This is a genomic window from Pseudomonas sp. TKO26, assembly GCF_003225665.1.
GTDB lineage: Bacteria > Pseudomonadota > Gammaproteobacteria > Pseudomonadales > Pseudomonadaceae > Aquipseudomonas > Aquipseudomonas saponiphila.
The window spans coordinates 115,344-172,306 of record NZ_QKLN01000038.1; the positions used below are offsets into that span (position 1 = coordinate 115,344).

Genomic DNA, 56,963 nt, shown 5'->3' on the forward strand with positions numbered 1-56,963 from the left:
TGACCAGATGGCTGTTGAACTGGATCAGCTTGATCGCATTGACGTAGGGCCCGGTCTGGCCGTCGCCCTGCTGCCACTGCTGGGCCAGGCCACGCTGCCCCTCGCTCAATTGCAGCTCTGGCGGCAGGTAGCGATTGGACAGGCCGTTGGCCCGCAGCCACTTGCTGTCGTGGACCTTGAGCGCTTCGTTGGCGGCAAAGCGCACCAGCCCGGCGCAGTCCTGCTGATACCAGCGCGGGCTCGGCCCCTGGCTCAGTTGCTCCTGGGCAATGCGCACGAACCAGGCACGAAACACCTGGGACTGCTGCACGTCCAGCGGCGGCGCCTGGGTCGCGCCCACGGCATGGCTCAGCAACAGGGCCAACAGGCCGAGGCTGGACAGACTCTTGCGCCATGCACTCACAGCGCGCGCCATTGCAGGGGCAGCCATTGCCAGTGGCCGTTGGGTTCGCTGCCTTCAGGCAGGGTCAGGGCGTACTTGCCATAACCGCCGAGGCTGCGCAGCTTGGGCACCAGGTAGGTTTGCGCGGCGTTGTTGAACACCGGCTCCATGTCCTGGGGCAGGCTGTCGAAGGTTTCCTGCTGGATCAACTGCGCCAGGGATTGCGGCCCCAGGTACACCGGCATCAGCGCATCCTTGGGCACCACGTCGGCCAGGGGCGGGAAGCGCTTGTCCAGGGTGCCCAGGGCCTTGGTCACCAGCTTGTCGTCCAGGGAGAACACCAGGGTCGAACCGTGGCGGGCCAGGCTGACCTGCATGAAGGCGCGGCCGGTGATGGCTTGCGGGTCCTTGGCCTCCTTGGCCGGGTACTGGCCGAAGTTGGAACTGACCTGGCGCTGCCACTGGTGCACCTCGCCATTGTGCTGCTCGACCACCGGGAACAGGCGCTCCGGCACCTTGCTTTCCCGGGCCCCGACCATGGAACCGAACAGCTTGCCCAGCTCTGCATCGAGCTTGGTGTTGTCCTTGTCCTTGAGGCTGGCCACCAGCAGCGGCGTGTACAGCCGCGAGTCGGCGTACCAGCACAGGCCAGCGGTGCCGGCCATGTGTTCGGTGAGGGTGGTGGCCACCGCTTCTTCGGCGCCGAGCTTGACCAGCAGCGGCTTCTGCTGCTGCGCCGCCAGGGGCAGCGCCACGCAGGCACTGGCGCCCATGGGCATGGCCTGCCAGATCGGCTTGAAGTCGAAGTCCGGCTGGTTGTCCTGCTCTTGCAGGGCCAGGTAGCTGTGCCAGCCCTTGTCGTCCATGTCGAAACGCAGGCCGGCGAAGTTGGGGATGAAGCGCTGGTAACCCATGGCCAGGACACCGGCGTTGACCGCCAGCCGCTGCTGCACCTCGGGCTTGCGCGCCTCCAGGCCGAACGCCTCGGGGAACAGCTTGTCACCGTTGAGCAGCGCCTCCAGGGCCGCCGTGGAGACGGCGCCGTGTTCATCGTCGGCACCTTGGCTCAGGTCGTACAGTTTGCCCGGGTTGGACAACACCACCAGCTTGTCACCGTGGGAGGCGAACGCCAGGGACTTGCCGGCGTTGTAGTTCAGTTGGTACAGCGTCACCGCATCGCCGCCGACCTTGAGCTCGGCCAGCTTGCTCAGTTGCGTATCGTCCAGGGCGACCTTGGCCAGGGGCTCCAGCAGCTTGGCCAGCCCGCCGCGGTCCATCACCAGCAGGAAATCCTTGAGGCGCCCGTCGGCACCGCGCCACAACGCCACATCCGCCGGCTGGTCGAACAGTTGCTCGATCAGGTTGTCCTGCAGTTTCAGGTCATGCTCGTAGATGATCCGCCGCAGACTGCCGATCAGGCCCAGGCGGTCGGCATGGGCCTGGTAATAGAAGACGAAGTCCTCGGTCAGGGTGTCCTTGAGGAAAGGCACCGCCAGCAGATCCTTGGGCAGTTGCGTCAGGGAATGGGTTTCCAGCAGGCCGTCAGGGCGACTCAGGCCCAGCTTGTCGCCAGCCAGTTCCGCCACCGAGGTCTTGGGCTTGCAGCCCACGCCCGCGATGGCGGCCGCCACCAGGCACAGGCCCGCCACCAGAGCCGGCCAGCGCCGTTTGCTGCCGGAGTGTTCAGGACCGGGCACGCCGGCCGCCGGGGATGCGGTGTTTTCGCTCATGATTCACAAAGCCCAATTCATCCGTGGTGCGGGATGTTCAATAGTTGAAAGACTTGACCAGCAACAGGTCGCCGATGGCCCGCATGGGCACGATAAAGGTCTCGCGTTTCTCATCGACGGTGTTTTCGTTAAGGATCAGGTTGATCTGCGAGGTGATCACCTCGTTCTGATTGCTGCCTTCGTCGAAGTTGTACCCGCCGCTGCCAAAGTTGCCCCAGTAGTTGACGTAGATCAGATAGGTGCCCCGCAGCGGCGCGGTCATGGTGAACATTTCCGGGCCCGGGCCGTCGACGCCGTCCGGGTCCAGGCCGCCGCCATTGGTCAGGCCGGGATGGCCGAAGAACGCATGCTGGCCATCGGGGGTAATGATGTGCATGTCCAGCTCGGCCTTGGGATCGTCCCAGCCCAGCACCACGCGGATTCGCGGCGGCGTCTTGTTCTGATTGGCTTCGTAGAACTGCACGCGCTTGAGGGACTTGCCCTCGGAGCTGCGCACTTCGACGCTGTTGGAACCGGCACCGAACGCGTAAGGGCGGGCGAAGCGACCCTGTTCGTCGGTGTACAGATTCAGCGGGTTGCCGTTGACCGACAGGCTGTGGGGCTGGCGCAAATGGCCGATGGCCTTGAGCTGGCCCTCGATCAGGGTGCGATTGCGCTGGATGCCGCGATCGATGGGTGGCGTCGGATAGGCCACACGGTCCTGCTCGGTACGGTCCAGCAAGCCGGAATAGCGCCAGCCGGCCAGGGGTTCCTGCAGCTCGGCGGAGGGCTCGGCGAGCACCGTGCCGGCCAGCAGCAAGGTCAGCAGAAGGGAGGAGAAAACGCGCATGTACTGCGTCCTGCCATGCATGGGAAAACCCTGGCGCCAGATCCTCGGCGCGGCTGCAAACATTCGGAAAACGGCCCAGCGAGTGCGGGCGTCGGAAAGGCCGCAGATTAGCGATTTGCCGTCTGTTACACAATTGCCGGACCGGGATTTTGCACGGCAATCGACACCCTGCTGAAACCCGCTGGGCAAATGCCATTACGGCGACATTACACACGCCGAAAAAGGTGGCTTTCAGCCACTATTTACGCTTTCCGCCGCTCGACAAGAAACAGCCTTAGTTCAAGTACGAATCTGCCCCGCAGGATCCGCCTCTCCGGCACTCGCAAGGGTCTTGCCGCCAATCGCCGACAGCCCCCGATCGCCCCGGCGGCGAGCGCTCTGGAATGCCTGTTGCGCCCATCACCCCTGGCGGCCTGGTGCCATCGCGCATTCCCTCAGGGAATGACCCCATACCCATTAGTCGATTGCTACTGCACGCCGCTCAACGCTTATCTAGGACCGTCGCAGCGCTGCACTGCGGCGCCCTGCAACTGCGGCCTCGCCTGGCCATAAAAAAGATAAGCAACGGGAGTGCCTCACTGATGAAGTATCCGTTAAGAGCCTGGGTCTTCTGGCCCACCTTCCTGATTCTGCTGGCAGCGGTGATCGCCAGTTACCTTGATCTGCAGGGCTTCCTGGCGGTGAGCAGGCAACTCAACCGGATCATCCTCGACAACTTTTCCTGGCTGTTCAGCGCCGGCAGCTTCTTTCTCTTGATGCTGACCGCCATCGTCTACTTTTCGCCCCTGGGGCGGGTGCGCATCGGTGGCGAAGACGCCAAGCCACTGCTGAGCAAGTGGCGCTGGTTCATGGTGGCCCTGTGCACCACCCTGGCGGTCGGCGTGCTGTTCTGGACCACCGCCGAGCCGCTCTATCACCTGTATGGCCCGCCCCCGAGCCTGAACATCGAAGCCGGCAGCAGCGAGGCCAAGCACTTCGCCATGTCCAGCATGTTCCTGCACTGGACCCTCACGCCCTACGCCATCTACCTGGTGCCGTCGCTGGTGTTCGCCCTGGTGTTCTACAACCTGCGGGGCAACTTCTCCATCGGCGCCATGCTGCAACCGCTGCTCGGCGAAAAATGGGTCCGACGCCATGCCGGACTGATCGACACCCTGGCGATGTTCGCCCTGGTAGCGGGCATGGCCTCCTCCCTGGGCACAGGCGCGCTGACCCTGTCCGGTGGCCTGAGCCAGTACATCGGCGGTGACACCACACCGCTGCGCCTGGGACTGATCATCGCGGTGATCGTCGCCACCTTCGTGTTCTCCGCCGCCAGCGGCTTGCAGAAGGGCATCGTCAAGTTCTCCACCTTCAACACCTGGATCATGCTGGCCCTGGGGCTGTTCGTGCTGATCTGCGGACCAACCCTGTACATGCTCAGCCTCGGTATCGAATCCTTCGGCGTCTACCTGCAGAGCTTCTTCAGCCGCAGCCTGTTCACCGGCGCGGCCAGCGGCGACAACTGGCCCCAGAGCTGGACGGTGTTCTACTGGTCGGTGTGGTTCGCCTGGGCCCCGGTGAGCGCCATGTTCCTGGGCAAGATCGGCCGTGGTTACACCGTGCGCGAGTTCATCCACATCTCCATGCTCTACCCGGCGCTGTTCACCGCCCTGTGGATCTGCATCTTCTCCGGCAGCAGCCTGTACTTCGACGCCCAGGGTGACGGCCTGCTCAACCGCGTGCTCAACGAGCAGGGGGTGGAGCATGTGCTGTACCAGGTGTTCCAGCAGTTGCCGGCGAGCGGCCTGATCATTGCCTTCCTGCTGTTCATCGCCTTCATTTCCTTCGTCACCGCTGCCGACTCCAGCACCGACGTCATCGGCAACCTGTGCAGTCGCGGGGTCACCGCCGATTCCGATCTGGACGGCAGCCCGCTGCTCAAGGTGATCTGGGGCGCGATCATCGGTTGCGTGTCCTGGGTGATGGTGGCCTACGTCGGCATCGACGGGGTCAAGATGCTCTCCAACCTGGGCGGCCTGCCGGGCATGCTGATCGTCCTGCTCTCCAGCAGCGCGCTGATCATCTGGATGAAAAACCCGTCCCTGCTGACACCGCCGGTGCCCGCGCAAGAGCACGGGGAAAACCAGTCGGCACGAGGGCCCACCCCATGAACGTCCGTCTCCTGATCCTGGGCGGCCTGGGCCTGACGCTGCTCTGTCCGGCGCTGGCCCAGGCCAACCAGGCGCAATCCCGAGGCTTTGTCGAGGACAGCCGAATCAACGGCCTGGTGCGCAACAACTACCGCAACAACGACCATCGCCAGTGGGACCTGGACGCCCGCGAGTGGGGCCAGGGCCTGCAACTGGACTACGCCTCCGGCTACACCCGGGGCACCCTGGGCTGGGGCCTGGATGCCCACGCCTACTTCGCCACCCGCCTCGACAGTGGCGGTGGCCGGGCACGGACCATGATGCTGGTCAGCGACAGCGACGGCAGCAGCAAGCGGGAGTCGGCCACCGCCGGGGCCGCGCTGAAAATGCGCCTGTCCAATACCGAGCTCAAGTACGGCGACCTGCGGCCACAGACCCCGGTGCTGGCCCTGGCCGACAACCGGCTGATGCCGGCCACCGCCACCGGCCTGGCCTTCAGCAGCCGCGAGGTCGAGGGCCTGCTGCTGGAGGGCGGACACTTCAGCGCCTCCCGTGACTTCAACCAGACCGGTCATCGCGGTGGTTTCCACGCTGGCTACGCCAGGGTCGAGGGCGGCGACGCCAGCTATCTGGGCGGCACCTACCAGTTGCATCCGCGGGTCGGGCTGGGGCTCTACAGCTCGCGCTACCAGGACCTGTGGCGCCAGCACTACGTCAATCTCAACCTCGACCAGCCCCTGGACGCCGAGGCGCGGCGCAGCCTGAACCTGGACTTGCAACTCTATCGCTCCCTGGACGACGGCAAGGCCCTGGCCGGAGACATCGCGGTCACAGCCTGGTCGGCGGCGCTGGCGCTGAAGGAGGGTCCACATACCGTGACCCTGGCCCACCAGCGCATCCATGGTCAGCAACCCTTCGACTACCTGGCCCTGAGCGGCGGCGGGTTCCACGGCTCGATCTACCTGGCCAACGCCTCGTTGATCGCCGACTTCAACGGCCCCGGCGAGCGTTCCTGGAGCCTGGGCTATCGCCTCGACCTGGAGCCCCTGGGCCTGCCCGGCCTGTCCTTCGGCACCCGCTACATCCGCGGCAGCCATGTCGACGGCCGGCGGATCCCCCAGGACAGCCCCTACCGCTACTACGCCGACAAGGAGCGCCACTGGGAGCGGGACATCGACCTGAGCTACCGGGTGCAGAACGGCGTGGCCAAGGACCTGTCCCTAAGCCTGCGCCAGGGCACCTATCGCATCCACGGAACCTCGAACGGCGATGTCGACCACATCCGCCTGGTCACCGAATACCCCTTCAGCCTGCTGTGACTCACCGCGCCCGGCCCGGCGCCGGCCCTTTATCGACTGGAGTAGCCCATGGACGTCATCCGCGACTTTCCCCATCCGATCCGCGAGATCGAGCACTGCCTGATCCCTCTGCGCGACGGCACCCAACTGGCCGCGCGCATCTGGTTGCCAGCCGATGCCGGCACCCGGCGCTACCCGGCGATTCTCGAATACCTGCCCTATCGCAAACGCGACGGCACCGCAGTACGTGACGCCCTGACTCACCCCTGGATGGCGGGCCAGGGTTACGCCTGCGTGCGCGTGGACATGCGTGGCAACGGTGAATCCCAGGGCTTGATGGCCGACGAGTACTTGCCTCAGGAACAGCAGGACGCCCTGGAAGTGCTCGACTGGCTCTGCGCCCAACCCTGGTGCGACGGCAACCTGGGGATGATGGGCATCTCCTGGGGCGGCTTCAATGGCCTGCAGGTGGCGGCCCATCAACCCGCCGCGCTGAAAGCCATCATTACCCTGTGCTCCACCGACGACCGCTACGCCGACGACATTCATTACAAGGGCGGCAACCTGTTGATGGAGAACCAGGGCTGGGCCGCCACCATGCTCAACTTCAGCGCCGCCGTACCGGACCCGCTGCTGGTGCCGGACTGGCAGGCGCAATGGCAGCAACGCCTGGACGCCATGCCGATGCTGGCCGAAACCTGGCTGCAGCATCAGACCCGTGACGCCTACTGGCGCCAGGGCTCGGTGTGCGAGGACTATGCGGCGATCAAGGCCGCGGTGTACTGCGTCGGCGGCTGGGGCGATGCCTACAAGAACAGCGTGCCGCGCCTGATGCAGCACCTTGGCGGCCCGAAGAAAGCCCTGCTCGGCCCCTGGATCCACAAGTACCCGCACTTTGCCGTACCCAACCCGGCCATCGGTTTTCTCCAGGAAGCCAAACGCTGGTGGGACCACTGGCTCAAGGGCATCGACAACGGGGTGATGGACGAGCCGGCCTGCACCTTCTACCTGCAGGACGCCGTGCCGCCCAAGGCCAGCTACGCCGAGCGCCCGGGTGTCTGGGTGCAGACCGCCGGCTGGCCCGATCCACAGATCCAGTGGCAGACCTTCAGCCTCAGCGCCAGCGGGCTCAGCGCGGGAGAGCACGCGCTGAGCGAAAAACGCAGCATCTGCTCGCCCCTGACCACCGGCCTGCATCAGGGCGAATACTGCGCCATCTGGTTCGGCCCGGACGGTCCTACCGACCAGCGCCGGGATGACGCCCATTCGCTGTGCTTCGACAGCCAGCCCTTGAGCGAACCCCTGGCCTTGCTGGGCGATGTGCGCCTGGACCTGCGCCTGACCTCGGACCGGCCTTGCGGGCAAATCGTTGCCCGGCTGAATGCCGTGGCTCCGGACGGTCAGGTGGCGCAGATCACCTACGGCACCCTGAACCTGTCGCTGCGCGAGGACTTTGCCGTGGCCAACCCACCCGAGCCCGGCGCGCCGCTGCAGGTTAGCTTCAGCCTCGACCACGTCGGCTATCGCCTGCCGGCCGGTTATCGCCTGCGCCTGGCGTTGAGCACCGCCAGCTTCCCGCTGCTATGGCCGGCCCGGGAGCTGACCACCCTGACCCTGCTGCCCGAGGTGCAGAGCGTGCAATTGCCGGTGTTCATTGGTGAGCCGGTGGAGTGCCCGTTCGAGGCCCCGCAAAGCGCCCCACCGGCCAACCTGGAAATCATCCGCAAGGCCGTCCCCAAGCGCACCCTCTACGAAGACGTGGCCAGCGGTGAAGTCTGCGTGCGTATCGACGACGACCTGGGCGCCATGCGTTTCCTTGATCACGGGCTGTGGGTCGACCAGCGCTGCACCGAGCAATACCGCACCCGGCCCTGGGACCCGCTGTCGACCCGGGCAGACATCCAATGGCACTACCGGGTCGGCCGCGAGGGCTGGTCGGTGGAAGTGGACAGCACCCTGGGCCTGCATGCCGACACTCAGTGGTTCTATCTGCACGCCACACAGGTGGCGAGGCTTGACGGCCAGCAGATTCATCAACGCCAGTGGCACAAACGGATCGCCCGATCCACGCTGTAAAGCGTGGCAGGATGCCCAATCTCCGAGACTCGGCGGGACGCAGGACACAGCGCCCGCCCCCTGTAGACTGGTACCCGCATGTCCCATCGCAACGTCGACTTGCCGCCCCTCAATTGCCTGCAGCCTTTCGAGGCGGTGGCCCGTCATCTGAGCTTCACCCGGGCCGCCCAGGAGCTGAACCTGACCCAGAGCGCAGTCAGCCGCCAGATCAAGCGCCTGGAGAAAAACCTCGCGCGGCCGCTGTTCCATCGCCACAACCTGGGCATCAGCCTGACCCCGGCGGGCGAGCGCTACTTTCGCACCATCCAGCGCCTGCTGCGCGAGCTCGACCGCGAGTCCGCGGAACTGCGCCGCCGCGGCGCCGAGCGCCAGTTGACCCTGGCCAGTACGCCGACCATCAGTTCGATCTGGCTGGCGCGCCTGCTGCCCGAGTTCCAGCGCCTGTATCCGGAGCTGGACATCCGCATCCTCTGCAGCGAAAGCCCCTTGCATCTGGATGTCAGCGAGTACGACCTGGGACTGTTCTATCACCTGGACGAGCTGCCGGCGCCCCTGGGCCTGGAGCTGACCCCGGTATTTGCCGGGGAACAGGTGATCTGCGTCTGCAGCCCGGACTACCTGAGCCGCAAGGGACCGATTCGCGACCCGCAACACCTGCTGCAGGAACACCGGCTGCTGATCGTCGAAGATCACTATCACGACTGGCTGACCTGGGCCGACTGGTTCAGTGCCGTGGGCGCCCTCTACCACGCCCCCCAATACGCCCTGCGCACCAACAGCTATCAGTTGCTGATGCAGTCGGCGGTGATGGGCCAGGGCGTGGCCCTGGGCTGGGAAAGCCTGTTGCAGGACGAACTCGCCGCCGGGCGCCTGCAACGCGCGCTACCGCAGCGCATGCCCAGCCGCGGACGCCTGAACCTGATGCAACCGCACCACCGCAATCCCCCGCCCGCCGTGCGCCGCTTTCGCCAATGGCTGCTGGAACATGCCCACCTTGCCCAGAAAACCGGTCCTTGACCGCCCTGACCTGACGACTCATGAACCTGACCCTGCTGACATTCCCCGCACTCTACTGCGCCACCCTCCTGATGCTCACCGGCAACGGGCTGTTCTTCAGTTTTATCGGTCTGCGCCTGACCGGCGACGGTGTCGGCGAACTGTGGATCGGCGGCCTGACCGCGGCCTATTACGCCGGCATGGTCGGCGGCGCCAAGTTCGGCCATCGGATGATCGCCGCGGTGGGCCACATCCGTTCCTATGTCGCCTGCGCAGGCGCCGCGACCATGATCGTGCTCCTGCACCTGCTGTTCGAGGCGCTGTGGTTGTGGCTGGTGCTGCGCTTCATCACCGGCCTGGTGATGATGAACCAGTACATGGTGATCGAGAGCTGGCTCAACGAGCAGGCCGGCAACCGGCAGCGCGGCGCGGTATTCGCCGGCTACATGGTGGCGGTGTCCCTGGGCCTGATACTCGGCCAGGGCGTGCTGATCTGGCGCCCCGAGCTGGACTTCAAGCCGCTGCTGATCGTCGCCCTGTGTTTCGCCGCCTGCCTGTTGCCCGTCGCCCTCACCCGCCGCCTGCACCCGGCCAAGCTGGAAGCGGCGCCGCTGCAGATCGGTTTCTTCTGGCGCCGGGTGCCGCAAGCCCTGAGCACGGTGTTTGTCACCGGGCTGCTGGTGGGTTCGTTCTATGCCCTGGCACCCGTGTTTATCACCTTGAGCGGCCTGGACACGGCCCAGGCCGGGACCTTTGTCGCCGTGGCGATCCTCGCGGGCCTGTGCGGCCAGTGGCCGCTCGGCTGGCTGTCGGATCGCCTCGACCGCGCGCGGCTGATCCGCGCCTGCGCGCTGCTGCTGTGCCTGGTGAGCGTGCCTTTATGGGGGCTGTTCAGCTTGTCGTTCACCTGGTTGCTGCTGTTCGCCTGCCTCAGCGGCCTGCTGCTGTTCAGCCTCTACCCGCTGGCGGTCGCCCTGGCCAACGACCACATCGAGCAATCCCGGCGCGTGGCCCTGAGCGCCATGCTCCTGGCCACCCACGGCGTTGGCGCCTGCCTCGGCCCGCTGCTCAGCGGCGCGCTGATGAACCTCTACGGGCACAACGCCTTCTACATGGTGTTTTCGCTGTTCGCCCTGCTGTTGGTCTGGCGGGTACAACCGAAAAAGGCCAACGGGGAGTTTCGGGTCGACGACGCCCCCCGGCAGCACGTGGCGATACCTGAGCACCCACCGAGCGTGCAGGCCTCAACCCTTGATCCGCGAATCGAGGCTGTGCCCGGGGAGTGGCTGATCCAGGCACCACCGCCTGGTGAGCCAGGGCGCAGTACACCCAAGGCCGACGCGGCATCCGCCTGATTCAGGCAGGGCTCAACTGGACACTGAGCCGGGGCCTGTGAAACGCGTGCCAGCGAGCGCTTCTCATTTGCCCGAAACCCCAGTGTCTGCTAGTGTCGCGCCGGTTTAACGTCAACCGGGATAGCCGCCATGGCCCGCAAAAAAGCTGCCTTAGATTTCGAACAATCCCTCGCCGACCTGCAAACCCTGGTCGAGCGTCTGGAGAACGGCGAGCTGTCGCTGGAAGACTCGTTGACCGCCTTTGAACAAGGCATCGGCCTGACCCGTGATTGCCAGGCCGCACTGGCCCAGGCCGAGCAGAAGGTGCAGATCCTGCTGGAGCGCGACGGCGAACTGGCCGAGCAACCCTTCGACGCGGAACAGCCAGAATGATTGCCGCCTATCAGGCCGCCAGCCAGGCCCGCGTCGACGCGGCAATGCACACCCTGTTCAGCGCACCCAGCCCCGAACTTGCCCGCCTTTATGAAGCCATGCGCTACAGCGTGATGAATGGCGGCAAGCGCGTGCGCCCGCTGCTGGCCTACGCCGCCTGCGAGGCCCTGGGCGGCAGGCCCGAGCAAGCCAACGGCGCGGCCTGCGCGGTGGAACTGATTCACGCCTATTCCCTGGTCCACGACGACCTGCCGGCCATGGACGATGACGATCTGCGTCGCGGCCAGCCCACTACCCACAAAGCCTTCGACGAAGCCTGCGCGATCCTCGCCGGCGACGGCCTGCAGAGCCTGGCCTTCAGTGCCCTGCTGGACCCGAACCTGAGCGACGCCAGCGCCGAGATCCGCCTGCGCATGGTCACCACCCTGGCCCAGGCCGCAGGTCCGGCGGGCATGGTGGGCGGTCAGGCCATCGACCTGGGTTCGGTAGGCCTCAAGCTCGATCAGCAAGCCCTGGAATACATGCATCGGCACAAGACCGGCGCGCTGATCGAAGCCAGCGTGATCCTCGGCGCCCTGGCCAGCGGTCGGGCCGAGAAAGACGAGCTCAAATCCCTGCAGACCTATGCCCAGGCTGTCGGCCTGGCCTTCCAGGTGCAGGACGACATCCTCGACGTCGAAAGCGATACCGCGACCCTGGGCAAGCGCCAGGGCGCCGATATCGCCCGGGACAAACCGACCTACCCGGCGCTGCTGGGGCTGGCCGCGGCCAAGGAATACGCTCTGGAGCTGCGGGACCAGGCGCTGCACGCGCTGCGTCCGTTTGACGCAGCGGCCGAGCCCTTGCGCGAGCTGGCGCGCTATATCGTCGAGCGCCGCCACTGATCGACGGTCCGCACCCGGACCGCATATCGGCCAAGTTCGGTGCTCTGCGTGGGCAGCTTGCGATGCATAAGGTAAACTGCCGCCTCTTTCTATACCTATAACGATTCGCCTGATGCCCACGACGTTTCATGAGATTCCCCGCAAACGCCCGACCACCCCGCTGCTCGACCGTGCCCAGACGCCGGACGGCCTGCGCCGGTTAGGTGAAGCCGAGCTGGAAACCCTGGCCGATGAATTGCGCCTGGAATTGCTCTACACGGTCGGCCAGACCGGCGGGCACTTCGGTGCCGGCCTTGGCGTCATCGAGCTGACCATCGCGTTGCATTACGTGTTCGACACCCCGGACGACCGGCTGGTGTGGGACGTAGGTCACCAGGCGTATCCGCACAAGATCCTCACCGGTCGTCGCGAACAGATGGCCAGCTTGCGCCAGAAAGATGGCCTGGCGGCGTTCCCACGGCGCTCCGAGAGCGAGTACGACACCTTCGGCGTCGGCCACTCCAGCACCTCCATCAGCGCTGCCCTGGGCATGGCCATCGCCGCCCGCCTGCAGCACAGCGAGCGCAAGGCCATCGCCGTGATCGGCGATGGCGCCCTGACCGCGGGCATGGCCTTCGAGGCCCTGAACCACGCGCCGGAAGTGGACGCCAACATGCTGGTGATCCTCAACGACAACGACATGTCGATCTCGCGCAATGTCGGCGGGCTGTCCAACTACCTGGCCAAGATTCTCTCCAGCCGCACCTACGCCAGCATGCGCGAAGGCAGCAAGAAAGTGCTGTCGCGCCTGCCCGGTGCCTGGGAAATCGCCCGCCGCACCGAAGAATACGCCAAGGGCATGCTGGTGCCCGGCACGCTGTTCGAAGAGCTGGGCTGGAACTACATCGGCCCCATCGACGGCCACGACCTGCCGACCCTGATCGCCACCCTGCGCAACATGCGTGACCTCAAGGGCCCGCAGTTCCTGCATGTGGTGACCAAGAAGGGCAAGGGCTTCGCCCCGGCGGAAGTCGACCCGATCGGCTATCACGCCATCACCAAGCTGGAACCCCTGGATGCTCCGGCGGCCGCGCCGAAAAAGGCCGGCGGTCCGAAGTATTCCGGCGTCTTCGGCGAGTGGCTGTGCGACATGGCCGCCGCCGACCCGCGCCTGGTGGGTATTACCCCGGCGATGAAGGAAGGCTCGGACCTGGTGGCCTTCAGCGAGCGTTTCCCACTGCGCTACTTCGACGTGGCGATTGCCGAACAGCACGCGGTGACCCTGGCGGCCGGCATGGCCTGCGAAGGCGCCAAGCCGGTGGTGGCGATCTATTCCACCTTCCTGCAGCGCGGCTATGACCAACTGATCCACGACGTGGCAGTGCAGAACCTCGACGTGCTGTTCGCCATCGACCGCGCCGGGCTGGTGGGCGAAGACGGCCCGACCCACGCCGGCAGCTTCGACCTGTCCTTCCTGCGCTGCATTCCCGGCATGCTGGTGATGACCCCGAGCGACGAGAACGAGTTGCGCAAGATGCTCAGCACCGGGCACCTGTACAACGGCCCCGCCGCCGTGCGCTACCCGCGCGGCACCGGCCCCAACGCACCGATCGACAAGGACCTGGAGCCGATCGAGATCGGCAAGGGCGTGATCCGTCGCCAGGGCAAGCAGGTCGCGCTGCTGGTGTTCGGCGTGCAACTGGCCGAAGCCCTGCAAGTGGCCGAGAAACTCGACGCCACCGTGGTCGATATGCGTTTCGTCAAACCCCTGGATGAAGCCCTGGTACGCGAGATCGCCGGCAGCCATGAACTGCTGGTGACCATCGAAGAGAACGCCATCATGGGCGGCGCCGGTGGCGCGGTCAGCGAATTTTTGGCCCGCGAAAGCATCCTCAAGCCGATCCTGCACCTGGGCCTGCCCGACGCCTACGTCGAGCACGCCAAGCCGGCGCAAATGCTCGCCGAGTGCGGCCTCGACGAAGCCGGCATCGAGGCTTCGGTGCGCCAGCGCCTGGCGCTGCTGGGCCTGGCTTGACCCACAGCGGCTACCTGTAGCCGCTGCTGCACGCCCGCCATGCGGGCGTCGCTGTTGCTCCCTTCCTTATCCGGCTTCATACACTGCGGTGAAGGCCGAGCCGCGCTAACGGAATAGCCATGAAACTCTCTCGCCTGGCCCTGCCACTTTGCCTTCTGCCCTGCACCGATCTGCTGGCCGACACCTCCGAGCGCGATCAGGCCCTGAAACTGCCGGAGATGCTGATCAGCGCCAACCGCCAGGTGGAAGCACGCAACGACAGCAGCGCCGCCAACACCGTGTTCACCCGGGAAGACATCGACCGCCTGCAACCCACCAGCCTGACCGACCTGCTTCAGCGGGTGCCCGGGGTCCAGGTTGCCCAGAGCGGCGGCCGCGGCAACCTGCCGAACATTTTCATTCGCGGCACCAACTCGGCCCAGAGCCTGGTGCTGGTGGATGGCCAGCGCATCAGCAGTTCATCCTCCGGCGACAGCAACCTGCAATTCATCAGCGTCGAGCAGATCGAACGGGTGGAAGTGCTGCGTGGCTCGCGCTCGGTGATCTACGGCAGCGACGCCATTGGCGGGGTGATCCAGATCTTCACCCGGCGTGGCGCCGACTCGGGGCTGCATGGGCGCATGCGTGTCGCCGCTGGCAGCAACCAGACCTGGGAACGCAGCCTGGGCCTTTCCGGCGGCGACGCCCAGACCCGCTTCAGCCTCGGCGCCAACCTGGATGAAAGCGCCGGAATCGACTGGACTCAGCCGTCGTTCCCCAGCGATGCCGACCATGATGGCTATCGCAACAGATCCTTGAGCCTCGCCCTCAGCCACGCGCTGAACGATGACCTGGAGCTGGGTTTCAACCTGCTGGATAACCAGGGTCGCAGCCGCTACGACAACCCCTTCGGGCGCTACGACTCAAGCTACAACATCTTCGCCCAAGACCCTTACACCGACTTCAGTGTCAGCAGCTTCAGCGGCTATCTCGACGCGAACATCAATGACCACTGGCAATCGCGGATCGAGCTCGGACACAGCGAAAACCGTGACCTCAAGCGCGACAAGCTCAGTGATGAGCGCAGCGTGTTCAATACCTACCGACACTCGCTGAACTGGCAGAACGATCTGCGCCTGGATGCAGACAACAGCCTGATCCTCGGGGCGGACTGGTACGAGGATCGACTCAACACCAGCCCGACCCGCTTTGCCGAAGACAGCCGCTGGAACCGCGCGGCCTTTGTGCAGCACCGTTTTCGCAGCGACAGTTTCTCCACCGAACTGGGCCTGCGCCGCGACCAGAACCAGCAATATGGCAGCCAGAACACCTGGAGCGGCACCCTCACGCTGCCGCTGAATCCGGACAACGATCTGCTGCTGTCCTACAGCCAAGGCTTTCGGGCGCCGAATTTCAGCGACCTGTATTACCCGGATTTCAGCAACCCGGCCCTCAAGCCGGAACACTCGAAAAGCTATGAGTTGCAGTGGCGTAGCCAACTGACGCCAGACAGCCGTCTGGAAGCCTCGATCTACCGTACCGATATCAAGGACGCGATTATTTATGACCGCGTCGCACAGCGCCCGGAAAACGTCGGCGCCGCAAGGATCAACGGTTTCGAGGCAGCCCTGAAACAAACACTGTTCGGCTGGCAAAGCAGCATAGGCGCCGCCCTCATCGACCCGCGCAATCGCCAGGATGGCCATCAACTGCCACGTCGAGCCCGCCGTACCTTGAACCTGGATCTGGACCGGCAGTTCGACGACCTGGCGTTCGGCGCCAGCTGGCAGTTGTTGAGCAGGAGTTATGAAGACCTGAGCGTAAAGAAACAGGTGCCTGTAGGTGGCTACGGCGTGTTCGGGCTGCGTGGTAGCTGGGCAGTCGATCGGGAGCTCAAGCTGGACCTGAAACTCGACAACGTCTTCGCCAAGGCCTATAGCCGCGCGCTCTACGAGTACAACGGCAACGATTATGGCTACCGCAGCGAAGGCCGCACCTGGATGCTCGGGCTGACCTGGACACCTGAGCTGTAAGGTCCGTTGCCTTCGCCGGCAAGCCGGCTCCTACAACAACTCGGTAACCGGCTTGGCGGCGAACCGGGCTCAGCGCTCGGGGGCAATCAAGGCGCAGAGCCTGGCCGTCGCCGCAATCATCTGCCCGCTGGGTCGCTCCAGCCCCTTGTCCTTGACCAACAACAACCGCCCCTGCTGCACCGCCGCAATCTGCGGCCAGGCTTTCCAGGCATCCAGCTGCCCCTGGTCGGTGGCCAGGATCGCCTGGGGGTTGCGCTGCAGCACCGACTCGATGCTGACCTGAGGCGCCGGCAACGACTGCTCGGCAAACACGTTGCGAGCACCACACACGCTCAAGGCGGCGCTGATGATCTGTCCACCGCCCACGGTGTACAGCGGCTGATCCCAGACTTGATAGAACACCGGCAACTGGGGATCGCGGTGATAGCGCTCACGCAACCCGGCCAACTGTGCGCTCAATTGCGTGGACAATTGCCGGGCCGCCGCGGACCGGCCCAGGCGCTGGCCGATCTCGGCGATCTGCGCCAGCAACTGCTGGAAATCATGGGGTTCGGCAACGTAGGTGGGAATGCCCAGGCGGGCCAGTTGATCGCGCTGGGCCGGGCCGATACTGGCGGGCCAGAGCAGCAGCAAATCCGGCTTGAGGCTGAGCAGACGCTCGATGTCCAGTTGGCCGTAACGCCCGACCGAGGGCACGTCCTTGAGCTCCGGCGGCCGTTCACCGGCATCCAGTACCCCGACCAGCCGATCGGCGGCGCCCAGCTCTACGACGATCTCCGACAGTGAAGGCGCCAGGCTGACCACCCGCGGCGCCGCCAGGGCCGGAGTGCCGGCCAGCAGGCACAGGACCGCCAGCCAGCGCCACATCAGCCGAGCTGACGAGGAATACGGTAGAGGTAGAACAGCACCGCGGTGGACAGCGCCAGGAGCATCAGCGGCACCGCTTCCAGGCCGACGAACACCGCCAGGGCACCGATCCAGGCGGGCAACGATGCTGCCAGGAAGGCGGCGCGACGACGGGCCGCCAGGGTGATCCAGGCGGCAGGCTCCTCAGGGGTATCGAGGGCTTTGCCGGCGGCGATCAAGGCATGCTTGTAGCCGTTGAAAAAACGCAGGCTGACGAACATCGAGGCCGTACCGGCGATAAAGAATGGCATCGCCAGCACAGGCATCAACGCCTCGCCCTGACCAAACACCAGGTTGATCACAAACAGCGGCAGCAAGGCCAGGGCCAGGTACTGCCACCAACTGACGGCCAGGCGGCGCTTGACTTGACCCCGAGTCACGCGCGGTCGACCTCGCCCTGGTGCTCGTTGCCCATCATGTGGTCGAGCTTGCTGGCCTTGGTCGCCAGGTACAGCTTGTTGTGGGGGTTGTGCCCGGTGTGCAGCGGCACCCGCTCGGCGACCTGGATGCCCATGTCGGTCAACGCCTTGACCTTGCGCGGGTTGTTGGTCATCAGCCGCAGCGCCTTGACCCCCAGGTGCTCAAGCATCGGCAGGCACATGGCGTAGTCACGCTGGTCCGCGGCAAAGCCCAGACGCTCGTTGGCTTCCACGGTATCGGCGCCGCCATCTTGCAGCTCGTAGGCACGGATCTTGTTCAGCAGGCCAATGCCGCGGCCTTCCTGACGCAGGTACAGCAACACCCCGCGACCTTCCCGGGCTATCGCGCGCAGTGCGGCTTCCAGTTGCGAGCCGCAATCGCAACGCTGGCTGAACAGGGCGTCGCCGGTCAGGCATTCGGAGTGCAGGCGGCCGAGAACCGGCGCGCCATCGGCGATGTCCCCCAGGCTGAGCACCACGTGCTCGCGACCGGTGGTTTCATCAAGAAAACCATGCATGGTGAATTGCGCAAAAGGCGTAGGCAGCTTGGAAGCGGCAACAAAAACGACGGGCACTGTTGTGCTCCTGATCTGTATGAGGACTGGAGATTCGCAGAGGCGGCATTGTAACAGCAGCCTCCACTGCACGCTTAGGCTGAATTATCGGAGATAAAGATCGATAAGTTTGATCAACGGACCGCCGGCTGACGGCTGTCGTCAAAGGGATAGGGCTGCTTCCAACGCTGAAAGATCGGACGCAGGACACCGTCTTTCACCAACTGCTCCATGCGGCGGTCATACAAGGCAAGCAGGGCCCGACCCCGGGGGTTATCGGCAAAGCCCAGGTACAGGGGCAGCTCGGCCAGATGGCTGATCTTGAACTGGCTCGGGTCCTGGGCTTGTCCGAGCACGTAGCTGATCTCGGTCTGGGCGTCGATGTAATAGTCGGCCCGGCCGTACTGCAACATCGGCAGGATGCCGATGCGCCGGCGAATCTCGTTGTAGCGCCGGGCGTTGGGCAGGTAGTCCTGGTACTTGTAGCCACGCACCCAGACCAGACGGTAACTGCCGAGGTTGGCCAGGGTCAGTTCGGGATTGCTGGCCAGCCCCAGGGAGTAGATATGGTCGGTGTCGTAGTTCCAGCGCGGATACAGCAGACCAGGGGTTTCATCACGATAGGCGCCCACTTGCGCATCCGCTTCACCACGCTGCACCAGGCCCACCGAACGGGTGTAGGGCACGCTGCTGCGCTCGATGCGTACCCCTTGGGGCTCGAACACCTCACGCAGAATGTCCCAGGCCAGGCCTTCGCCATTGGCTTCGGTGTACTGGCTCCATTCTTCACTGGCGATGCGGATCTGCCCGGGTTGCGCCGGCAACTCATTGGCCCGGACGCCGCAGCTCCAGACAACCAGCAGTACCAGCAGCACGCGGCGCACATCCATGCCTAACCTCTCAGCTGAAACACCAAACCAAGCCTTGCATCGCCAGCCAGGCGAACACACCGGCCAGAACGTCGTCGAGCATGATGCCGACACCGCCATGCACATGTCGGTCGACCCAGCGAATCGGCCACGGCTTGAGAATGTCGAAGAAGCGGAACATCAGGAACCCCGCCAACAGCCAGTACCATCCTTCAGGCACCAGCCACAGGGTGATCCACATGCCGACCATTTCGTCCCAGACGATGCCTTCGTGGTCATGCACCCGCAGATCGTCGGCCACCTTGCCGCACAGCCAGAAGCCAAACAGCATGGTGATGCCGAGCATCAGCCAGTAGCCCCAGTCCGGCAGCATCTGCCACAGCGGGATAAAGGGTAGCGCAACCAGCGAGCCCCAGGTGCCGGGCGCCTTGGGCAAGGTGCCGGAACCGAAGCCGAAAGCCAGGAAGTGCCAGGGATTGCGCCAGACCGACGGCGGTACGAACTCCGCCGGGACCTGTTTGGGATGATCTGTCACGGTGTCTCCGGAAAGTGTTGATAACCCCGAGTGTCGGGGGTGATGTCCTGGCCGCCGGCATCCAGCAGGGTCACCCCGCGCCCCGCCAGAACTCGCCCCACCACGTGCACCGGCCAACCCGCCGCCTGCAGCGGTGCCAGTTCGGCAGGCGGCAGGGTGAAGGCCAGGACATAGTCGTCGCCCCCGCTCAGGGCGGCGGCGCGAGCACCTTCCAGCCCCAGAAAACTGAGCAGCGCCGCAGACAGGGGCAGTTTTTCCAGGTCCAGTTGCACGGCCACCGCCGAGGCGGCGGCGATATGCCCGCAATCGGCCAGCAGGCCATCGGAAATGTCCAGGGCGGCGCTGGCCTTGCCTCTCAGGGCCTGCCCCAGGGCCAACTGCGGTTGGGGCGACCAGTAGTGGGCCAGCAACGGCTCGGCGACAGCCGCCTCGGTACGGCGCTGCCCCAGGACCAGCGGCAAGGCGCCGGCCGCATTGCCCAACTCGCCACCGACACACAGCAGGTCGCCGGCACGGGCGCCGCTGCGGGTCAGGGCCTGGCCGCCGGGAACCCGTCCGAACACGGTCAGGGTCAAGGTCAGCGGGCCGCGAGTGGTGTCGCCGCCGATCAGGCGCACACCACAGTCCTGGGCCATGAGGTTCAAGCCGCGGGCATAGGCCTGCAGCCAATCGGTACTCACCGTCGGCAGGGTCAGGGCCAGGGTAAAGGCCAGCGGCGTGGCGCCCATGGCGGCCAGGTCGCTGACAGCCACCGCCAGAGAGCGTTGGCCTAGAAGAAAGGGCTCGCAGGGATCGGCGAAATGCACGCCCGCCACCAGGGTGTCGGTGGAAATCGCCAACTGCTCGCCAGGTGCAACCGCCAGCAAGGCGCAGTCATCGCCAATCCCCAGGGCAATACCCTCGCCGCCTTGCGCACAGGGCGCGGCAGCGAAGTAATGACGGATCAGCTCAAACTCGCCCATGGCAGCTGCAAGCGCGGATCAGCGCTTGAACGCCTTCACTTCAGCTTCGCGCAGGCGCGGTGCCAGCTTGTCGAGAACGCCGTTGACGAACTTGTGGCCGTCGGTGGAACCGAAGACCTTGGCCAGTTCGATACCTTCGTTGATCACAACGCGGTACGGCACGTCGACGCGCTTGAGCAGCTCCCAGGTGGACAGGCGCAGAACCGCCAGTTCAACCGGGTCCAGCTCGTCGATGGCGAGGTCCAGGCAAGGCACGAGCGCGGTGTCGATCTCGTTCTTGTTGGCCGGGACCCCGTGCAGGATCTCGCGGAAGTAGGCGCCGTCGATGTCAGTGAAATCGTTGTCGACCCGAAACTGCGCTTCGATCTCGTTCAGCGAGTGCTTGGCCATGTGCCATTGATACAGCGCCTGGGTCGCGAGCTGACGGGCTTCGCGACGCTTGGCGCTCTTGGATGGCTTGCCGGCGTTGGCAGGCTTGGGATCGCGCGGGTTGAAACGATCGCTATCGTCGCTAATCACTTGGCCTCCAACTGCGCCAGCAGGCTGACCATTTCCAGGGCGGACAGGGCAGCTTCAGCACCTTTGTTGCCGGCCTTGGTGCCGGAACGCTCGATGGCTTGTTCGATCGAATCAACGGTCAGCACGCCGAAGGCCACTGGCACGCCGAATTCCATGGACACCTGGGCCAGGCCCTTGGTGCACTCGCCGGCCACGTATTCGAAGTGCGGAGTACCGCCACGAATGACCGCGCCCAGGGCGACGATCGCCGCATATTCACCCTTCTGTGCGACTTTCTGTGCAACCAACGGAATTTCGAAGGCGCCAGGGGCACGGATGATGGTGATGTCGCTTTCGCTCACGCCGTGGCGAACCAGGGCGTCAACCGCGCCGCTGACCAGGCTTTCGACGACGAAGCTGTTGAAACGGCCGACCACCAGGGCATAGCGGCCTTTAGGGGCGATGAAGGTACCTTCGATGGTCTTCAGGGTCATTCGACAAATCTCTTAAAGAGCCAGAGCGTGTCTAGCACACGCTCTTCAGTGATATTTGAACCGCGAATTTCAAGCTGGAAACGACCGGCTTTTATTCGGAGGGCACGTATTCTACAACTTCCAGGTCGAAACCGGATATCGCATTAAACTTCATCGGCGCACTCATCAGGCGCATTTTGCGTACGCCCAGGTCGCGCAGGATCTGCGAACCGGCACCGACGATGCTGTAGGTGGTGGGTTTCTTCACCGGCTGGTGTTCCGCGGTTTCACGGATATGCGCCAGCAGCACGTCGCCATCCAGCGGGTGGCCGAGCAACAGCACCACGCCACTGCCAGCCTCGGCCACGGTGGCCATGGCTGCCCGCAGGCTCCAGCGTCCCGGCTGCTTGACCATCAGCAGGTCGCGCAGCGGGTCCATGTTGTGCACCCGCACCAGGGTCGGTTCTTCTGCGCAGATGTCCCCCAGGGTCAGGGCCATGTGCACGTCGCCCTCCACGGAATCACGATAGGTCACCAGGTTGAACTGGCCCAGTTCGCTGTCCAGGGGCTGCTCGGCAATCCGCTGAACGGTACGTTCGTGGATCATCCGGTAGTGAATCAGGTCGGCGATGGTGCCGATCTTGATGTTGTGCTCGGCGGCGAAGGCTTCCAGCTCGGCGCGACGGGACATGGTGCCGTCGTCGTTCATCACCTCGCAGATCACTCCGCTCGGCTCGAAACCGGCCATGCGCGCCAGGTCGCAGGCGGCTTCGGTGTGGCCGGCACGGGCCAGGGTCCCGCCGGGCTGGGCCATCAGCGGGAAGATGTGACCCGGGCTGACGATGTCCTCGGGCTTGGCGTCCTTGGCTGCCGCCGCTTGCACGGTGCGCGCACGGTCAGCGGCGGAGATGCCGGTGGTCACCCCTTCGGTGGCCTCGATGGAGACGGTGAACTTGGTGCCGAAGCCGGAACCGTTGCGCGGCGCCATCAGCGGCAGCTTGAGCAACTCGCAACGCTCGCGGCTCATGGGCATGCAGATCAGGCCACGGGCGTGCTTGGCCATGAAGTTGATGTGCTCGGCCTTGCAGCACTCGGCGGCCATGATCAGGTCGCCTTCGTTCTCGCGGTCTTCGTCATCCATGAGGATGACCATCTTGCCTTGGCGGATGTCTTCAACCAGTTCTTCGATGCTGTTGAGCGCCACGCGGCACCCCCTTGGGTCAGGATTTGAGATAGCCGTTAGCGGCCAGAAAACTTTCGGTAATGGTGCCGCCGTTGGTGGCTTCGGCCGCCTTGTCACCCAACAGAAGGCGCTCCAGGTAACGCGCCAGCAGGTCCACTTCAAGGTTGACCTGCCGACCCGGCCGGTAGTCGGCCATGATGGTTTCCGCCAGGGTGTGGGGCACGATGGTCAGCTCGAACTCGGCGCCATTCACCGCGTTGACCGTCAGGCTGGTGCCGTCGACGGTGATCGAGCCTTTATGGGCGATGTACTTGGCCAGCTCCTTCGGCGCGCGGATGCGGAACTGGATGGCCCGGGCATTTTCCTCCCGCGCCACCACTTCGCCGACACCGTCGACATGACCACTGACCAGGTGACCGCCCAGGCGGGTGGTCGGGGTCAGGGCTTTCTCCAGGTTGACCCGGCTACCGGCCTTCAACTGATGGAAGGCGGTGCAATCCAGAGTCTCGCGGCTGACATCGGCCCAGAAACCATCGCCCGGCAGTTCAACCGCGGTCAGGCAGACGCCGTTCACCGCGATGCTGTCGCCCAGTTTGACGTCGGCCAGATCAAGCTTGCCGGTTTCTACATAGACCCGCACATCTCCGCCTTTTGGGGTCAATGCGCGAATGCTGCCGATGGATTCGATGATGCCGGTGAACATGGAGTCCTCCTCGAGAACAGGGCCGCCGGGTAGGCGAAAGTCGGGAATTATACGCTCGCTGGTGGGGCCGGGATGGCAGTGACTCGCCAGTCATCGCCCACCGCACGCATTTCGATGATCTTGAGCAGAGGCGCCTGGCTCATCTGCGCCAGCGGCCAGTCGAGCAACGGCCGCGCCGAGGAACCGAGGAACTTGCCGGCGACGAAGATCTGGTACTCGTCCACCAGGCCCTGCTGGGCAAAGGCCCCGGCCAATCGCGGACCGGCTTCCACCAGCACCTCGTTGACACCTCGGGCGGCGAGCTCGCGCAACAGGCGGCGCAGATCCACCAGGCCATCGGGGCCGGGCACGATCAGGCATTCCGGGCCGTTGGCATATTGCTCTTCCACCGCCGCGCAGGTCGCGACCAGGGCTGGGCCGGCCTTGAAGAACGCTGCGTCGAGCGGCACTCGCAGGCGACCATCGATCAACACCCGCAGCGGCGGCCGGCTCATGGCCAGGGCCGTCTGCTCGGCGTCCAGGCCCAGTTCGGCGGCGCGCACGGTCAGCCGCGCATCATCGGCCAGCACCGTATCGGCAGCGGTCAGCACCACGGACGATTCGGCCCGCAGGCGCTGCACCGCAGAGCGCGCGGCAGGTCCGGTGATCCACTGGCTCTCACCGCTGGCCATCGCTGTACGACCATCGAGGCTCATGGCCAGCTTGACCCGCACATAAGGCAGGCCGTGTTCCATGCGCTTGAGGAAACCCTTGTTGATCGCCCGGGCTTCGGCCTCCAGCACACCGCTGTGGGTGTCGATACCGGCCTGGGCCAGGCGCTGCAAGCCACGGCCAGCCACTTCCGGGTTCGGATCCTGCATTGCCGCGACCACCCGTGCCACGCCGGCATTGACCAGGGCATCGGCACACGGCGGTGTGCGACCGTGATGGCTGCAAGGCTCCAGGGTCACGTAAGCCGTGGCGCCACGGGCCAGTTCACCGGCGGCGCGCAAGGCGTGGACTTCGGCGTGGGGCTCGCCGGCCCGCACGTGCCAGCCCTCACCCACCACCTGGCCGTCGCGCACGATGACGCAACCGACCCGGGGATTGGGATGGGTGGAGTAGCGCCCCTTGCGCGCCAGTTCCAGAGCGCGGGCCATGTAGTGCGCGTCGAGTACCGCTTGCTCCGGGGACTGGCTCATGGCTTGGCCGGCTCGCGGGCGAGGCGGTCGATCTCTTCGCGGAATTCGTTGAGGTCCTGGAAACGCCGGTAGACCGACGCAAAACGGATATAGGCGACTTCATCGAGCTTCTGCAGCTCGGTCATCACCAGCTCACCCACGACCAGGGATTTGACTTCACGCTCGCCAGTGGCTCGCAGCTTGTGCTTGATGTGCACCAGCGCCGCTTCCAGGCGCTCGACACTCACCGGGCGTTTTTCCAGGGCGCGCTGCATGCCGGCACGCAGTTTTTCTTCGTCGAAGGGCTGACGGCTGCCGTCAGTCTTGATCAGGCGCGGCATCACCAGTTCGGCGGTTTCGAAGGTGGTGAAACGTTCACCGCAGGCCAGGCATTCACGCCGGCGGCGCACCTGTTCGCCCTCGGCGACCAGACGCGAGTCGATGACCTTGGTGTCGTTGGCACCGCAGAAGGGACAGTGCATGGTGGCAGGCAACAAAAAAAGGGAGGGCCATGGTAGCGCATCCCACTGGCAAGACAAGCCATAGCCTTTACGGTATACAGACCGACTATTATGTTTCGCACACGGAAATTCGCCTTGTTGGAGCTTCAGATGCCGCTCAGACCGCTCGTTTTGCTCAGTCTTGTCAGCCTGCTGGTCGCCTGCAGCAGCGATGCCCCGAAACCTGCGGCCCCCGTCTCCTCCTCGCAACAGACGGTGAAAAAAAATCAGCAACCTGTCGAGCTCGGTCCCTTGCCGGCCTATCAGCGCGAACTGAGCGGCACCCTTGAGGGCGTGCCGGCCGGCGCCGACGTGGAACTGGCACTGCTGGTGATCGATGAACGCAGCCGTCCGCAACGCCTTTTGGCCAGCAGCAACCTCAGCGGCACCAGTCAGGCTCTGCCGTTTCGCCTGCGCTTCGCCGCCGAGGCGTTCCCCGCCGGAGCCCGGGTCGAACTGCGTGGCCGAGCCAGCCAATCCGGCCAGTTGATCCTGCACCTGCCAGCGGTGCGCATCGACCAACCCACCACCCAGGCTCTGGGTCCACTGCAGTTCATCAAAGCCCCATGAACCCACCGCTCGACCTGCAAGACGCCCTCAGCGAACTGCTGGGGGACGCGCAACTGGTGGCCTGCGAGCTGCCCGACACCCAGCTGAAACTCTGGCTGATCGACGCCCAGAACATGGACCGCGCCTTCACCCCGGAAGAAACCCGGCGCATTCTCCACGAGCCGCCTTACTGGTGTTTCTGCTGGGCCAGCGGCCTGGCCCTGGCCCGCTATCTGGCCGAACACCCGCACTGGGTGCAAGGCAAGCGGGTGCTGGATTTCGGTGCCGGTTCCGGGGTGGCGGCAATTGCCGCAGCCAGGGCCGGAGCCCTGGAAGTGGTGGCCTGTGACCTGGACCCGCTGGCGATTGCCGCGTGCCGGGCCAACGCCGAACTCAACGGCGTCGAGCTCGGCTATTCCACGGATTTTTTTGCCGAGGCCGATCGCTTCGACCTGATCCTGGTGGCGGACGTGCTCTATGACCGGGCCAACCTGCCGTTGCTGGACGAGTTCCTCAGCCGCGGCCGCCAGGCCCTGGTGGCGGACTCCCGGGTCAGGGACTTCCAGCACCCGCTGTATCAGCGCCTGGAAACGCTCAATGCCCTGACCCTGCCGGACCTGGCCGAGCCCTGGGAGTTTCGCAAGGTGAGCCTGTATCACGCGCAGCGGCGATAGCGATTTTCAGCCTTCCGACCAGCCTTTATAGTGCTTCCATTCCCGCTTATTCGAGATACCCCATGAGTCAGGACACGCCGTATATCTTCGACGCCCGCACCGCCGACTTCGACCAGTCGGTCATCGAGAACTCCTTCCACAAGCCAGTCCTGGTGGACTTCTGGGCCGAATGGTGCGCGCCCTGCAAGGCGCTGATGCCGATGCTGCAGCAGATCGCCGAGAGCTATCAGGGCGAGCTGCTGCTGGCCAAGGTCAACTGTGATGTGGAGCAGGACATCGTCGCCCGCTTCGGCATCCGCAGCCTGCCCACCGTGGTGCTGTTCAAGGACGGCCAGCCGGTGGACGGCTTTGCCGGCGCCCAACCCGAGTCCGCGGTGCGCGCCATGCTCGAACCCCATGTGCAGATGCCGCCACCGCCGGCTGCCGACCCGCTGGAACAGGCCGAAGCGCTGTTTGCCGAAGGCCGTATCGGCGACGCCGAAGCCCTCCTCAAAGTGCTGCTGGGTGAAGACAACAGCAACGCCAAGGCGCTGATCCTCTACGCCCGTTGCCTGGCCGAACGCGGCGAGCTGGGTGAGGCGCAAACCGTGCTCGACGCCGTCACCGGCGATGAACACAAGGCTGCCCTGGCCGGCGCCAAGGCGCAGATCACCTTCCTCAAGCTGGCCGCGGACCTGCCGGACGCCGCCGACCTCAAGGCGCGCCTGGCCAAGGACCCACAGGATGACGAAGCCCTGTACCAGCTGTCGATCCAGCAACTGGCCCGCCAGCAATACGAAGCGGCACTGGAAGCCTTGCTCAAGCTGTTCATGCGCAACCGCAGCTACAGCGAAGGCATTGCCCACAAGACCCTGCTGCAAGTCTTCGACCTGCTGGGCAACGATCATCCACTGGTCACCGCCTACCGTCGCAAGCTGTTCGCCGCGCTGTACTGAGCCGGAAGTGCCCGCTGATGTAGGAGCTGGCTTGCCAGCGAAGCCGTTCTGACAGACCGAACGCGTTCGCCAGCAAGCTGGTTCCTACAGGCTCATTGCACCCAGCTGTAGAGCGGCGTATCGGCGCCGCTGACCACCTTGACCTCGGCGCAGTGGCGCAAGCGCACCAGCAGTCGCTTGCCCGCCGCCGCGCTACCGGCCAACCCCTCCAACTGCTCCAGCAACTGCGGCCCGCTGATCTGGCCCGCCTTGCGCAGCAGGTCCTTGGCGGTTTGCCACAGGGCATCGTCCTGGCTGGCCGGCTTGCTCACCGGTGCCGCCGCTTCCGGCCTGGCCGCCTGCAACTGCGCGCCCAGTTGCGCCCAGTCGCCTTCGTCCAGCTCCAGGGTCAAATCCACCGGCCAGTCGCCGATGCTTCCACGAATTCGCAACATCGCTGCACTCCCGATTTTTTCTGACGAGCATGCTCCCACGCGTCTTGCGCAACGCCAAGCGGACGGTCAAACTCTGCGGTCTATTGTTATAAGATCACATAACATTTTTTTCATCCTCGCCCTGGAGACTTGCTATGCGCCGTCTGTTCCTCGCCTTGCCGTTTGCCCTGTTGCCACTGGCTGTTTCTCAGGCCGTGCAAGCCCATGAACACGAGCATGAACACGGCAGCCTCGGCGCCCACGAACATGGGGTTGCCCGCTTGAACGCGGTGCTCGACGGCCAGGCCCTGGAGCTGGAGCTGGAAAGCCCGGCGATGAACCTGGTGGGCTTCGAGCACGCCCCCAGTACCGACGCCGACAAGGCCAAGGTAGCCGCCGCCCGCACCCAGCTGGAACAACCCCTGGTGCTGTTCAGCCTGCCCAGGGCTGCCGCGTGCGTAATAGCCAAGCAGGAACTGCAGAGCCCGCTGTTCGGTGACAAGCCCGATGCCGATGATCACGATGACGACGACCACGACGAACAGGCCAAGGGCGCCAACGACCATGAACATCACCATGAGCACAGCGAGATCCACGCCCACTACCAGTTCACCTGCGCCAAGCCGGATGCCCTGAAGAGCCTCGATCTGGGGCAGCTCTTCAAGACCTTCCCCGCCACCCAGAAAATTCAGGTACAACTGATTTCGCCAAGCGGCCAGCAAGGTGTCGAAGCCACGGCCAAGGCTGCCACCCTGAAGTTTTGAGCGCTGCACCTGTAGCCGCCCGCGCTGGCGGCTACACCACTCACTGCATGATCGGCCCAACATGACCCAAGCACTTATCGAACTGTCCGACCTGACTTTCAGCTGGCCCGGCCACCCTCAGTTGCTGGACATCCCGGCCTTCCGCCTGGAAGCCGGCGAAACACTCTTCCTCAAGGGTCCCAGCGGCAGTGGCAAGACCACCCTGCTGGGCCTGCTCGGCGGAGTGCAGAAACCCAGTCACGGCAGCATCCGCCTGCTGGGCCAGGAACTGACCGAGCTGTCCGCCGGGGCCCGCGACCGCTTTCGTGTCGATCACACCGGCTACATCTTCCAGCAGTTCAACCTGCTGCCATTTCTCTCGGTGCGCGAGAACGTCGAACTGCCCTGCCACTTCTCCAGACTGCGGGCCAGTCGCGCCCTCCAGCGCCACGGCAGCGTCGATCAGGCAGCGTCCACCCTGCTGGCCCACCTGGGCCTGAAGGACCCCGATCTGCTCGGTCGTCGCGCCGACTCGCTGTCCATCGGCCAGCAGCAACGGGTCGCCGCAGCCAGGGCGCTCATCGGCCAGCCGGAGCTGGTGATCGCCGACGAACCGACTTCGGCACTGGACTACGACGCCCGGGAGGCCTTCATCCAACTGCTGTTCGCCGAGTGCCGCGAGGCCGGGGCCAGCCTGCTGTTCGTCAGCCACGACCAGAGCCTGGCGCCGCTGTTCGATCGCAACCTGTCGCTGGCCGAACTCAATCGCGCCGCCAAGCCCGCAGAGGTCTGAGATGTATCTGTTCCGTCTAGCCATGGCCAGCCTGGCTAACCGCCGCTTCACCGCGCTCCTCACCGCCTTTGCCATTGCCCTTTCGGTCTGCCTGCTGCTGGCGGTGGAGCGGGTGCGCACCGAAGCCCGAGCCAGTTTCGCCAGCACCATCAGCGGCACCGACCTGATCGTCGGTGCCCGCTCCGGCTCGGTGAACCTACTGCTGTACTCGGTATTCCGCATCGGCAACGCCACCAACAACATCCGCTGGGACAGCTTCGAGCATTTCGCCAGCAACCCGAAAGTGAAATGGGCGATCCCGATTTCCCTCGGCGATTCCCACCGCGGCTATCGGGTCATGGGCACCACCGACGCCTACTTCCAGCACTATCAGTACGGTCATCAGCAAAGCCTGCAACTGGCCGTGGGCCGGGCCTTCGCCAGCGACCCTTTCGAGGTGGTACTGGGGGCCGAAGTCGCCGATGCCCTGCACTACAAACTGGGGGACAAACTGGTGCTGGCCCATGGCGTGGCGGCCATCAGCCTGGTCAAGCATGACGACAAGCCCTTCACCGTGGTCGGCATCCTCAAGCGCACCGGCACTCCGGTGGACCGCACCCTGCACATCAGCCTGGGCGGCATGGAGGCGATCCACATCGACTGGCACAACGGCGTGCCGGCCCGTGGCGACGGTCGTATCAGTGCCGATCAGGCGCGCAACATGGACCTGACGCCACAGGCGATCACCGCCTTCATGCTTGGCCTGAACAGCAAGATCTCGACCTTCGCCCTGCAGCGCGAGATCAACGAGTTCCGCGGCGAGCCGATGCTGGCAATCCTGCCCGGCGTGGCCCTGCAGGAGCTCTGGAGCCTGATGGGCACCGCTGAGAAGGCCCTGTTCGTGGTGTCGCTGTTCGTGGTGCTCACCGGCCTGATCGGCATGCTCACGGCGATCCTCACCAGCCTCAACGAGCGCCGTCGGGAGATGGCCATTCTGCGTTCGGTGGGGGCCCGACCCTGGCACATTGCAACCTTGCTGGTACTGGAGGCATTCGCCCTGGCGCTGACCGGGGTTCTGGCCGGTCTTGGCCTGCTGTACCTGGGCATCGCCCTGGCCCAGGGCTATGTGCAATCGAATTACGGCCTGTACCTGCCATTGTCCTGGCCCAGCCAATATGAGTGGACGCTGCTGGGCGGTATCCTGATCGCCGCGCTGCTGATGGGCAGCGTGCCGGCCTGGCGCGCCTACCGGCAATCCCTGGCCGACGGCCTGTCGATTCGTTTATGAGCCCTGCCTTATGAAGACCCAACGCTTGCTGCGCTCCCTGCTTGCCCTGTCGCTGCTGTTCAGCTCGCCGCTGTGGGCCGCGGCAGCGCCGAAGGACCTGACCTGGTCGGAAATGATCCCGCCGGACGCGCCGCCGGAAGTGCCGAACATGAAGCCGCTGCACGACCTGTCGCAGATGAGCGATGCGCTGGCCGCCGAGTCGGCCCCCGCCGCCAAGCAGGACCTGCCCAATGCACCGGTGGTCAAGAGCCTGGACGGCCTGTCGGTGCGCCTGCCCGGCTACATCGTGCCCCTGGAAGTGAACGAGGACGGCCGCACCACCGAGTTTCTCCTGGTGCCCTACTTCGGCGCCTGCATCCACGTGCCGCCGCCGCCATCGAACCAGATCGTCCACGTCACCAGCGAAGTCGGGGTCAAGCTCGACGAGCTGTATCAGCCTTACTGGATCGAGGGCGACATGCAGGTCAAACCCTCCACCAGCGAGCTGGCGGATGCCGGCTACCAGATGGCGGCGCAGAAGATCTACGTCTATGAGTTGCAGGAGTGAGTGCGGCCGCGGTGCCGGCGAGCCGGCGCTGACGGGGCCTGGGCACGAGGCCAAAAGAGTGCAGAACAAAAGAATAGTTCAGCCCTGCCACCGGGGTCTGTCATTTCATTGAGCTGAGTCAAGGCGGTCAGCTTGACGATCCTTACCATTGGACATAGCCAATTTGAATCGTCCTTTGGAGCTCCCATGCACAAGTCTCTGCTTAGCGCTTCCCTGATCGCGCTCGCCATCGCCGCCCCGATTGCCAACGCCCACGAAGCTGGCGATATTCTCGTCCGCGCCGGTGCCATCACCGTCAATCCGAAAGCCGACAGCGGCAGCGTCAAAGTGGACCGAGGCCCAGCGGCAGGCACCAACCTGGGTGGCAAGGCCACCATGGGCAGCGACACTCAGCTGGGTCTGAACTTCGCCTACATGCTCACCAACAACATCGGTATCGAACTGCTGGCCGCCACTCCGTTCGAGCACGACGTCAAACTCAAGAACACCGCCCTGGCACCGGCCAACGGCAAGCTCGGTACCCTCAAGCATCTGCCGCCAACCCTGAGCGTGGTCTACTACCCGCTGGACTCCAAGTCGGTGTTCCAACCCTATGTCGGCGCCGGTATCAACTACACCTGGATCTACGACGAACACGTCGGCAGCCGTGCCAGTGAAGCCGGTTTCGACAACTTCCGCGCCAAGAACTCCTGGGGCCTGGCCTGGCAGGTGGGTGCCGACTACATGCTGACCGACAAACTGATGCTCAACGCCCAAGTGCGTTACATCGACATCAACACCACCGCCTACGTGGACAACAACAGCGTGGCCCCCGGCACTCGCGCCAAGGTCAACGTTGACGTCGACCCGATGGTCTACATGGTGGGTCTGGGCTACAAGTTCTAAGCCCGTCGGTCATGAAAAAGGCGCCTTGCAAGGCGCCTTTTTCATGTCTGCGATTTCCCTCAACGCCCCATCAGGCGCGCCAGGCCGACACTCATCGGCGTGGGTTCGGGGAACCTGAAGCGTTGCAACAAGCGCTGGTTGTTGGCCCGGGAATGACGGATATCCCCGGCACGGGCCGGACCGTAGCTGATGGGCGGCAACTCGCCGACCACCTCGGCCAGGGCCGCAAGCATCTGCTTGAGGGTGGTGGCCTGGTTCAGGCCGACGTTGACCGCCCCGACTTCCAGCTGCGGCGCCTGGATGGCCTGTACCAGCACCTGCACCAGATCACCGACATAGACGAAGTCCCGAGTCTGCTCGCCATCGCCGAACACGGTGATGGGCAGCCCCTGCTGGGCCCGCTCGCTGAAAATGCTGATCACCCCGGAATAGGGCGACGACGGATCCTGGCGCGGACCAAAGATATTGAAGAAACGGAAGATCGCCGGTTCCAGACCGTGCTGGCGCCGGTAGAAGTCCAAGTAGTGTTCGCCGGCCAGCTTGTCCGAGGCGTAAGGCGTCAGCGGCGCCTTGGCCGTGTCCTCATCGATGGACTGACCTTCGCCGTTGTTGCCGTACACCGCCGCACTGGAGGCGAACAGCACCCGTTTGACGCCATGCAGGCGCATGGCCTCGCAGACATTCAGGGTGCCGATGAAGTTGCTCTGGTGAGTCTGCACCGGGTCGTCCACCGAAGCCTGCACCGACGCCACCGCCGCCAGGTGCGCCACGGCGCTGCAGCCCTGCATGGCACGGTTGACCAGCGCGGCATCGGCGACATTCCCCTCGATCAGTTCGACCCGAGGGTTATCCAGCGGCAGGTTGCTCGGCTTGCCGGTGGACAAGTCGTCCAGCACCCGTACCGAGTAGCCGTTGGCGAGCAGGGCATCGGTCAGGTGCGAACCAATGAAACCGGCACCGCCGGTGATCAATACAGGGCCATCAGCCATGACGATAGAACCTATCCAGTAAGGCCGGGAGCGCGGCACGCCAGGCGCGCGGCTTGATCCCGAAGGTGTGAAGGATTTTCTTGCAGGCCAGTACCGCGTGCTGCGGCTCTTCGGCGGCATCGGCACAGGCCGCGTGGGCCTGGGCGGTGGGCGCCTCGATGGCCAGTGGGTGCAGTTGCCGGGCCTCGCTGAGCACCGCCTGCCCCAGGGCCAGGGGGGTGGTCGCTTCCTGGCCGGCATAGTGGTAGGTGCCCCACAGGGGCGCGGCGCAATCGAGTTGCTTGAGCACCGAGATAATCACTCGCGCGGCGTCGTCCACCGGCGTCGGATTGCCCCGACGGTCGTCCGCCATCATCAGCTCTTCGGGAGACTCGGCCCGGGCCAGGAAACGCCCGAGAATACCCTCGGCACTGTCGTCCAGCAGCCAGCCGAAACGCAGCAGCACGTGTTGAGGGCAAGTGGCGCGAACGCTCTGTTCGATCCGCCACAGCGCCTGACCGCGCAGCCCCAGCGGCACCGGCTCGTCTTTCTCGCTGTAGGCGGTGGCTCGCGAGCCGTCGAACACCCGGTAGCTAGAAGGCTGCAGCAGGATGATGTTGTGATGCTGGCAAAGCTCCGCCAGGCGCTCGACCGCACGTTCCTGGCCGCTCAAGCGGGCCTCGCTCACCGTCTCCGCCTGAAACCAGTCGAAGTAGTAAGCCAGATTGATCAAGGCATCCGGACGGGTGTCATCGAGCAGTTGCGTGAGGCTCGCGGCGTCCCAACCGTCTTGCGGGGGACGGGGCGCGAGGAAACCGATGTCTTCCTCCGCACCCAGGCGAATCAGCGCCTGCCCAAGGGCATTTCCGCCGCCCAGTAACATAAGGCGCATTCGCATAGAGTCAGCAGGCCCAGTCTGTTCAGAACGATGGTTTGGATCGGTCAATCCCGTGGTTTCGACCGTCGAGAATTGCCGGAATCGTTGCATTTTGCGGGTTTGTGGCGCAACCGTCACTGAGAAAGTGTCGCTGCGCACCGATACATCCCCTGCCTCAACTCTAGTTGCTGTCCAAGGCGACGGCAGCGGCGCCAAGGCGCGCGGTACTTGCAAGTTGGCCGCAGCGGCCGCATAAAACCTTCCATGAACCTTGCCGAATCCGTGAGCCCGGGCCTGGACGGTTTTCACCCCGCCGTCAGTGCCTGGTTCAAGCGCACCTTTGCCGCCGTGACCACGGCCCAGGCCCGCGCCTGGCCGTTGATCGCCCAGCGCCGCTCGACCCTGATCGCCGCCCCTACCGGTTCGGGCAAGACCCTCACCGCCTTTCTCGCGGTGATCGATGATCTGGTCCGCCAGGGCCTGGCGGCCGGGGGGCGATTGCCGGACGCCACCCTGGTGGTCTACGTCTCGCCGCTCAAGGCCCTGAGCAACGATATCCAGATCAACCTGCAACAGCCGCTGGCCGGCATCACCGAGCAGTTGCGCCGCATGGGCTTGCCGGAACTGTCCATCAGCACCGCGGTGCGTACCGGCGACACCCCGCAAAAAGACCGCAACGCCATGCGCAAGAGCGCGCCGCAGATTCTCGTCACCACGCCGGAGTCCCTCTATGTGCTGCTGGGTTCGGACTCCGGCCGCAGGATGCTGGCCAGCACCCGCACGGTGATCGTCGACGAGATCCACGCCCTGGCCGGCAGCAAGCGCGGCAGTCACCTGGCCCTGAGCCTGGAACGCTTGCAGGCCCTGTGCAGCGAGCCTCTGCTGCGCATCGGCCTGTCCGCCACGCAAAAACCCATTGAGGCCGTGTCGCGGTTCCTGGTGGGCCATGAGCGGCCCTGCGCAATTGTCGACATCGGCCATGCGCGCCCGCGGGATCTGGACATCGAAGTGCCGCCCGTGCCGCTGTCGGCGGTCATGGCCAATGATGTCTGGGAGCTGGTGTACGAGCGTCTCGCCGAGCTGGTCCGCGAACACCGCACCACGCTGATATTCGTCAACACCCGACGCCTGGCCGAACGCCTGGCCCGGCACCTGAGCGAACGCCTGGGCAAACCGGCGGTGGCCGCGCATCACGGCAGCCTGGCCAAGGAACAGCGCCTGGACGCCGAACAACGACTCAAGGCCGGCGAGCTGCAAGTGCTGATCGCCACGGCGTCCCTGGAACTGGGCATCGATATCGGCGATGTCGACCTGGTGTGCCAGATCGGTTCGCCCCGTTCGATCTCGGCCTTTCTGCAGCGGGTCGGGCGCTCCGGCCATCAGGTCGGCGGCACGCCGAAAGGCCGGCTGTTCGCCCTGAGCCGGGACGACCTGATCGAATGCGCGGCCCTGCTGGACTGCGTGCGCCGCGGCGAGCTGGACAGCCTGCTGATCCCCCATGCGCCACTGGATGTGCTGGCCCAGCAGATCGTCGCCGAAGTCAGCTGCCAGGAGTGGTCGGAAGCCGCCCTGCTGAGCCTGCTGCGCCGGGCCACGCCTTATGCCGATCTGGATCAGGCCCAGTATCAGGCCCTGCTGCAGATGCTTGCCGACGGTTTCAACGGCCGTCAGGGCTTGCGCAGCGCCTATCTGCATCGCGACGCCCTGACCCGCACCCTGCGGGGCCGTCGCGGGGCCAGGCTGACGGCGGTCACCAGTGGCGGGACCATTCCGGACAACGCCGACTACAGCGTGCTGCTCGAACCCCAGGGCCTGAACATCGGCAGCGTCAACGAAGACTTCGCCGTGGAAAGCATTGCCGGCGACGTCTTTCAGCTGGGCAACACGTCCTATCGCATCCTGCGGGTGGAAACCGGCAAGGTGCGGGTCGAGGATGCCCAGGGCCAGCCGCCGAACATCCCTTTCTGGCTCGGCGAGGCCCCAGGCCGCAGCGCCGAGCTATCCAGCGCGGTGGCACGCCTGCTGGCCCAACTGGACGAATTGCTTGGCGCCACGCCCGGGCAGCTGCAACCGGCCATCCACTGGCTGCACCACGAGCTGGGGCTGAACCCGGCCAGCGCCGAGCAACTGGTGGACTACCTGGCGCCGGCGCGCCTGGCCCTGGGCGCGCTGCCGTCCCAGGACACGCTGATCATGGAGCGCTTTTTCGACGAGTCCGGCGGCACCCAGCTGGTGATCCACAGCCCCTTCGGCAGCCGTATCAACCGCGCCTGGGGCCTGGCCCTGCGCAAACGCTTCTGCCGCACCTTCAACTTCGAACTGCAGGCCGCCGCCAGCGAAGACGCCATCGTCCTGTCGCTGTCCACCAGCCACAGCTTTGCCCTGGACGACGTCTGGCGTTACCTGCACAGCCACAGCGCCGAACACATCCTGATCCAGGCCCTGCTGGACGCTCCGCTGTTCGGCGTGCGCTGGCGCTGGAACGCCGGGGTGGCCCTGGCCCTGCCGCGCTACAGCGGTGGACGCAAAGTGGCGCCGCAGATCCAGCGGATGAAAAGCGAAGACCTGATCGCCAGCGTGTTCCCCGATCAGATCGCCTGCCTGGAAAACCTCGCCGGCGAGCGCGAGATTCCCGATCACCCCCTGGTGCAGCAGACCCTCGACGACTGCCTGCACCAGGCCATGGACAGCGAAGGCTGGCTGCACTTGCTGCGGCGCATGGAACAGGGGCAGGTGCGCCTGCTCAGCTGCGACCTGCCCGCGCCTTCGCCACTGGCGGCGGAGATTCTCAGCGCCAAGCCCTACACCTTTCTCGATGACGCGCCCCTGGAAGAGCGCCGCACCCAGGCGGTACTGGCGCGGCGTTGGAGCGACCCACAAGCCACCAACGACCTCGCCGCCCTGGACGCCGACGCCATCACCGCGGTGGCCGAAGAAGCCTGGCCCAACCCGGCCACCGCCGATGAAATGCACGAGGCGCTGATGAGCCTGGCCGCCATCAGCGAGGCCGAAGCCCAGGCCGATCCGCGCTGGCCCCACTGGCTCGACACCCTGGCCACCCAGGGCCGCGCCTGCCGCTTGCAGACGGGTGCCGGCAATCTGTGGCTGGCCCTGGAACGCATCACCTGGCTGCGCGCGCTGTACCCCGAGGCCCCCTTGCAACCGGCCTTGCAGCCGGTGCCCGGCTTCGACCAGGCCTGGGACGAGGAGTCGGCGCGGGTGGAGCTGATCCGCGCCCGCCTCAGTGGCTTTGGTCCACAGACCCTGGCGCAGATTGCCGCGCCCCTGGCGTTGCCCGCCGGGCAGATCAGCCAGGCCCTGGTTCAGCTGGAGGGCCAAGGCTACGTGCTGCGCGGCCATTTCAGCCCCGATGCCAGCGAAGAACAGTGGTGCGAACGCCACCTGCTGGCGCGGATTCATCGCTACACGGTCAAGCGCCTGCGCCGGGAAATCGAACCGGTGGCGCTGCAAGACTTCATGCGTTTCCTGTTCGACTGGCAGCACCTGTCACCCGCCACCCAGGGCCAGGGCAGTGCCATGCTCGGCGAAGTGGTCAGCCAGCTCGAAGGCTACCCGGCCGCGGCTTCGGCCTGGGACAGCGACCTGCTGCCAGCGCGAATCAAGGATTACTCCACCAGTTGGCTGGATGAACTGTGCCGCAGCGGCAAGGTGGCCTGGAGCCGGATCAACAGCACCGGCAAGGCTGTAAGCAGTGCCTTGCGCAGCACACCGATCGTGCTGCTGCCACGGACCCGGGTGGCCCTCTGGAACAGCTTGACCTGTCCTCTCGAACGTCACGAACTCTCGCCCAAGGCGCAGAAGGTCCACGCCGTATTGAGCCAGCAGGGCGCCTTGTTTTTCGATGAGCTGGTGCATGAAGCCCACCTGCTGCGCAGCGAGCTGGAAAGCGTCCTGCAGGAGCTGGTGGGGGCCGGGCTGGTCAACGCCGACAGCTTCGCCGGGTTGCGCGCCCTGATCACCCCGGCGAGCAAACGTCAGAACCGCAGCAGCCGGCGCGGCCGTGGCGCCTTCGTCGGCGGCATGGACGATGCCGGACGCTGGGCCCTGCTACGCCGCGCCGCGCCTGAGGATCCGGCCGCCATCCTGGAGCAGGTGGCCATGACCTTGTTGCGGCGTTACGGCGTGGTGTTCTGGCGCCTGCTGGAGCGCGAGGCGGACTGGCTGCCCAGCTGGCGCGATCTGCTGCGCACCTTCCATCGCCTGGAAGCCCGGGGGGAAATCCGCGGTGGACGCTTTGTCAGCGGCCTGGCCGGCGAGCAGTTCGCCTTGCCGGAGGCCATCCCCTTGCTGCGGGAAGTCCGCCGGCGGCCCCATGACGGCAGCCTGGTCGCCGTGTGCGGGGTCGATCCGCTGAACCTGGCGGGCACACTGCTGCCCGGGCCCAAGGTGGCGGCCCTCAGCGGCAATCGCCTGGTGTACCGCGACGGCCTGCCGGCGGCTGCAGAGATCGGCGGCACCCAGCAGTTGTGGATGGAACTGGCGCCCGATGAGGCCCAGGCCTTGCGCAACAAGCTGGTACAGCGCTGAGTCTCGCTGCGGCTCACCTTGCCGGCGGCTGGGCTCCTGAGCCCGGCGCAGGAGCCGCGGCCCATTCGCCGGCCAGCCGCCTACTGGCTGCGGCTGCTGGCACCGGGCGCTGCGCCAAAGCGACTGCGGTATTCGCTGGGCGCCAGACCGGTGATTTTCCTGAACAGGCTGCGGAAGGTTGCCGGGTCCTGATAACCCACGGTCCAGGCAATGTGATCGATGGTGCCCTTGGTGAATTCAAGCAGCTCCCGGGCCTTGCCCACCCGCAGGTGCTGGCAGTACTGAGTCGGCTTGAGGCCGGTGGCCGCGCGGAACCGCCGCAACAGGGTGCGCTCTTCCAGCCCCGCCTGTTGCGCCATCACCGGCAGCGACACATCCACTGCGCCATTGGCCTGCAACCAGTGCTGCAACTTGAGGATCGCGCTGTCGCCATGGTTGAGGATCGGCGCGAAATTGCTCCCGCACTGGCTGGCGCTGGCGCTGTGCTCCATCACCAGAAAGCGCGCGGTGGCGCTGGCAATGCTCGGCCCCAGCATGCGGTCCACCAGGCGCAGCCCCAGTTCGGCCCAGGCCATCAATCCGGCGGTGGTAATCAGGTCGCCGTCATCGACGATGGGCTGGTCGGCCTCCAGCCGCACCTGGGGATAACGCGCGGCAAAAGCCCGGGCCGAGGTCCAGTGGGTGGTCGCGCTGCGGCCGTCGAGCAGGCCGCTTTCAGCCAGCAGGATCGAACCCACGCAGACACCGCCGAGGGTGGCGCCGGCGGCATGCTGCTGGCGTAGCCAGGTCACCAGGGCGGCAGACGCCTGACTGGCGGAAAACCCCGCCAGCGACGGGGGTATCACCACCGCCTGCAAGCCGTCGTCCGGCCCCGGCAGGCTGTCATGGACCCGCCTCGGCGCATGCAGGTCGTCTCCCTGCCAATGGCTCACGCGCAAGCGCGGCAGCGCGGCCTGCGGCTGCTCAGCGGCGATCCGGTTGGCCACCTCGAACAGGTCGCTCAGGCCGTGCACCGCGGCCATCTGCACCCCGGGATACAGCAGTACGCCAAGCTCGACGACCGTACCTTGAATACCCACTGTCAGTTTTCCCCCCGTTAATGTCGTTGCGGCCAATCCTCCAATGGACAGCGGGTGCCGATACTGGGCCCCACAGCAAACACTCACTTGGAGGCAACACCCATGGCCAAACAGGCGCTCATCGTAATCGATATCCAGAACGACTACTTCGCCGGCGGCAAGTGGCCGCTGGTCGGAGTCGACGCGGCGGCGGACAACGCCGCGAGGCTGATCCAGGCCTTTCGCCGCAACGGCGATCCGGTGGTGCATGTCCGCCATGAATTCACCTCCGACAGCGCGCCGTTCTTCACGCCGGGTTCCGAGGGCGCACGCCTGCACCCCAAGGTGCTGAACCAGGGCGACGAGCCGGTGGTGCTCAAGCACTTCGTCAATTCATTCCGTGACACCGAACTGCAGTCGATCCTCAAGCAGCAGGGCATTGAGGAACTGGTGATCATCGGCAACATGAGCCACATGTGCGTGGAAGGCACCACCCGTGCCGCAGCCGACCTGGGTTACCCGGTGAAGGTGATCCATGACGCCTGCGCCACCCTCGACCTGGAGTTCAATGGTCAGCGCGTGCCGGCGGCGCAAGTGCAGAGCGCGGTGATGGCGGCCCTGGCCTTTGCCTACGCCAGCGTGTTGTCCACTGAAGAGTTTCTGGCGGCGTAACGGACGGCTTGAAGCCCCTTCGGCCTTGCGGTGGGCGCTCCCCACCGCAATCACTCACGGCATGATGCAGCAAGTGCAACAGCCGCCAACAATTACGAATGATTCCAGTTAACTTTTAAATAATTTCTAGTTGCAGCGCCCCGCCCTCAAACTCCCCATAAAAAGCCCAATAACCAACACCACTAACAAGCCGACTACTCAATAGCTGACTAATAAAACCAATTAACCCGCGCATTATCTCAAATACCGAACACGCCTGTTAATCTTGCACTTTCGTCCCATTACAACTGCATAACAACATCCCCACTTACTTCCACTAGTTACTTGAACCGCATATAACAAAAAGAAATAAACCAAATAGCCAACAGGAACATAGCATCGCCACTGCGCCCCGTATTTACTGAGGAAACGGCTTGCCCCCCTCCCCGTAGCTGCCGGTCTTTCGGGCTGTTTTCTCATCTCGCCCAGACTTTCTCAACGCGCCATATATTTTCCTTGCAGGCCACTTCATTGAGCCTGCTTGCAAATCCGTCGGCCTTGACTAAGTTGATAGCTACTCGCCACTGAAGTGTGCTTCAGCCGCCAGAAGACCAATAAGAACCGCTGAGGATTTTAATAACCGGACACCCTCCCTGCCTGACCCAGCTGACACTGACACGGAATTAGTCATATCAATCAAGAGGGATGCTTGATGAAGCGCAGCTCATTGCCTCGTGCTTTCTCACTGAAGGGTACGGCGGAAAACTACTGGCTTTCCTTATTGCTGTTTTCGACCCTGGTGGTCGCCAGCTTCCTGCTGTTCGAAGAGCAGATCCAGCAACTGCTGAATCAGCTCGGCGGCTTCCTCCCGACCGATCCCGTGCAACGCACCAGCCTGGCCTTGCTGTTGATCGCCCTGCTGGCGCTGGATGTGCTGTTGCCGGTGCCTTCGAGCCTGGTCGCGCTGCTGGCCGTGGCGGCCCTGGGCGCCATCGGCGGCTATCTGGTGATCTTCATCGGTCTGTGCCTGGGGGCCGCCCTGGGCTACTGGCTGGGGGCCGGCTACTTTCGCCTGCTGTCCACCTGGCTGGGACTGAGAAGCTGGCAACCCGGACAACTGGCCTATCGCCTCAGCACCCTGTCGCTGGTCTGCCTGCGTGGCGTGCCGGTGCTGGCGGAAACCTCGGTGCTGGCCGCCGGCATGCAGCGCTATCCACTGCGCCAGTTCCTGCTGGTGACCACCCTGGCCAATGCCGGACTGGCCCTGGCCTACGCGGCCATCGGCAGCCTGCTGGTGGAACAGCACGCCTTGCTGGCAACCATTCTCGCCAGCATGGTCCTGCCGGGGCTGTTCCTCGGCGCACGCAGCCTGCTCAAGCCACGCGAGGCCCCGGCACGGAGCGATCAGGCACAGGCCCTGGAAGGCCGCTTTGAGGTGAGCTACCACTACCCGGTGCTGTTCACCGATCACGTCTTCCAGGTCGACAACCCCTGCCTGCACCAGCAACTGGCCCAACCACGGGCGGGGCGCACCACAGTGCTGGTGTTCGTCGATGAACACCTGCTGCTGTGCTCCCCGCAGTTGCCGCAACAGATCGACGCCTACTTCACTGCCCATGCCGCCGACCTGCACCTGCAGGCCGCGCCGATCCCGGTGCCGGCAGGCGAGCTGAGCAAGACCCCCGAAGTCTTGCAGCAGCTGTACGCACAGATGCTCGAACACGGCCTGGACCGCCACTGCTATGTGCTGGCCCTGGGCGGCGGTGCGCTGCTGGACGCCGTGGGCTACGCCTGCGCCACCTTCCATCGGGGCATGCGCCTGATCCGCATCCCGACCACGGTACTGGCGCAGAACGACGCTGGCATCGGGGTCAAGAACGGCATCAATGCCTTTGCCCAGAAGAACCTGCTGGGGGCCTTCTACCCGGCCACAGCGGTGATCAACGACTTCCAGTGGCTGCTCAGCCTGTCGCCCCGGGACCAGATCGCCGGGCTGGCCGAAGCGGTGAAGGTGGCGGTGATCAAGGACGCCGCGTTCTTCCAATGGATGGAGCAGCAAGCCCAGGCCCTGGCCACCTTCGAACACAGCGCCAGCCGCTACGCCATCCGCCGCTGCGCCGAACTGCACCTGGGACATATCACCGGCGCCGGCGATCCCTTCGAGCGGGGCAACGGCCGGCCCCTGGACTACGGACACTGGGCAGCGCACAAGCTGGAGAACCTCAGCCGGCATCGCCTGCGCCATGGCGAGGCAGTGGCGGTGGGCATGGCCCTGGACGCCCTCTATGCCAATGCCTGCGGCCTGCTGAGCGACACCGAAACCCAACGCCTGCTGCAACTGCTGGAGCAGCTCGGCTTCAACCTGTGTCCACCGGAGCTCGGCCTGAAGGATGCCCAGGGCCGCTCCCTGGTGCTGATCGGCCTGGAAGAGTTCCGCCAACATCTGGGCGGCCAGCTGTCGATCCCGATGCTCAACCGCCTCGGGCACTCCATCGATGTGCATCACATCGACCTGCCACTGATGGAACAGGCACTGTTGCGCCTGGCCAGTTTCGGCGGCCCGGACGTCGCCTGGAGCGAGGACTGCGCCCGATGAGCCATTCCTCGTTGACCACCTGGCTGACCCTGGGCCGCGTCTCCAACCTGCCGACGGTGTGGACCAACGCCCTGGCCGCCGCCCTGCTGGCCAGCAGCGCCACCACCCAGGCGCCGCCTTCACCGCTGGTCTGGACCCTGCTGCTGGTGGCGCTCTCGGCGCTGTACCTGGCCGGCATGCTGCTCAACGACCTGCTGGATGCCGACTGGGACCTGCGGCATCAGAACCCGCGACCGATTGTTCTCGGCCTGGTCAGTCGCACCCAGGTCAGCCTGGCGACCGCCGCCCTGTTGCTGCTGGCCGCTCTGTCGGTGCTGGGCCTGAGCCAGCTGATCGCCCAGCCCCACTGGCTGCTGGCCAGTGCCGGATTGCTGCTGCTGTTCATCCTCGCCTACAACCTGCTGCACAAGAACTATCCCCACAGCGTCTGGCTGATGGGCGGCTGCCGCTCGGCCCTGTACCTGACCGCCGCCGCCTGCCTGGCGCTGCCACCGCAACCGCTGTGGCTGTGCGCCGCCTTGCTGGGCACCTACATCGCCGGCCTGACCTACCTGGCCCGGCTGGAGCACCGCAACCAGTTGCTCAGCCGCCTGCCGCTGCTGCTGATGCTCAGCCCGCTGGTGCTGGCCTTCTACGCCAAAAACGGGGTGTTCTGGCTGGTCCTGCTGCTGTGGCTCGGCTGGCTGGGCTGGCACTACCGGCGCCACCTGGCCAACCCGCGGCAGCGGCAGATCCGCGCCTTCATCGGTGCGGGCCTGGCGGCCCTGCCACTGTTCGATGCCCTGGTGCTGGCCCTGGCCAATCAGCCCCTGGGCAGCCTGTTGTGCGTACTGGTGTTCTTCCTGCTTCCCCACCTTCAACGCTGGATCAAGCCGACATGACCCTGGACGTCGTTTCCCCGCTCTCGCCTGCGCTCACCCTGCGCCATGCCGCCTTTGCCGAACGCCGCCGGCAACTCGAGCAGCAGCTCGACGACCCGAGCCGGCGCTGGTGGCACGAGGCCCTGGAACAACTGGCGCGGCAGCCCTCGGCCGACACCCTGGTGCTGCTCAGCAGCCAGTGCAAACGGCGGCTTGGCCAGCCGGCGCCGCTCACCGGCCCGGACACCGAGCGCATTCAGCTGGCCCGGGCCCTGCTCCTGGCGCAGTTGCTGGAACACCAGGCCGGCAGCGATCAACTGGCTCTGCTGCGCCAACTGTTTCTCTGGGGTGACGACCAGGAAAAAAGCGTGCTGCTCAAGGTCCTCGATGACCTGGACAGCCAAGGCCGCAGCCTCGACCTGGCACTGCAGGCCGGGCGCACCAACAACCGCGAGGTGTTCGCCGCCATCGCCCTGGACAACCCCTTCCCCGCCCACCACTACCCTGATCGGGCCTTCCACCAGCTGGTGCTCAAGACCCTGGGCATGGGCCTGGACACCGGGCGCATCGTCGGCCTGGCCCAGCGCCGCAGCGTCGACCTCAACCAATTGGCCCTGGAGCACATGGAAGAGCAGTTGGCTGCATTTCGCAGCGTCAGCGACGCCTTGCCCCAGGCCATCGCCTTCGAACTCCTGAGCCAGGCCCAGTGCCAGCGCCTGCGCGGCTTGTGCCAGCAGCGCCGACTGCCCGCGCATTGGCTCGAACACTTGCCGCCCGGCGCCTGAAACACCCGGGCCGCCCCTCACTGATTTTTCACCACTGCATCAGGGACTCACCATGCCGAAGTACTTTGACCCGCACATCCATATGGTCAGCCGCACCACCGACGACTATCAGAACATGGCCGCCGCCGGCATCACCGGGGTGATCGAACCGGCCTTCTGGCAAGGCCAGGCGCGCACCAGCGTCGGCAGCTTCATCGATTACTTCGATACCCTGCTGGGCTGGGAGCGCTTTCGCGCCAGCATGTTCGGCATTCACCATTTCTGCACCATTGGCCTGAACCCCAAGGAAGCCAATGACCTGTCGGTGGCCAACGAGGTGCTGGAGATCCTCCCGCGCTACCTGGTCAAGGACGGCGTGGTGGCCGTCGGCGAGATCGGCTACGACGACATCACCCCCGAGGAAGACCGTTTTCTCGCCGCGCAGCTGGAACTGGCCAAGCAGTTCAACCTGCCGGTACTGGTGCACACCCCGCACCGGGACAAGATCGGCGGCACCAAGCGCACCCTGGCGGTGATCCGCGAAGTGGGCATCGCCGAGCACCTGGTGATCATCGATCACCTCAATGAACTGACCCTGCCCCTGGTGCTGGACAGCGACTGCTGGCGCGGGCACTCGATCTACCCCAATACCAAGATGTCGGAGCAGCGCATGGTGGCCCTGCTGCAGCAGTACGGCACCGAGAAAATGGTGGTCAACAGTGCCGCCGACTGGGGCATCAGCGATCCGCTCAAGGTGCCCAAGACCGGCCAGGCCATGCTCGCCGCCGGGTTCAGCGAGGCCCAGGTGGAACAGGTGCTGTTCCACAACCCGGTGGATTTCTTCGCCCAGAGCGGGCAACTGGACAAACAGCTGGTGAGCAGCCCGCTGCCCATCGATCAACGCCGCCAGTGGCAGGACAATTCGGCCCTGCGCGGCCAGGAACCGGTGATCAAATGAGCGCCGAGGCCGGTTGGAACGCCGCGCAGGTCGGCTACTGCAGCAACGTGCACCCGGCCCGGAACCTGGCCGACCTGCGGGCGTCGATCCAGCAGCACTTCCAGGGCGTGCGCCGCCAGCGCGGACTGGCGGTGCAGGACAGCGGTCTGTGGATCAGTGCCCAGGCGGCCAACGAATTGCAACAGCCCGCGGCGCGCGAGGCGTTCCTCGGCTTGCTCCACGACTGCGGGCTGCGCCTGACCTCCCTCAACGGCTTTCCTTATGGCCAATTCCATCAGGGCGCGGTCAAGGCCGAGGTCTACCGGCCGACCTGGGCCGAACCGCAGCGCCTGGAATACAGCCTGCAACTGGCAGAACTGCTGGCGGCTGCCCTGCCCCTGGACTGTCCCCAGGGGGTGATTTCCAGCGTACCCCTGGGGTATGCCGCACATTGGGACGCGGCCCAGCAACAACAGGCCGAGGCTCAGCTGTTGCAGTTGACCGCCGGGCTGGCCAGCCTGCATCGGCGCAGCGGCAAGAAGATTCTCCTGTGCCTGGAAATGGAGCCGGACTGCGTCCTGGAAAACACCGATCAGGCCATCGCTTTCTTTCAACGCTGGAAAACCTGCGACCCACACCATCAGTACCTGGCGCTGTGTTTCGACGTCTGCCACCAGGCGGTGGTCTTCGAAGACTGCTATCAATCGCTGCAACGCTTGCTGCAAGCGCGCATACCGGTGGGCAAGATCCAGTTGTCCAATGCGCTGATCTGCCACTTGCCCGAGGCCGATTCGCAACGCCGCCAGCAGGTACTGCAGGCCCTGGGCAGCTTTGTCGAAGCCACCTACCTGCATCAGGTCAAGGCCCGGGACCGCGCGGGACAACTGCTGGCCTGGGCCGACCTGCCCAAGGCGCTGCAAGCGGCGCAGCCGCAACAGGGGCACTGTCCCGAGCTGCGGATCCACTTCCATGTGCCCCTATTCAGCGAGCAGTTCCTGCTGCCGGAGCTCCATGGCAGCCAGCAGGCGCTGCTGCGCACCTTCGACTTTCTAGCCGCCCACCCGCAGTTCCAGCCGGTACTGGAGGTCGAAACCTACAGTTGGAACGTGCTGCCCGGCGCCTTGCGCCCGGACACCGAGCAGGCCCTGCTCCACGGCATCGCCGCGGAACTGCAATGGGTCGAGGCACAGCTGCGCCAACGGCACTTGCTGCACGGGCAAGTGTCGCTCATGGAGGCCCCCGCCCATGCCCTCTGAAACCCTGCGCCAACCCTTGCTGCTGATCAATGTGGTGGGCCTGACCCCGAGCCTGCTGGGCCCGGCCACCCCGCGCATCAACGCCCTGCTGCAACGGGCACGGATGGCCAGACTGCAACCGGTGTTCCCGGCCGTGACCTCGACGGTGCAGGCCTCGATCCTCACCGGCTTGCCACCTTCGGAACACGGCATTGTCGGCAACGGCTGGTATTTTCGCGATCAGGCCGAAGTGCGTTTCTGGCTGCAGCCCAATGGGCTGATCCAGGGTGAGAAGATCTGGCAGACCCTGCAGCGGCAGATCCCCGACCTGCGCTGCAGCCAGCTGTTCTGGTGGTTCAACATGCATGCCCAGGTGGACGCGGCCATCACTCCGCGGCCGCATTACCCCGCTGACGGGCGCAAAATTTTCGGCCTCTATTCGTCACCGCCCGGACTGCACGAGCGCATTGAACAGCAGATCGGCGAGTTTCCCTTTCCGGGCTTCTGGGGCCCGGCGGCGGGGATTGCCTCCAGCCGCTGGATCGTCGACTGCGCCATCGCCGAGTTCCAGATCAACCGGCCGCACCTGCAACTGATCTACCTGCCACACCTGGACTACAGCCTGCAGCGCCTGGGCCCCGAGCATCCGTCCATCAGCGACGAGGTGCGGGCCATCGATCATGAAGTCGGGCGCCTGCTGGATTTTGCCCGGCAGCAGGGTGCGGCAGTGATGCTGGTTTCCGAATACGGCATCGAAGCGGTACAGCAGTCGATCTCCATCAACCGCGTGCTGCGTGAGCAGGGCCTGCTGCAAGTTCGCCGCTCCCTGAGCTGGGAGTTGCTCGATCCCGGCGCCAGCGCGGCCTTTGCCGTGGTCGACCACCAGATCGCCCACGTCTATGTGCGCGAGCCCAAGGACATCGCCCGGGTCAAGGCGCTGTTGCAGCGCCAGCCCGGCATCGAGCAGGTGCTGGACAAGGCCGAGCAACGGGCCAGGCAACTGGATCACCCGCGCAGCGGCGAGCTGGTGGCGGTGGCCGCCGCGGGCTTCTGGTTCGATTACTACTACTGGTTCGACGATCGCCTGGCCCCGGACTTCGCCCGCACCGTGGATATCCACCGCAAGCCCGGCTACGACCCACTGGAGCTGTTCATCGACCCGGCGATCCGCTTTCCCAAACTACGGGTAGCGCGGCGCCTGCTGCAGAAGAAGCTCGGCTTTCGCTACTACATGGACCTGATTCCCCTGGACACCTCACTGATTCGCGGCAGCCACGGACGCTTGCCGAGTAACGCCGAGGTCGGGCCCCTGCTGATCACCGATTGCGATTTACCACTGCCGGAGCACCTGCCGGCCACTGCGGTAAAGCACCTGCTCCTAGAGCATTTCCTAGGGCGCCCCAATGACGATACGGCTCAGGCCAAGGAGATTCCATGCGGCGAACCATCCCTATAGTCGTGCTGAGTGTGTTGAGCGGCCTTGCTCAGGCCCAGACCCCCAGCGCGTTCAACTGCGGCAACTTCCTCACGTTCAACGGTGATCGGAGCGGCACCCTGAGCACCTTCGAACAGAGCCCGGAAACCATGGCCTGGAACTGGTTCGTCTGCCTCAACCAGGCCGATGGCAGCAACGGCGGGCTCCGGGTCTGGGAGACCTTCAAGCCCTCCGATCAGGTCTACCTGTTGAAGGGGGCCGAGCCCCTGCCTTACTCCGAACGCGAGAATCTGCCGAGCGAGGTGCCGGCGCTGGCGCAAAAGCAGGGCATGGACCCCAAGGGGCTGTTCCAGTTTCTGGGCAACGACACCGCCGGCAGCCCGCAGAACGGTGTTCAGCAGGTCGATGGCCTGGCCTTGAAAATGCGCAGCGGCGCCCCGGTTCCGCCGTCGAAGCACGAGCAACTGGTGCGCTTCCACCTGTTGATGGGCAAGGACACCTTCAACTACATCGTGGCCAACAAGGTCTATAACCGCGATGGCCTTGCCAAGCTGACCAGCAACCTGGACTTCCCGGCCACTGCCTGGGAGCTGAAGACTTCCTGGTTCTGGATCGGCACCGACCAGGGCTTCAAGACCGTGCTGACAGAAGATGGCTACTACATCTCCCAGGCCTACTACGTGGACAGCACCGGCCAGTATCAGGTGGGCTACGCCGCCCTGAGCGGCATGCATGTGATCAACAAGCTGACCCCGGACTGGGTCTGGACCACCTTCGAGAATCGCAACAATCCCAAGTACACCGTCACCAACGACACCCCACCCAAGCCGATGACCAACATCACCGGGCCCACCGATGCCGCCAAACCGGTGAACAACAGCTTCCAGCAGCAGTATTCGAACCTGGCCCAGTACGAACTGATCGGCGTGCAGTACGACCAGCACCGGGCCGAACCCAAGCTGCTGGCCAACTCCCAGCTGGAATCGGCCTTCCAGGGCAGTTCTTCGTGCCTGGCTTGCCATAGCACTGCGGCCTATTCGACGAAGAAGAACAGCTTCTTCTCGTTCAACATCGATCACACAGGCGGAATCCTCTACCCCACCAGCGTACTGCCGGACAAAGACTTCGTCGGTTATCAAAAACTGGACTACGTCTGGTCGCTCAAACGCGCCCAGTGGAAACGCTAAGGAGAGCCACCATGAGCGTCTTGAACTTTCCCCGGATCTACCTCAACGGTTTCATGTTCTGGAACCCGCCGACCTTCAACAACAACGATGTACTGCCGCTGTACGACGCGGTGAAGATGCAGATGAACTGGCGCTTCCTGAGCCAGTACGGGATCAATGACAAGAATGCCCCGCAAACCCTGATGCCCTGGGGCATCACTCCGCTGGCCTATAAGGACGTTCCGGACTACGTGCTGCAGGTGCCCACCAACGGCGACCCCGACAGCTACCCGATGATTCCCGCCGAGTGGGATCTGTTCGGCGACAACGCCTGCGGCACCGTGGACTACCAGCAGTTGCGCTCGGTGATCATCGGCGGGGAATCCAAGGTCGACAGCTACATCGACAGCGACCCGCTGATCAACAAGTCCTACCAACTGCTGGGCAATTCCTTCGGTAACCCGAGCCCGACCGCCGCACGCTTCGTCGACATCAGCCCCTGGCAGAACACCTTCACCGCCCTGTACTTCGACAAGCTGGTACTCGGCGACGCCACCTGTGGCCTGACCCTGAAACACACGTACCGCATGCTCAACCGCTTTCTCGACTTCAACTGGGGCGCCTTTGGCGGCCTGGTCTACGTCACGGCCACCTGGCAGACCTGCTTTCCCAAGGACCAGCTGGAATGGGTCATCGGTGACTCAAAACTGCTGAAAAACCTGCAGGACGAAATGCTCAGCCAGAACGCCCAGGGACTGATGATCAGGTTCACCACCTACCTGACGGTCTATGACCAGAACGGCCTGTTCAACGACTTCAAGATCGCCAACAGCCACTCCAAGGCGCCCTGGGACATGTCCAGGCTGCAGATGCTCTATCAAATGGGCCTGGACAATCCGACCGAAACCTTCTTCAACCCCGCCTACAGCCGCACTGCAGGCACCCTGGGCCTGTGGTTCGCCAACGAGTTCCCCACCGCACCGGGCGGCCAGCGCCTGGCGCCCAAGGATCAGGTGCCCTTCTACAAGAAGGTTCCGGGCGATACGGTGATCCACAAAAAAGACCAGCGGGTCAATCTGGGCGTGCTCAGTGCCCAGCTCAACGGCAGTACGCTGTCGCTGGACCTGGGCAATACCTTTCCGATCTACCCGGCCGTCCATGACGGCCCGGCCATCCCCGATCTCGATGGCCGCAACAATGCTATTCCGGTCGCCGCCAAGTTCCACGTCGGCGACTACGAGCTGGGGGTCCAGCAGGGCGGCAACTTCGAACCCCTGACCAGCATCAATTTCGACCAGTATCAGCAATCGGCTTTCGACAAGCGCTCCGGCCTGTTGGACCTGCCCCTGGATGCCAGCGCCCAGGCCCTGCTGAAAAACGGCAACCTGGCGCTGCGGCTCAAGGGTACCGACACCATCGCCGCCCAACAGCAGATGTGGACCGCGGAAGTGATCGAGAGCGGCAGCTTCATCGACGTCGGTGACCGCCGGACGCTGAACATCATGGTGCAGAACAACGGCCAACCGGCACCGGCCGGCACCACCTTGTGGGTCGCCGAGTACAACAATGCCTTCATGCTGACCACCAGCAACTACTACCTGGCGTTCAGCAACCCGGCGGATTTCGTGCTGATCACCGACTATCCCGATGCGCGAGTGAAAAACCAGCCGGGCATGCCCCAGTTCAACGATGCCTCGCAGCATCCAAGCCTGCTCAGGGAGGGCAGCGGCAGAAGCCTGAGCGCCATGATCGTCAAGGCTGCCGCGTGCGATGAGCCGGTCGGCAACGCCATCACCTATCAGGAGTTCCTGAAAACACCGGCCGCTGTCGATCTGAGGCCCTGCCTGAAGTTCGACAAGCCGCAACCGATGACCGGGACACTGGACAATGACGCCGGCCTGGGCGCCAGCGTGAACTACAGCCTGACCCGCATCACGACCAATGCCGATGGCATTGCCCAATTGACGGTGCAAGCCGTGGCGCCAGGCTTCCCCACCCTGCGCTTTTTCATTCAGGACGATCCGGCGGGCATTCCGTTCAGCTTCTCCTACACCGACGCCTTCACCGACTTCCTCTCGCCGTTGCGGGTGCTGCCGCAAGAGCCGCAGATGCTCAAGGACTTCGTCGACTGCTGGAACCGGGTGTACCAGTTCGACGACGCCAATGTGCGGATCTGGAAAGAGTTCATCTTTCCGCGAATCCTCCAGCCCTTCTATTACCTCTACCCGATCATGAACAAGTACATGCCGCTCAACTCCCTGCAACGCATCGAGGGCGCGATCGAGCAGTTCATCACCCTGATCAGCAAGGAGTACCAGGAGGCCAGCACCCTGGCCATGCCCATCACCCGGGACCTGCCCCAGAGCCGGCGCCAGGTGCTGGAGATCTGGGCCAAGGACCTGGTGAGCACCGGCTACCCACCGACCCCTCTCGACCTCAACGACTATCAGCCAGGTTGAGCCGCAACACTCAGGCACTGGAACACCGGGCGACCCGAGTCGCCCGGCTTTGCAAAGGAGAGTCAGATGAACACCAATCCACTCAAGCGCCTGCTGCTGGCCGCCACCCTGCTGTGCGCCAGCCAGGCATCCTGGGCCCAGGAATACCCCGATAACGTCTACTTCAACATGGGCGTGCACAACGACAAGGGCTGCGACGCCAAGACCAACAATTGCATCGCCAAGCGTCACCCGGGCGATCCGGCCGATCCGCTCTACCCGGCGACCTGGGTCAGCGACTGGACCATGTACCGGGTCACCGCCAACTACAAGAACAACCCGCCGCCCTACAGCAGCCCGCCCAGCACCCTGAAGCCTGCCGACTACACCGTGTCCCAGGGCACCAGCTACTACGACAATGACTACGTGCCGGCCGACGGCGACGGTTCCGGGGCGATGATGGAGCATTACGAGAAGTACTGCCTGCCGATCTTCCCGATCAAGAACAACAACTACACCTGCTCCTTCGTCTCCCTGGGCAACAAGGCCTACTTCCTCACTTACCCCGAGGACCGGCCCAAGGACATGCCGGCCTGCTGCATGTTCTCGCCGATGAACCACCCGCCACGCCGCGACTTCATCAAGCACCTGCCCTACAGCGCCGCCCGCAGCCAGCACCTGGACGGCAGCGTGCAGGCCTACGCCCTGGAGATTCCGGTCAAGCCGAGCCCGATTCTGTTCGGCTACGCCTTCTACAAGCAGGCCACCAGCGACGGGGCGGGCCTGGCGCCCTATCAGCATCCGCAGTCGTTCTACTTCTCCGGCGATGTCAGCGTCGCCAACGCACCGATCGTCAGCCAGAACTATCGCAACTGGCGCAACGAGAAGCCGGACCCGGCCAAGACCTGGGACCAGGTGGCGAAGATGTGCCCGGTCAACCCACCGGACTGCCAACTGTTCAATCCGCCGCCATCGTTGAAAAACGGTGCCCGGCCGCAGTGGAACCAACTCTCGCCCACCCCGCAGTGACAGGAGCCGCGTCATGAACCATTGGAGCCGTTTCACCACCCTGCTGCTGCTTGGCCTGGGCAGCCAACAAGCCTGCGCCCTGCAGCCCAGCGCGCCGCAGCAGCAGACCTCTTGCCCGCCCAATGCCGTGGTACCTGCCGCCAATGCATCGCAGCAGGCTTTCGATCAATACAGCTGGCAGGTGTTCATCAACCTGAACTGGCCGGCCAAGACCGGCCAACGCGGAGTCGCCGATTGCAGCAAACCCCTGGGCAGTCCTGGCGATACCGTGTGGCAGAGCTACAAGGGCGTGAATGAGGTCTTCCTGCCTCAAGGGCAGGACCCCGGTCCATGGAATTCGGCACCTATGGCCAGGGTCCTCAAGCTGATCAATATCGCCGGGCGCAAGAACACCGCAACGGCCAACGACAGCCAGGCCGTGGGCGGTTGGCTGATCGACCAGAACGGCAATCCGACCTATTACCAGATTGCCGCCAACCAGGCCTCCTACGACTACATCGTCAACAACCAGTTCTACAACGCTGATGTCGTGGCCAAGGCCAGCAACATCAACTTCCCCAACGCGACCAACGAGATCAAATCCAGCTGGCGGATACTCACCGCCAAGGATGACCCCAGCCGCTACCTGCACATGCAGGCACAGATCACCACATTCGATGCACAAGGCGTGGCCAACGGCACGGCTCAAGCGACGCTAGGCCTGGTGGGGCTGCACATCATCAACAAGGTCGAGGGGTTTCCACAGTGGATCTGGTCGACCTTCGAGCAGGTCGACAATGTGCCGCCCAAGGTCAAGCAGGGAAACCAGTGGGTCAATGAGCCGCAGAAAGGCATCGCGTATTCCTACTTCGATGCCAAGGCGCCTGCCGACAAGGTCAATCAGAGCCCCTGCAACTGGACCCTGCACAATGGCCACATGATCTGCACGCCGAAGCCGGGGATGAGTTTCACCACCCCCAACCCACTGGACCGTTTTACCCCGTTGACCGACGCCACGACCAAGCTCAACAGCGAGTACCAGGCGCTGCCGCAGGTTCAGGCATCCGTATTCAAGTACTACCAGTTGATCACCACCCAATGGAGTACCACGCCCAACCCTGGCGCGCCCATGGGCCAGACGACCCCTGAACTGTCGGCCAACGTGACCATGGAAAGCTACATCCAGCCCAACAGCAGCTGCACCAACTGCCACTCCATGGCAACGCCGATCAACAGCCTGCAAAAGGCCGATTTTTCCTACCTGTTCAAGTTCGCCCAATCCCCCAGCAGCCCATCCATCAAGGGCAAGGAGTGAATCATGAGTATTCTCAACGGCCCGCGGCTGAACTTCTGGGGTGGGATCGAGACCAACGTCAGCCTGCCCAACAACTCGCCCACCATTCCCAGCGATCCGACAAATCCGGACAGCGAAGCAACACTCTCTCTATTCGACCTGACCACCTCGACCCTGTACCCCGAGGCCGAGGTCTATAGCGACGAGCAACTGACCGAAATGATCAATGCGCCGACAGGCACCTACTACACCGCCGGTGGCTGGAACCACTACGGGCAGCATGTCGTCACCCTGGACAGCGTTGCCATCAGCTCCCAGGGCACGCCCGGCAACATCAGCACCCAGGGCGACCTCGTCGGCGAGCCTTTCTATCTGCTGGGCTCGGCGGACCCGGTCACCGGCGCCCCACCGGTGACCGGGCCTATGATGGTCGACCTGGACCCCACCGGCACCATCAGCACGCAGATTTTTCTCGGCGGCCTGCAGATCGGCAACAGCACGCCCCCGCAGTTGCTGGTCAAGGGCAATACGGTGTGCAGCAGTTATGACGTGGCCATCCGGATTCTCGACCCGGAGCAGGATGCGCCGGGTTCCAACCGTATCAGCGGCAGTTTTCAGGTCACTTTCTCTCGCGACCAGATCGTCAGCTACAACAAGGACAATCCGCTCCTGCGCTCGATCATCGAGGCCCCCGGCGCGACCGGCATCGTCGTGCGCTTCGTCATGTTCGAGATGTGCCCGAAAATGACCACGGCGCAACTGGACGCCGACTACGCCGCCCACCAGTACACCTCCAACCCAAGCATTGGCCGCGTGGTCGGCACCCTGGCTCCGGCCTTTGCCGGGGAACCACTGATCGTCACCGGCGGGCGCCAGCTCATCAATCCATCGTCACGTAGCGCAGGCTACGCGAGTGTGCTCGAGAACAATCTGTTGAGCATCGACATGCTCAATATCATTCCCAAGCAGGCGTTTCGCAGCGTTCGAACCGACAACACCTCGCCCATCGGCCCCAATGCGAACTTCGGCGATGTCTCGATCAACCTTGGCTCGACGACACTGACGACCCTGGATCCGCTCAAGACTCCGCTGTCGGACTACTACGTATATGGCGGCATCCTTGACCTGCCACTGACGCCCACACAACGCCAGTTGGCCGATCAGGAACCCATTGCCATCAAGGCACCGCAGACGCGCTACTACCCCTCCGACCCCGAGCCCATACCGATCAATATCAACGCCATCGAACAGACCTATCGCCTGACGTCCGATCAGCGCAATCTGTATCTGGAGGATTACCCCGAGGGCCTCGAGATCACCTTGAGCTTGAGTCAACTGGGCCAACCGGTGACCAAGGACACGGTAATCATCATCACTCCCGGCCCCTCCAACAAGGGTGATAAGGCCCCCTACATAAACCCCGAGTTCTGGGACTTCCTGGCGTTCGAGCCCAGACAAACAGTCAAGGCCGGCCAATCCAGCGTGAGCTTCAAGGTCAGCCTCAAGCCCGGCTCGGCAGCACAGGCTGGATTTGTCACCTTGACCTGCGCAGTCGAGCACGGGAAATCCAACGGTTTTTTCATCAACCTGCGCAAATACGCCATCACCGATTTCGGGATCGCGCCGGGCAGCACCGTCACCTGGGACCAGGTGTACAAGAACGTGCTGCGTTTTCACTACCTGGCCTTCCCCGCCATGTCCCGCTACATCGCACTCAATCAGCAGGACGCCGTCTGGGGATCACGCCAGATGATCCTGGCACGCACCTCCCGGGAATACCTCGGCACGACCTTGTACATGCCCGTAGTGCGCTCGATGTCCGCCAGCCAGAGAGCCCTGCTCAAATGCTGGTTCACCCATGAACCCTGGCAGCCGCTGCAGTGATGGGGTCGCTCTAATTGCGAGGGAGAATCCATATGCCAATTGCATTGCTCATCCCCGGCCAGGCGCAGGAAAACCTGCGCCCCAGCAACGTGGTCGCCGAAGGCTTGCTGAACCCCCGCGGCCTCTGCCTGCAAGCCGATGGCAGCCTGCTGCTGGCGGAAGCCGGCTCAGGCCTGCCGGACCAGCCATTCAGTGGCCGCATCAGTCGCCTGCGCCCGGACCCGGAACAGCCGGGCGCTTATCTGCCACCGCAGGTCCTGGCCCAGGGTTTTCGTTCGATGAACATGCAGGCACGCATGCTTCGCGACGAAATCATGGGCCTGTCGGACATCGCCCTGGGCGGCGGGCTCTGCCTCGCCAGCCAGACCGACTACGTGGCCGGATCCAAGCTGCTGGACCTGCAATACCGCCCGCCCGAGCCGCTGTTTCACAGCCGCGGCAACCTCAACTCGCTGTGTTATCACCCCTCGCGCCAAAGCTGGCTGGCGGTCAAGCCCGATACCAACCAGTTGGTGGAGTTCACCGAGGACGGCGAACAGGTGCTGGCGCAGTTGCCCGACCTGGATCAGGGCCAGGAAGCGGTCCCCGTGACCCTGGTTCACGAACCGCGGACCGATGCCGTACTGATCAGCCTGTTCTCCGGTGAGTTGCACCGTGATCCGGCGCGCAAGGGCATCGACTTCGCCGACAAGGCCGGCCAGGTGATCCGGGTCTGGCCCGCCAACGGCAGGATCGAGGTGCTGATTCGCGGACTGCAACTGCCCACTGGACTGGCACTGGATCCGCAGGAGCGGATTCTGGTGCTGGAACTGTGCGACCGGCTGTTGCAGCCGCTGCAACCGGACTGGTCCGGCGAAGTGCTGCACGGCGGCTTCGCCCGCTTCAGCGGACGCCTGCTGCGCTGCGATCTGCAGCAACGCTCGGTACAAGTACTGGCCCAGGGCCTGGATACACCGTCCAACCTGTGCTGCATCGGGGACGCGGTGCTGGTGAGCGAAGGCATGGGCCTGAGCGGACGGCCGATTCCCACTGCGGATCAGCAGGTAGTGGCCCTGAGCGGGCGCTTGCGCCGGGTGCAACTATGAGCCTGGCCCTGATCGGCCAGGCATGAAAAAGGGGCCCTGTCGGGCCCCTTTTTCATGGGTGCTGAACGCTGAAAAGCGGCGGCTCAGAACGGAATATCGTCATCGAAACTGTCGAAATCCGGTGCTGGCTGCGGAGCGGCCTGCTGAGGTGCCGGACGCGACTCACGCTGCGGTTGCGGCGCGGGACGGGACTGCTGAGGACGCGGTGCCGAGTTGGACATGCCGCCCTGGCCCTGCTGGTCGCCCTGTGGACGGCCGCCCAGCAGCTGCATGGTGCCCTGCATGTCGACGATGATCTCGGTGGTGTAGCGCTTGATACCGTCTTTTTCCCACTCGCGGGTCTGCAGCTTGCCTTCGATGTAGACCTGCGAACCTTTGCGCAGGTACTCGCCGGCGATCTCTGCGACCTTGCCGAACATCGACACACGGTGCCACTCGGTGCGCTCGACCTTCTGACCGGTCTGCTTGTCGGTCCACTGCTCGCTGGTGGCCAGACTCAGGTTGGTCACGG

51 protein-coding genes (2 of these 51 cut by a window edge) are annotated in these 56,963 nt (G+C 64.6%); 31 read left to right on the top strand and 20 right to left on the bottom strand.

Annotation, left to right across the window (positions count from 1 at the left end; translation table 11 throughout):
- The 3 genes in view from DNK59_RS27495 to DNK59_RS27505 are tightly spaced (at most 37 nt apart) and all read right to left on the bottom strand, a layout consistent with a single transcriptional unit that may run on beyond the window.
- Positions 1-415, bottom strand: the 5' portion of a protein-coding gene (locus tag DNK59_RS27495; RefSeq protein WP_110725237.1) for a DUF1175 domain-containing protein. Its footprint begins 245 nt before the window's first position; 415 of the gene's 660 nt are visible here — the first part of the coding sequence; it begins with the start codon at positions 413-415; its stop codon lies off the left edge, out of view.
- Positions 400-2,112: a DUF2138 domain-containing protein gene (locus DNK59_RS27500; protein ID WP_110725238.1), complete on the bottom strand. Its 1,713-nt coding sequence runs from the start codon at positions 2,110-2,112 to the stop codon at positions 400-402. The genes DNK59_RS27495 and DNK59_RS27500 overlap by 16 nt, the downstream gene beginning before the upstream one ends.
- Positions 2,113-2,149: 37 nt before the next feature.
- Positions 2,150-2,941 carry a YfaP family protein gene (locus DNK59_RS27505; protein WP_092309533.1) on the bottom strand — a complete coding sequence of 264 codons (792 nt, stop codon included), beginning with the start codon at positions 2,939-2,941 and terminating at the stop codon, positions 2,150-2,152.
- A gap of 581 nt (positions 2,942-3,522) precedes the next feature.
- On the opposite strand from DNK59_RS27505, the gene DNK59_RS27510 reads away from it, so the two are divergent.
- The 9 genes from DNK59_RS27510 (at position 3,523) to DNK59_RS27550 (ending at position 16,080) form a co-directional block, all read left to right on the top strand.
- Complete coding sequence (locus tag DNK59_RS27510) at positions 3,523-5,094, top strand: BCCT family transporter (RefSeq protein ID WP_110725239.1); 1,572 nt, start codon at positions 3,523-3,525, stop codon at positions 5,092-5,094.
- Positions 5,091-6,392 carry an OprD family outer membrane porin gene (locus DNK59_RS27515; protein WP_110725240.1) on the top strand — a complete coding sequence of 434 codons (1,302 nt, stop codon included), beginning with the start codon at positions 5,091-5,093 and terminating at the stop codon, positions 6,390-6,392. Before DNK59_RS27510 ends, DNK59_RS27515 begins: the two co-directional genes overlap by 4 nt.
- 48 nt (positions 6,393-6,440) lie before the next feature.
- Entirely contained in the window at positions 6,441-8,447 is a 2,007-nt protein-coding gene (locus DNK59_RS27520) for a CocE/NonD family hydrolase (RefSeq protein WP_110725241.1), read from the top strand.
- 78 nt (positions 8,448-8,525) lie between these two features.
- Positions 8,526-9,464, top strand: coding sequence for a LysR substrate-binding domain-containing protein (locus DNK59_RS27525; RefSeq protein ID WP_110725242.1), 939 nt, complete (start codon positions 8,526-8,528; stop codon positions 9,462-9,464).
- 20 nt (positions 9,465-9,484) lie between these two features.
- Complete coding sequence (locus tag DNK59_RS27530) at positions 9,485-10,798, top strand: MFS transporter (protein ID WP_110725243.1); 1,314 nt, start codon at positions 9,485-9,487, stop codon at positions 10,796-10,798.
- 129 nt (positions 10,799-10,927) lie between these two features.
- Positions 10,928-11,170 carry an exodeoxyribonuclease VII small subunit gene (locus DNK59_RS27535; protein WP_011063724.1) on the top strand — a complete coding sequence of 81 codons (243 nt, stop codon included), beginning with the start codon at positions 10,928-10,930 and terminating at the stop codon, positions 11,168-11,170.
- Positions 11,167-12,054 carry a (2E,6E)-farnesyl diphosphate synthase gene (ispA, locus tag DNK59_RS27540; protein ID WP_092309515.1) on the top strand — a complete coding sequence of 296 codons (888 nt, stop codon included), beginning with the start codon at positions 11,167-11,169 and terminating at the stop codon, positions 12,052-12,054. Before DNK59_RS27535 ends, ispA begins: the two co-directional genes overlap by 4 nt.
- A 112-nt stretch (positions 12,055-12,166) precedes the next feature.
- The gene (dxs, locus tag DNK59_RS27545; RefSeq protein WP_110725244.1) at positions 12,167-14,068 is read left to right on the top strand and encodes a 1-deoxy-D-xylulose-5-phosphate synthase; all 1,902 of its coding nucleotides are present in this window, start codon (positions 12,167-12,169) and stop codon (positions 14,066-14,068) included.
- Between the two features lie 119 nt (positions 14,069-14,187).
- Positions 14,188-16,080: a TonB-dependent siderophore receptor gene (locus DNK59_RS27550; RefSeq protein ID WP_110725245.1), complete on the top strand. Its 1,893-nt coding sequence runs from the start codon at positions 14,188-14,190 to the stop codon at positions 16,078-16,080.
- A 69-nt stretch (positions 16,081-16,149) separates the two neighbouring features.
- Here DNK59_RS27550 and DNK59_RS27555 read toward each other — a convergent pair whose 3' ends face one another.
- From DNK59_RS27555 to nrdR, 12 genes are all read right to left on the bottom strand, one after another.
- The gene (locus DNK59_RS27555; protein WP_110725246.1) at positions 16,150-16,947 is read right to left on the bottom strand and encodes a cobalamin-binding protein; all 798 of its coding nucleotides are present in this window, start codon (positions 16,945-16,947) and stop codon (positions 16,150-16,152) included.
- Positions 16,947-17,366, bottom strand: a complete 420-nt coding sequence (locus DNK59_RS27560; protein WP_047306283.1) for a hypothetical protein — start codon at positions 17,364-17,366, stop codon at positions 16,947-16,949. The genes DNK59_RS27555 and DNK59_RS27560 overlap by 1 nt, the downstream gene beginning before the upstream one ends.
- Positions 17,363-17,980, bottom strand: coding sequence for a GTP cyclohydrolase II (gene ribA / locus DNK59_RS27565; protein WP_110725247.1), 618 nt, complete (start codon positions 17,978-17,980; stop codon positions 17,363-17,365). Before ribA ends, DNK59_RS27560 begins: the two co-directional genes overlap by 4 nt.
- A gap of 113 nt (positions 17,981-18,093) precedes the next feature.
- Positions 18,094-18,849: an ABC transporter substrate-binding protein gene (locus DNK59_RS27570; RefSeq protein ID WP_092309503.1), complete on the bottom strand. Its 756-nt coding sequence runs from the start codon at positions 18,847-18,849 to the stop codon at positions 18,094-18,096.
- Between the two features lie 10 nt (positions 18,850-18,859).
- Positions 18,860-19,363: a phosphatidylglycerophosphatase A gene (locus DNK59_RS27575; protein WP_060841301.1), complete on the bottom strand. Its 504-nt coding sequence runs from the start codon at positions 19,361-19,363 to the stop codon at positions 18,860-18,862.
- On the bottom strand, positions 19,360-20,325 hold the full coding sequence (gene thiL, locus DNK59_RS27580) for a thiamine-phosphate kinase (protein ID WP_110725248.1): 966 nt from the start codon (positions 20,323-20,325) through the stop codon (positions 19,360-19,362). The genes DNK59_RS27575 and thiL overlap by 4 nt, the downstream gene beginning before the upstream one ends.
- A gap of 18 nt (positions 20,326-20,343) precedes the next feature.
- Positions 20,344-20,844: a transcription antitermination factor NusB gene (nusB, locus tag DNK59_RS27585; protein WP_011063734.1), complete on the bottom strand. Its 501-nt coding sequence runs from the start codon at positions 20,842-20,844 to the stop codon at positions 20,344-20,346.
- Positions 20,841-21,317: a 6,7-dimethyl-8-ribityllumazine synthase gene (ribE, locus tag DNK59_RS27590; RefSeq protein WP_016968455.1), complete on the bottom strand. Its 477-nt coding sequence runs from the start codon at positions 21,315-21,317 to the stop codon at positions 20,841-20,843. Before ribE ends, nusB begins: the two co-directional genes overlap by 4 nt.
- Positions 21,318-21,408: 91 nt before the next feature.
- Positions 21,409-22,500 carry a bifunctional 3,4-dihydroxy-2-butanone-4-phosphate synthase/GTP cyclohydrolase II gene (ribBA, locus tag DNK59_RS27595; RefSeq protein WP_092309493.1) on the bottom strand — a complete coding sequence of 364 codons (1,092 nt, stop codon included), beginning with the start codon at positions 22,498-22,500 and terminating at the stop codon, positions 21,409-21,411.
- A gap of 16 nt (positions 22,501-22,516) precedes the next feature.
- Positions 22,517-23,182, bottom strand: a complete 666-nt coding sequence (locus DNK59_RS27600) for a riboflavin synthase (protein ID WP_103741321.1) — start codon at positions 23,180-23,182, stop codon at positions 22,517-22,519.
- A gap of 47 nt (positions 23,183-23,229) precedes the next feature.
- The gene (gene ribD / locus DNK59_RS27605) at positions 23,230-24,363 is read right to left on the bottom strand and encodes a bifunctional diaminohydroxyphosphoribosylaminopyrimidine deaminase/5-amino-6-(5-phosphoribosylamino)uracil reductase RibD (protein ID WP_110725249.1); all 1,134 of its coding nucleotides are present in this window, start codon (positions 24,361-24,363) and stop codon (positions 23,230-23,232) included.
- The gene (gene nrdR, locus DNK59_RS27610; protein ID WP_167365617.1) at positions 24,360-24,824 is read right to left on the bottom strand and encodes a transcriptional regulator NrdR; all 465 of its coding nucleotides are present in this window, start codon (positions 24,822-24,824) and stop codon (positions 24,360-24,362) included. The genes ribD and nrdR overlap by 4 nt, the downstream gene beginning before the upstream one ends.
- A 129-nt stretch (positions 24,825-24,953) precedes the next feature.
- Here nrdR and DNK59_RS27615 point away from each other — a divergent pair, with 129 nt between their 5' ends.
- The 3 genes from DNK59_RS27615 to trxA all read left to right on the top strand — a co-directional run bounded on the left by DNK59_RS27615 (position 24,954) and on the right by trxA (position 27,000).
- Positions 24,954-25,412, top strand: a complete 459-nt coding sequence (locus DNK59_RS27615) for a hypothetical protein (RefSeq protein WP_110725251.1) — start codon at positions 24,954-24,956, stop codon at positions 25,410-25,412.
- A complete protein-coding gene (locus DNK59_RS27620) occupies positions 25,409-26,065 on the top strand; it encodes a methyltransferase (RefSeq protein WP_110725252.1) in 657 nt (218 codons plus the stop codon). The genes DNK59_RS27615 and DNK59_RS27620 overlap by 4 nt, the downstream gene beginning before the upstream one ends.
- 62 nt (positions 26,066-26,127) lie before the next feature.
- Entirely contained in the window at positions 26,128-27,000 is an 873-nt protein-coding gene (gene trxA, locus DNK59_RS27625) for a thioredoxin (RefSeq protein WP_110725253.1), read from the top strand.
- 92 nt (positions 27,001-27,092) lie between these two features.
- Here the strand turns inward: trxA and DNK59_RS27630 are convergent, their stop codons facing one another.
- The gene (locus tag DNK59_RS27630) at positions 27,093-27,434 is read right to left on the bottom strand and encodes a hypothetical protein (RefSeq protein WP_092309478.1); all 342 of its coding nucleotides are present in this window, start codon (positions 27,432-27,434) and stop codon (positions 27,093-27,095) included.
- A gap of 134 nt (positions 27,435-27,568) precedes the next feature.
- Between DNK59_RS27630 and DNK59_RS27635 the strand changes: the two genes are divergently transcribed.
- The 5 genes from DNK59_RS27635 (at position 27,569) to DNK59_RS27655 (ending at position 31,648) form a co-directional block, all read left to right on the top strand.
- Positions 27,569-28,177, top strand: a complete 609-nt coding sequence (locus DNK59_RS27635) for a DUF2796 domain-containing protein (RefSeq protein WP_110725254.1) — start codon at positions 27,569-27,571, stop codon at positions 28,175-28,177.
- A 61-nt stretch (positions 28,178-28,238) separates the two neighbouring features.
- Positions 28,239-28,949, top strand: coding sequence for an ABC transporter ATP-binding protein (locus DNK59_RS27640; protein ID WP_092309472.1), 711 nt, complete (start codon positions 28,239-28,241; stop codon positions 28,947-28,949).
- Position 28,950: 1 nt separating this feature from the next.
- On the top strand, positions 28,951-30,216 hold the full coding sequence (locus DNK59_RS27645; protein ID WP_110725255.1) for an ABC transporter permease: 1,266 nt from the start codon (positions 28,951-28,953) through the stop codon (positions 30,214-30,216).
- A 25-nt stretch (positions 30,217-30,241) separates the two neighbouring features.
- Positions 30,242-30,763, top strand: a complete 522-nt coding sequence (locus DNK59_RS27650; protein ID WP_177431314.1) for a DUF3299 domain-containing protein — start codon at positions 30,242-30,244, stop codon at positions 30,761-30,763.
- A 186-nt stretch (positions 30,764-30,949) separates the two neighbouring features.
- Positions 30,950-31,648 carry an OmpW family protein gene (locus DNK59_RS27655; protein ID WP_092309463.1) on the top strand — a complete coding sequence of 233 codons (699 nt, stop codon included), beginning with the start codon at positions 30,950-30,952 and terminating at the stop codon, positions 31,646-31,648.
- 59 nt (positions 31,649-31,707) lie between these two features.
- Here DNK59_RS27655 and DNK59_RS27660 read toward each other — a convergent pair whose 3' ends face one another.
- On the bottom strand, positions 31,708-32,637 hold the full coding sequence (locus DNK59_RS27660; RefSeq protein WP_110725256.1) for an NAD-dependent epimerase/dehydratase family protein: 930 nt from the start codon (positions 32,635-32,637) through the stop codon (positions 31,708-31,710).
- The gene (locus DNK59_RS27665; RefSeq protein ID WP_110725257.1) at positions 32,630-33,514 is read right to left on the bottom strand and encodes a sugar nucleotide-binding protein; all 885 of its coding nucleotides are present in this window, start codon (positions 33,512-33,514) and stop codon (positions 32,630-32,632) included. Before DNK59_RS27665 ends, DNK59_RS27660 begins: the two co-directional genes overlap by 8 nt.
- Positions 33,515-33,757: 243 nt before the next feature.
- Here DNK59_RS27665 and DNK59_RS27670 point away from each other — a divergent pair, with 243 nt between their 5' ends.
- Complete coding sequence (locus tag DNK59_RS27670; RefSeq protein WP_110725258.1) at positions 33,758-38,041, top strand: DEAD/DEAH box helicase; 4,284 nt, start codon at positions 33,758-33,760, stop codon at positions 38,039-38,041.
- Positions 38,042-38,121: 80 nt separating this feature from the next.
- Here the strand turns inward: DNK59_RS27670 and DNK59_RS27675 are convergent, their stop codons facing one another.
- On the bottom strand, positions 38,122-39,120 hold the full coding sequence (locus DNK59_RS27675) for a GlxA family transcriptional regulator (protein WP_110725259.1): 999 nt from the start codon (positions 39,118-39,120) through the stop codon (positions 38,122-38,124).
- A gap of 102 nt (positions 39,121-39,222) precedes the next feature.
- On the opposite strand from DNK59_RS27675, the gene DNK59_RS27680 reads away from it, so the two are divergent.
- The 13 genes from DNK59_RS27680 to DNK59_RS27740 all read left to right on the top strand — a co-directional run bounded on the left by DNK59_RS27680 (position 39,223) and on the right by DNK59_RS27740 (position 56,452).
- Positions 39,223-39,771, top strand: coding sequence for a cysteine hydrolase family protein (locus tag DNK59_RS27680; protein ID WP_110725260.1), 549 nt, complete (start codon positions 39,223-39,225; stop codon positions 39,769-39,771).
- A 691-nt stretch (positions 39,772-40,462) separates the two neighbouring features.
- Entirely contained in the window at positions 40,463-42,346 is a 1,884-nt protein-coding gene (locus tag DNK59_RS27685) for a 3-dehydroquinate synthase (protein WP_092309445.1), read from the top strand.
- On the top strand, positions 42,343-43,227 hold the full coding sequence (locus tag DNK59_RS27690; protein WP_110725261.1) for a UbiA family prenyltransferase: 885 nt from the start codon (positions 42,343-42,345) through the stop codon (positions 43,225-43,227). Before DNK59_RS27685 ends, DNK59_RS27690 begins: the two co-directional genes overlap by 4 nt.
- Positions 43,224-43,991, top strand: coding sequence for an EboA domain-containing protein (locus DNK59_RS27695; protein ID WP_110725262.1), 768 nt, complete (start codon positions 43,224-43,226; stop codon positions 43,989-43,991). Before DNK59_RS27690 ends, DNK59_RS27695 begins: the two co-directional genes overlap by 4 nt.
- A 52-nt stretch (positions 43,992-44,043) precedes the next feature.
- Positions 44,044-44,928 carry a TatD family hydrolase gene (locus tag DNK59_RS27700; RefSeq protein ID WP_047306302.1) on the top strand — a complete coding sequence of 295 codons (885 nt, stop codon included), beginning with the start codon at positions 44,044-44,046 and terminating at the stop codon, positions 44,926-44,928.
- A complete protein-coding gene (eboE, locus tag DNK59_RS27705) occupies positions 44,925-46,163 on the top strand; it encodes a metabolite traffic protein EboE (RefSeq protein WP_110725263.1) in 1,239 nt (412 codons plus the stop codon). Before DNK59_RS27700 ends, eboE begins: the two co-directional genes overlap by 4 nt.
- Entirely contained in the window at positions 46,153-47,598 is a 1,446-nt protein-coding gene (locus DNK59_RS27710) for an alkaline phosphatase family protein (RefSeq protein WP_092309429.1), read from the top strand. Before eboE ends, DNK59_RS27710 begins: the two co-directional genes overlap by 11 nt.
- On the top strand, positions 47,577-48,764 hold the full coding sequence (locus DNK59_RS27715) for a hypothetical protein (protein WP_110725264.1): 1,188 nt from the start codon (positions 47,577-47,579) through the stop codon (positions 48,762-48,764). Before DNK59_RS27710 ends, DNK59_RS27715 begins: the two co-directional genes overlap by 22 nt.
- A gap of 11 nt (positions 48,765-48,775) precedes the next feature.
- Positions 48,776-51,202: a hypothetical protein gene (locus DNK59_RS27720; protein ID WP_110725265.1), complete on the top strand. Its 2,427-nt coding sequence runs from the start codon at positions 48,776-48,778 to the stop codon at positions 51,200-51,202.
- A 66-nt stretch (positions 51,203-51,268) separates the two neighbouring features.
- Positions 51,269-52,210: a hypothetical protein gene (locus DNK59_RS27725; RefSeq protein WP_110725266.1), complete on the top strand. Its 942-nt coding sequence runs from the start codon at positions 51,269-51,271 to the stop codon at positions 52,208-52,210.
- Positions 52,211-52,223: 13 nt separating this feature from the next.
- Positions 52,224-53,504, top strand: a complete 1,281-nt coding sequence (locus DNK59_RS27730; RefSeq protein ID WP_110725267.1) for a hypothetical protein — start codon at positions 52,224-52,226, stop codon at positions 53,502-53,504.
- 3 nt (positions 53,505-53,507) lie between these two features.
- Positions 53,508-55,367: a hypothetical protein gene (locus tag DNK59_RS27735; RefSeq protein ID WP_110725268.1), complete on the top strand. Its 1,860-nt coding sequence runs from the start codon at positions 53,508-53,510 to the stop codon at positions 55,365-55,367.
- A gap of 32 nt (positions 55,368-55,399) precedes the next feature.
- Complete coding sequence (locus tag DNK59_RS27740) at positions 55,400-56,452, top strand: hypothetical protein (protein ID WP_110725269.1); 1,053 nt, start codon at positions 55,400-55,402, stop codon at positions 56,450-56,452.
- An 83-nt stretch (positions 56,453-56,535) separates the two neighbouring features.
- Here the strand turns inward: DNK59_RS27740 and DNK59_RS27745 are convergent, their stop codons facing one another.
- Positions 56,536-56,963, bottom strand: the 3' portion of a protein-coding gene (locus DNK59_RS27745) for a single-stranded DNA-binding protein (RefSeq protein ID WP_011063767.1). The gene runs 82 nt beyond the window's last position; 428 of the gene's 510 nt are visible here — the last part of the coding sequence; its start codon lies beyond the right edge, outside the window — the gene reads right to left on this strand; the stop codon is at positions 56,536-56,538.

What these genes read in the sequence shown, in the direction of transcription:
- DNK59_RS27500 (WP_110725238.1), bottom strand. Translation starts at nt 2,112, where the DNA reads ATGAGCGAAAACACCGCATCCCCGGCGGCCGGCGTGCCCGGTCCTGAA.
- DNK59_RS27505 (WP_092309533.1), bottom strand. Translation starts at nt 2,941, where the DNA reads ATGCGCGTTTTCTCCTCCCTTCTGCTGACCTTGCTGCTGGCCGGCACG.
- DNK59_RS27510 (WP_110725239.1), top strand. Translation starts at nt 3,523, where the DNA reads ATGAAGTATCCGTTAAGAGCCTGGGTCTTCTGGCCCACCTTCCTGATT.
- DNK59_RS27515 (WP_110725240.1), top strand. Translation starts at nt 5,091, where the DNA reads ATGAACGTCCGTCTCCTGATCCTGGGCGGCCTGGGCCTGACGCTGCTC.
- DNK59_RS27520 (WP_110725241.1), top strand. Translation starts at nt 6,441, where the DNA reads ATGGACGTCATCCGCGACTTTCCCCATCCGATCCGCGAGATCGAGCAC.
- DNK59_RS27525 (WP_110725242.1), top strand. Translation starts at nt 8,526, where the DNA reads ATGTCCCATCGCAACGTCGACTTGCCGCCCCTCAATTGCCTGCAGCCT.
- DNK59_RS27530 (WP_110725243.1), top strand. Translation starts at nt 9,485, where the DNA reads ATGAACCTGACCCTGCTGACATTCCCCGCACTCTACTGCGCCACCCTC.
- DNK59_RS27535 (WP_011063724.1), top strand. Translation starts at nt 10,928, where the DNA reads ATGGCCCGCAAAAAAGCTGCCTTAGATTTCGAACAATCCCTCGCCGAC.
- ispA (WP_092309515.1), top strand. Translation starts at nt 11,167, where the DNA reads ATGATTGCCGCCTATCAGGCCGCCAGCCAGGCCCGCGTCGACGCGGCA.
- dxs (WP_110725244.1), top strand. Translation starts at nt 12,167, where the DNA reads ATGCCCACGACGTTTCATGAGATTCCCCGCAAACGCCCGACCACCCCG.
- DNK59_RS27550 (WP_110725245.1), top strand. Translation starts at nt 14,188, where the DNA reads ATGAAACTCTCTCGCCTGGCCCTGCCACTTTGCCTTCTGCCCTGCACC.
- DNK59_RS27555 (WP_110725246.1), bottom strand. Translation starts at nt 16,947, where the DNA reads ATGTGGCGCTGGCTGGCGGTCCTGTGCCTGCTGGCCGGCACTCCGGCC.
- DNK59_RS27570 (WP_092309503.1), bottom strand. Translation starts at nt 18,849, where the DNA reads ATGGATGTGCGCCGCGTGCTGCTGGTACTGCTGGTTGTCTGGAGCTGC.
- thiL (WP_110725248.1), bottom strand. Translation starts at nt 20,325, where the DNA reads ATGGGCGAGTTTGAGCTGATCCGTCATTACTTCGCTGCCGCGCCCTGT.
- ribE (WP_016968455.1), bottom strand. Translation starts at nt 21,317, where the DNA reads ATGACCCTGAAGACCATCGAAGGTACCTTCATCGCCCCTAAAGGCCGC.
- DNK59_RS27600 (WP_103741321.1), bottom strand. Translation starts at nt 23,182, where the DNA reads ATGTTCACCGGCATCATCGAATCCATCGGCAGCATTCGCGCATTGACC.
- ribD (WP_110725249.1), bottom strand. Translation starts at nt 24,363, where the DNA reads ATGAGCCAGTCCCCGGAGCAAGCGGTACTCGACGCGCACTACATGGCC.
- nrdR (WP_167365617.1), bottom strand. Translation starts at nt 24,824, where the DNA reads ATGCACTGTCCCTTCTGCGGTGCCAACGACACCAAGGTCATCGACTCG.
- DNK59_RS27615 (WP_110725251.1), top strand. Translation starts at nt 24,954, where the DNA reads ATGCCGCTCAGACCGCTCGTTTTGCTCAGTCTTGTCAGCCTGCTGGTC.
- DNK59_RS27620 (WP_110725252.1), top strand. Translation starts at nt 25,409, where the DNA reads ATGAACCCACCGCTCGACCTGCAAGACGCCCTCAGCGAACTGCTGGGG.
- trxA (WP_110725253.1), top strand. Translation starts at nt 26,128, where the DNA reads ATGAGTCAGGACACGCCGTATATCTTCGACGCCCGCACCGCCGACTTC.
- DNK59_RS27630 (WP_092309478.1), bottom strand. Translation starts at nt 27,434, where the DNA reads ATGTTGCGAATTCGTGGAAGCATCGGCGACTGGCCGGTGGATTTGACC.
- DNK59_RS27635 (WP_110725254.1), top strand. Translation starts at nt 27,569, where the DNA reads ATGCGCCGTCTGTTCCTCGCCTTGCCGTTTGCCCTGTTGCCACTGGCT.
- DNK59_RS27640 (WP_092309472.1), top strand. Translation starts at nt 28,239, where the DNA reads ATGACCCAAGCACTTATCGAACTGTCCGACCTGACTTTCAGCTGGCCC.
- DNK59_RS27645 (WP_110725255.1), top strand. Translation starts at nt 28,951, where the DNA reads ATGTATCTGTTCCGTCTAGCCATGGCCAGCCTGGCTAACCGCCGCTTC.
- DNK59_RS27655 (WP_092309463.1), top strand. Translation starts at nt 30,950, where the DNA reads ATGCACAAGTCTCTGCTTAGCGCTTCCCTGATCGCGCTCGCCATCGCC.
- DNK59_RS27660 (WP_110725256.1), bottom strand. Translation starts at nt 32,637, where the DNA reads ATGGCTGATGGCCCTGTATTGATCACCGGCGGTGCCGGTTTCATTGGT.
- DNK59_RS27665 (WP_110725257.1), bottom strand. Translation starts at nt 33,514, where the DNA reads ATGCGAATGCGCCTTATGTTACTGGGCGGCGGAAATGCCCTTGGGCAG.
- DNK59_RS27670 (WP_110725258.1), top strand. Translation starts at nt 33,758, where the DNA reads ATGAACCTTGCCGAATCCGTGAGCCCGGGCCTGGACGGTTTTCACCCC.
- DNK59_RS27680 (WP_110725260.1), top strand. Translation starts at nt 39,223, where the DNA reads ATGGCCAAACAGGCGCTCATCGTAATCGATATCCAGAACGACTACTTC.
- DNK59_RS27685 (WP_092309445.1), top strand. Translation starts at nt 40,463, where the DNA reads ATGAAGCGCAGCTCATTGCCTCGTGCTTTCTCACTGAAGGGTACGGCG.
- DNK59_RS27690 (WP_110725261.1), top strand. Translation starts at nt 42,343, where the DNA reads ATGAGCCATTCCTCGTTGACCACCTGGCTGACCCTGGGCCGCGTCTCC.
- DNK59_RS27695 (WP_110725262.1), top strand. Translation starts at nt 43,224, where the DNA reads ATGACCCTGGACGTCGTTTCCCCGCTCTCGCCTGCGCTCACCCTGCGC.
- DNK59_RS27700 (WP_047306302.1), top strand. Translation starts at nt 44,044, where the DNA reads ATGCCGAAGTACTTTGACCCGCACATCCATATGGTCAGCCGCACCACC.
- eboE (WP_110725263.1), top strand. Translation starts at nt 44,925, where the DNA reads ATGAGCGCCGAGGCCGGTTGGAACGCCGCGCAGGTCGGCTACTGCAGC.
- DNK59_RS27710 (WP_092309429.1), top strand. Translation starts at nt 46,153, where the DNA reads ATGCCCTCTGAAACCCTGCGCCAACCCTTGCTGCTGATCAATGTGGTG.
- DNK59_RS27715 (WP_110725264.1), top strand. Translation starts at nt 47,577, where the DNA reads ATGCGGCGAACCATCCCTATAGTCGTGCTGAGTGTGTTGAGCGGCCTT.
- DNK59_RS27720 (WP_110725265.1), top strand. Translation starts at nt 48,776, where the DNA reads ATGAGCGTCTTGAACTTTCCCCGGATCTACCTCAACGGTTTCATGTTC.
- DNK59_RS27725 (WP_110725266.1), top strand. Translation starts at nt 51,269, where the DNA reads ATGAACACCAATCCACTCAAGCGCCTGCTGCTGGCCGCCACCCTGCTG.
- DNK59_RS27730 (WP_110725267.1), top strand. Translation starts at nt 52,224, where the DNA reads ATGAACCATTGGAGCCGTTTCACCACCCTGCTGCTGCTTGGCCTGGGC.
- DNK59_RS27735 (WP_110725268.1), top strand. Translation starts at nt 53,508, where the DNA reads ATGAGTATTCTCAACGGCCCGCGGCTGAACTTCTGGGGTGGGATCGAG.
- DNK59_RS27740 (WP_110725269.1), top strand. Translation starts at nt 55,400, where the DNA reads ATGCCAATTGCATTGCTCATCCCCGGCCAGGCGCAGGAAAACCTGCGC.